This window comes from Pseudoalteromonas sp. APC 3691, assembly GCF_030408135.1.
Lineage (GTDB): Bacteria > Pseudomonadota > Gammaproteobacteria > Enterobacterales > Alteromonadaceae > Pseudoalteromonas.
This window is the reverse complement of the sequence record NZ_JASDCB010000015.1, coordinates 1-57,671: the sequence shown is the minus strand read 5'-3', so window position 1 is coordinate 57,671 and position 57,671 is coordinate 1. Positions and strand designations below refer to the sequence as shown.

Below are 57,671 nucleotides of genomic sequence, written 5' to 3'. Positions count from 1 at the left end.
GTGCGAGCAGCAATATCCGTTATTAACTCAGCCTTCGCGTGTAAATACATCAAGTGATTTTCTAGCAGCCGTTGAGCAACTTGATTTAAATGCACCTGTAGATGAAAACGCACTGGCTCATATTGCTCAGCTTTATCAAAGCATGTTAGTAGGGCTTAAAAAAGACACCAAACTTGCCATGCTACAACCAGGGCGCATGCTTATGCCTGGCGACTTACAAGGGGCGCCATTGTTATTGTTTTTTCCGGTATCGGGCGAAGTAAATAGCGACGATGTCGTTGCGGGTTCTAATTTAGCGCATTTAATTAAGCGCTTTAACGCCTATATAAAAGAAGTTGTAAAACCATTTTATAATGAGCATTTTAGGCACTTTGATCGCCAAATCGTACTTGTAGATGTACTTAGTGCATTAAACGAAGGGCACGAAACCCTTCAAGAGCAAAGCAGTGTAATAAACCAATTACTCGCACACTTTAATTATGGTGAATCAGGCTTTTTTAAACGTTTATTTAAACCAAACATAGATAAAATATTATTTGCAGCTAATAAGTCAGATCACATAAGTGCAAAACACCATAAAGATTTAGCACTGCTACTTGATTCGCTCGTGCATGAGCAAAGTAATCATTTAAAGTTTGATGGTGTGCAAATAGAAACTATGGCCATGTCGTCAATTACAGCAACGCAGCCGCGCCAAATTACTGACAAAGGCCAAACGCTTGACTGTATTTACGGTAAACCATTACACGAGCCTGATTGGCTTACCTATTTACCGCCGCAACCTCCCTCGCGGATGCTTAATAAAAGTGAGTGGCCAGCACAGGGATTTGAGTTTTTATCGTTTTCTCCAATACCGAGCCCCGATAAACAACTAAAACATATTCGATTAGATCATGTCATGCAGTACCTGCTAGGAGACAAATTAACATGAGTGAGTCAAACCAAACATTTCAAGCAGGGCGTCGCATAGATACGCAAAGCATTGAACAAAACGAACCCGTTTTAGCACCTGCAAAAATTATTCAGCACGGGCAAAGTGATTACGAAGAACTTGAAGATGAAGCACTAGAGCCCGAAATAGATCTGGAACCTGTGTACAAAAAGTCAAAGTGGCAAACGCTTAAAGGTGTTTTTGCTCTTAGTTTTATAGTACTGGTGCTTTTAGAGTTTGCGTACTCGTTAGTGTTTGCTTTCGAGCAGTCAATTATTTTAGGCAGTGTTTATTTAACTGCGGTTATAAGTGGCGTACTGCTAATAGGGCGCTTATTGTGGCGAGAGTACCGAATGCTGCGCAGTTTAAAGCGTAACCAATTGCACCGAGTTGAAGCCGACAGGCTTTTAAATAGCGAGCAAGTAGGTGGTGCATTACCATGGCTCGAAAAGCTCAATAAACACCAAGAGCTTGATAACTTTGAAACCTTTAAAAACCAAGTATCGATGCATCACAGCGACAAAGAAATAATGACACTGTACGCCAACAGTTTATTAGTAACTCAAGACACCAAAGCTAAAAAGCTTATAAATCGTTTTGCGACTGAATCTGCACTGCTAGTTGCCCTAAGCCCACTTGCGCTGGTGGATATGATGGCCGTGCTTTGGCGCGGTACTAAGTTAATAGAACAAATTGGTAAAATTTATGGCATTGGTTTTGGCTACGCGAGCCGTATAAAGTTATACCGCATGCTAATAAGGCAAGTAATGTTTGTAGGCAGTGCTGAGCTTGTATCTGACCTTGCTGCAACTGCACTAAGTGCTGAGCTTTTAGGTAAGCTTTCGGGGCGGGCTGCGCAGGGCGTAAGCGCCGGTATTTTTACAGCGCGTATTGGTTACAAAGCAATGGAGCTTAGCCGCCCATTACCTAGGCTTGAAAACAAGCGCAGCTTGTTAAAAGGCACTGTGCAAAGCATCGCAGGTAAAATTATGAGCCGTAAAAAGGCGGAACCAACATACTAGATTAGCAATGGCAATATTTGTGTACAAATGTGCGCTGCACGGTTTTTACACAAATAGCCATCTGAGCATCCGGCATGCTTGCTGTTTGTAAGCGCATACGTTTTGATTGTTGAATCGCAAAAACATAATAATCAAAAAATGAGCCTACAATGAGCAAGCATCATATAAACACCCAGTGTATTCACGGACCACAAAAAGCAAACGACCCGCACGGCGCACTCACTTCTCCTTTGTATCAAACCTCTACCTTTCATTTTGAAAATGCCGCACAAGGTGCTGCGCGTTTTGCAGGCGACGAACCAGGCTATATTTATACGCGTTTAGGAAACCCCACAACTACAGAGCTTGAGCAAAAAGTTGCTCAACTAGAGAGCTGTGAAGCAGCTGCTGCAACCGCAACAGGTATGGGGGCTGTATCAGCCTCAGTACTGAGCTTTTTATCGCAGGGAGATCACCTTGTTGCCTCAAGTGCTTTGTATGGTTGTACCTTTGCGTTTTTCTCGCATATGTTGCCGCGCTGGGGAATCGAAGTCACTTTTGTTGATATGACCAACGAGGACGAACTACGCGCTTCCATCAAACCTAATTCAAAAATGATATTTGTAGAAACGCCAATTAATCCCACTATGGCGGTTATTGATTTGGCACTCATTGGCGCAGTTGCTAAAGAGCACAACTTAATTAGTGTGGTCGACAACACCTTTTTAACGCCGCTACTGCAATCGCCTAAAAAATACGGCATTGATATAATAATGCACAGTGCGACCAAGTACTTAAACGGCCACGGAGACGTAGTTGCCGGTATTGTATGTGGATCGCTTGAGCACATAACACACATTAAAATGACCGTATTAAAAGACATTGGTGCAACTATAAGCCCGCACGATGCATGGCTAATTAATCGAGGCCTAAAAACACTCGCTATTAGAATAGAGCGCCACTGTCAAAGTGCACAAACAATAGCCGAATATCTAGAAGCGCACCCACAAGTAAGCACCGTATATTACCCGGGGCTAAAATCGCACCCAGGTTATAAGTTTATTGGTAACCAAATGAAAGCTGCTGGTGGTGTTATTGCGTTTGAAATAAAAGGCACGCTACAAGATGGCGCACAATTTATTGATAGTATGAAACTTTGTACACTTGCAGTAAGCCTAGGCGACGCTGAAACACTGATTCAACATCCTGCATCTATGACTCACTCGCCTTATACGCCAGAGGAGCGAGCCGCCGCTGGAATAAGTGATGGGCTGATCAGACTCTCGGTTGGGCTTGAAGATGTTAACGACATTATTAGTGATTTAAACCAAGCTTTTACTAAAATTGGTTAGGTGTAATTAATTGTATACACATAAAAATAAGCCGCAGGCCTTTATTTAAAGGTCTGTATTTTTATTGTGTCACAGGTGTAATTTTAGCTTTACGATTGAGGTGATCGCGCCAAATACTGATGTTAGCCTGTCTATTAAACTTTTCTTCACTTTTGCATAGTATGGGGTCATTCGATATTCAATAGGTTTGAGTATCACACTGACACCGATTTAGGGCTCACACCCAAGAAGGTACTTATGGCTAAAGCAAGTAAATACACATCCAAAACACCAGACGAAAATGGTGTTATACACTGGAGTGATGAAGAAAATAAAATTTGGTCTGAGCTTGTAGCGCGCCAACTTGAGTGCATTGAAGGCAAAGCCTGTAACGAGTATATGCAAGGGTTAAAAAAGATTAACCTGCCGCACGATCGCATCCCGCAGTTAAGCGAACTAAACGAAGTATTGTTAGCCACTACCGGGTGGCAAGTTGCACCAGTACCTGCGCTTATCGACTTTGATGAGTTTTTTAGATTACTGGCAAACAAGCAATTTCCGGTAGCTACATTTATTCGTAGCCGCGAAGAATTTGACTACCTACAAGAGCCAGATATTTTTCATGAAATATTTGGCCATTGCGCCATGCTAACTAATCCTGACTTTGCCGAGTTTACACACAAGTACGGGCAATTAGGTTACGCAGCGCAGAAAAAGGACCGTGTATACCTTGCGCGTATATACTGGTTTACGGTTGAATTTGGTTTAATGCAAACCGAAGACGGTCTGCGTATTTACGGCGGCGGCATTTTATCAAGCCCAGGTGAAACTCAGTACGTATACTCAAATACGCCAGAAATCAGCCCAATGAATGTGCTTGATGTACTGCGTACGCCGTACCGTATTGATATTATGCAACCACAGTACTACACCATAAATTCGATTCATGATCTGTTTGATATATCGCAAATGGATATTATGACTTTGGTTGAGCGAGCTAAAGAGCTTGGTTTGCACGACCCAAAATTTCCACCAAAAGAAAAATTAGCCAGTTAAATATTAATGCTAAAAAAGCTAAAAGTAAGGATTTAGAATGTCTTCATTAAGTGCACAAAAATGCGAAGCCTGTCATGTAGATGCGCCAAAAGTATCTGACGAAGAGTTAGCACAATTAATTACTAAAATCCCAGACTGGGTACCAGAAGTACGCGACGGCATTATGCAGCTTGAGCGTGTTTATAAATTTAAAAACTTCAAACAGGCTATCGCGTTTACTAACAAAGTAGGCGACATGGCAGAAGAGGAAGGCCATCACCCAGGTTTATTAACCGAGTGGGGCAAAGTAACGGTTACATGGTGGAGCCATTCAATTAAAGGCTTACACAAAAACGACTTTATTTGCGCAGCTAAAACAGACGACGTATTTAACGCGCTGTAAACCACATTAATTGAGCAAACCAACAAAAGCGCTTATTTTTATAAGTGCTTTTTTGGTTTTTGGGAGAGTTAGTTGTCGATGAGCTATTGGTTCGTATTTTTCTTAGATGCTAAGGAGTTGTTGGCTTAATTTTAGAAACGACCTCACTTTTGCCATCATTATTTTTAAGTGGCAAAATTTTTCCTATTTACCTGTGATAATTACTTCAATGTCGAGGTTTTTTAAGAAAATTATTGGCTTGTTTTTTGCATTTTTTCTATGAAAGCATATTTAATCGAGGATTTGGCATGTTAATTAATAGCAGCAATCAAGCTAGCCGTATTTATCAAACAGAAAGTAATACGCCTACGCTAATTACCAATACAAGCACTTCTATTAAAAATAAAGATTTAGCTGATAAAGTAACAATTAGTCCAGCTGCGCTAAATGCTGAAAATACATGGAAGGAAATAGCGAATAAATTTGATCCGAGCAATATGTCATATAATGAGTTAACAAGTATGGTTACTGAACTACACGAGGGTGGACTAATTACTTCAAATGAAAGCTTAGCTTTACGAGCCCCTCCGAGTATGAACTTTGATTCAAATGAAAAATTTAACATGATAGCGCAGGCAAAAAAATCTGTAGAGTTTGATCAATCACTTGGAAATGTTGATAAAAATGCTCAATTAAGAGTAAGAGTACTTGATATTTTGGAGACTATTCAAGGGTTATCGAATGATACAAGTCATAAATAAAATTATAAAAAAGCTCTAAACCCAAAGGGCTTAGAGCTTTTTATATACAATTAAAGTTTAGCTAAAATACTTAACTTTTATGTGTTGTTGGGTATCGTTTCACTCAACCCAACCTACGTTTAACACCAATCAGCTTAGGGCTTGCAGCTAAAAGCTTATCGCTTCTTTTAATCATCAATTGAGCGTAATAGGGCGTTTATGCCTACTTTTTCACGTGTTTGCTTATCTACTTTTTTCACGATGATTGCAGCGTATAGGCTGTGAGTGCCGTCTTTTGACGGTAGTGCGCCTGGCACAACTACCGCGCCTGCAGGTACGCGGCCGTAATGAATTTCGCCAGTTTCGCGATCATAAATACGGGTACTTTGGCTGATGTAAACGCCCATTGAAATTACCGCGCCTTCTTCAACAATTACGCCTTCAACAATTTCAGAACGAGCGCCAATAAAGCAGTTGTCTTCAATGATAGTTGGGTTAGCTTGTAGCGGCTCTAAAACACCGCCTATGCCAACGCCACCTGATAAATGTACGTTCTTACCAATTTGTGCACACGAGCCTACAGTCGCCCATGTATCAACCATGGTGCCGTCGTCAACGTATGCGCCAATGTTTACGTACGATGGCATAAGTACAACGTTTTTACCTACAAAGCTGCCTTTACGTGCTACAGCGTTTGGTACTACGCGCATACCGCCTTGCTGAAACTGCTCTGGCGTGTAGTCGCTAAATTTAAGCGGTACTTTGTCGTAAAACTGGTTTACGCCGTCGTTCATTGGTTGGTTGTCGCGAATACGAAACGACAGTAACACTGCTTTTTTAAGCCACTGGTGTACAACCCATTCACCTGATATTTTTTCAGCAACGCGTGCTGCGCCGCTATCAAGTAAATCAAGTGCGTCGATAATAGCTTGTTTTACGTCACTTGATACTGTACTTGGGCTAATGCTATCGCGGTTGTCCCATGCGTTTTCGATCATCGTTTTTAAATCTGACATGTGTGTCCTCTATTGCGTTTCGGCGTTGAATTTTTTACGTAATGCCTGATGAATTTTTGCTTGCTCTTCATCAGTCAGCGCTTGGTATTCGTTATTTGATACAACAAAGAAATCCTCGGCACGTTCACCTACCGTTGTAATACGGGCAGCGTGAATGTGTAGTAAATGCGCTTGGAAAACTTCGGCTATTTTGGTTAGTAAACCTTGTATATCGACGGCTTGAATTTCTATTAAGCTGCGGTCTTTGCGTGCATGTGGGCGCAACACAATTTTAGGTTTAATATTAAAATCTTTAAAACGTTGAGAGCGGCTCTTTTTAAAGCGAATCTTTTTACGTGGATCGCTCAGTGCTTGCTCAAGCCCGCGTTTAATTGATTGTGCTCGACCACTTGCAATAGGGTCACCACTTACTTCAAGTATTACAAAGCTAAACAAGACGTAACCATCTTTAGTGGTCAGTACTTGCGCATGTTGTATTTGTGCTTTTTTGGAGCCAATTACACTTACTAATCTTGCAAACAGTGGGCCAGAGTAGGGGCTGTATACAAATACTTGTGTGCCACCATGCATAGCTTTGTTAGATACAATAACACTTGGCTGGCTTAAGTCTGTGCTACTTAATAAGTGCTCACTTTGCCATGATATTTGCTGTTCGCTAAAGGCGGTAAAGTAGTTAGCTTTAAAGCGGCTCCAAATTAAATCAATTTTTTCCTCGGCATAACCCAGATTTATTAAGCGTTGTTTAGCTTGGTGCTTTTTATCGCGAATTTGGTCGCGTTGATCCATTGGGTTTTCGAGCCCTAGGCGCAAAGCGCGCTGCGTGTGTAAGTATAGCTCACGCAGTAGGGTGTTTTTCCAATCGTTCCACAAGTTGTCGTTGGTTGCACGTATGTCGGCAACGGTTAAACAATATAAGTAGTCGAGTTGGCGCTCTGTTTTAACGCGCGTAGCGAAGTCTTTTATTACAGCAGGGTCGTTAATATCTTTACGCTGTGAGGTAACCGACATAAGTAAATGATTACTAACAAGCCATGCTATTAGTTTTCCATCTGATGACGCAAAACCATGTAATTTAGCAAATGCTATTGCATCAACAGCGCCAAGTTCTGAGTGGTCACCACCTCGGCCTTTAGCAATGTCGTGAAATATACCGGCTAAATAAAGTAGCTCTGGTTTATCCATTCGAGTGACTATTTCACTACAAATAGGAAACTCGCTAATGCCTGTTTTATCAAAATATTCGTAAATATTTTTGATTAATTTGTGGGTGTGCTCATCTACGGTGTAAGCGTGAAACAAATCAAACTGCATTTGCCCAAATATATTACGCCACTGCGGTAAGTAGGCGGCAAGCATGCCGTGCTTGTGCATAAGCGTAAACGCGCGGCCCATGCCGTTAGGGTGTTTAACAAGGCGTAAAAAGGCTTCACGACAGGCTGCATAATCTTGTAAGTCACCCAATAAACGACGGCGCACTTGGCGAATAGTACGAATAGTACTTGGGTAAATATGCGTTATTGCTGGGTTATCGGCTATATGCTCAAACAATACAAAGAGTTGGTCACGTCTAAAAAATACGGATGGATCTTTTACGCGTATTTGATGACCTACTTGCTCAAAGTTTCTGTCGAGTTCTATTGCTACCACAGAACTACTTTCGGGCATTATGCTTTGTTCAAAGTATGAAAGTAGCATTTGGTTAAGTTCGCGCACGCGGCTCATTATTCTAAACAAGCGTTTCATCATACGCTCAACAGACGCTTTTCCGTCGCTACCAAAACCTAAAATTTCGGCGGCTTGCGGTTGATGATCAAACAATAAGCGGTTTTCAGCTCGACCCGCAGCTAAATGCAGTGCAAAGCGAATGTTCCATAGGTTTTCTAGGCACTCAGAAAGCTCTTGAAATTCTTCGTGAGTTAAGTATCCATGGCTTATTAACTCTTGCAGGGTCTCGGTTCTAAAGTGCTTTTTTGCCACCCAAATAATGGTTTGTAAGTCGCGCAGACCACCGGGGTTTTCTTTAATGTTTGGCTCAAGATTATACGCGGTGCCGTGGCACTTTCTGTGGCGTAAGTTTTGTTCTTGAACTTTGGCAGTGAAAAATTCACCTGAGCGCCATACGGGTGTTTCAAGAATATGCATTTTGAGTTTTTCAAACTCAATGTGGTTACCAAAAATAAGGCGGCTTTCAAGCAAGCTGGTGGCAAAAGTAACGTCTTCACGTTTTTGCTCAATGGCTTGTTCTATCGTACGCACGCTGTGGCCAATCTCTAAGTTGAGATCCCATAGCATGGTGACAAACTGGCCTATTTTTTCGCATATTTCTTCGCTTGGCGGTTTAGTTACAAGCAATAAAAAGTCGATGTCGGAGTAGGGATGTAGCTCACCACGTCCGTATCCGCCTACCGCTATTAATGCTAAATCAGGTTCGCGTGCTAAGTCGTAAACATGAAAAAGCTTAATGAGTAGGCGGTCAATAAACTCAGCCCGGGCATTAATTAAATTCCCAACCGGTTGTTTAGAAAATTCGTTATGTAACCATTTATAAAAATAGCTAGAACAATCGCGATAATCACTAAGTTGCTCAGCATCGCTAAGCAACTTTTTTACTTTGTTGGGTAATGCCACGTGGGCTGGCTCCTAATTTCTTATTTATTATTAGTGTTCTATGATCCTGTCGATTGTATCATCTGATCGTAGCGTTAAAATTTCAACACCATTTTCAGTCACTAATAAAGTATGTTCCCACTGCGCAGACAAACTACGGTCGCGTGTTACTACTGTCCAATCATCTTTAAGAAGCTTACATTGGCGTTTACCCGCATTAACCATAGGTTCAATAGTTAAACACATACCTGCTTTTAAGGCTTCGCCAGTACCGGCTTTACCGTAATGCATTATTTGTGGTTCTTCATGAAATCCTGCGCCAATACCGTGGCCGCAATACTCACGTACAATTGAGTAGTTAAAGCTTTCTGCATATTTTTGAATTGCTGAGCCAATATCACCCAAGCGCACACCTGGTTTTACCATTTTAATAGCAAGGTATAAGCTTTCTTGCGTTACTTCTGCAAGACGTTTGCCTTGAATGTTTGGTGTACCAACGTGGAACATTTTAGATGTGTCGCCGTGGTAACCATCTTTAATGACAGTTACGTCGATATTTACACTGTCGCCTTCTTTTAATGCTTTGTCATTTGGAATTCCGTGGCAAATAACATGATTAACTGACGTACAAACTGATTTTGGAAAACCATGATAATTTAACGGAGCAGGGATTGCTTGTTGCACATTAACAATATAATCATGGCAAAGTGTATTTAGCTCATCGGTGGTAACACCTGGCACTACATGAGGGCCGATCATTTCAAGTACATCGGCCGCTAAGCGCCCAGCTACGCGCATTTTCTCTATTTCTTCAGGGGTCTTGATAATAGCGCTCATTGAGGCTCCAAAGTTGAGTTTTTAACATTTATCGCCGAACAAATTTTGCACGCGACGTTGAGTATTTAATTTTAATATGGTATAAAGCGCGCCGTCTTTTTACAAATAAATTCTTAAATGATTTTTTGTATTTAAGGCAAACACAATTTTATTTTAACACACACACGTATCGTCACATACACTTGGGTGCATTTGAAGTTTAATTACTTCGGTGTTGGTGCTATGGGATATGTGGAGGCCTAACCCTAAACAACTATAGAGGATCTATAAAATGGCAAACGTTTCAATGCGCGATATGCTTCAAGCTGGTGTTCACTTTGGTCACCAAGCACGTTACTGGAACCCTAAGATGAAGCCTTTCATCTTCGGCACACGTAACCGTGTACATATCATCAACCTTGAGCAAACTGTACCAATGTTCAACGACGCACTTAAGTTTTTATCAAGTGCTGCAGCAAACAAAGGTAAAGTTCTTTTCGTTGGTACTAAGCGCGCAGCAAGCGACGCAGTTAAATCAGCTGCTTTAGAAAGCGACCAGTTCTTCGTAAATCACCGTTGGTTAGGTGGTATGTTGACTAACTGGAAAACTGTACGTCAATCAATCAAGCGTCTTAAAGACCTTGAAGCACAAAGCCAAGACGGAACTTTCGAGAAGTTAACTAAGAAAGAAACGTTAATGCTTAACCGCGAAATGGAAAAGCTTGAAAAGAGCCTTGGTGGTATCAAAAACATGGGCGGTCTTCCAGACGCGCTTTTCGTTATCGATGCTGACCACGAGCACATTGCTATCCGTGAAGCAAACAACCTAGGTATTCCTGTTGTTGCAATCGTTGATACTAACTCTAACCCAGACGGTGTTGATTACATCGTTCCAGGTAATGATGATGCTATCCGTGCTGTAAGCCTTTACACTAGCGCTGTTGCAGCTGCTATTACTGAAGGTCGCGAGAATAACATCGTTGCTCAAGCTGAGAAAGACGATTTCGTTGAAGCTGAGTAATTAGCTGTCATCAAGTCTTCATCTTTTTAAGGTGAAGACTTGCTATTCTTGTCGAGCGGGTAACCCGCTTATCTAACCTGATTTCAGATTTGAGGATTTACTAATGGCTGTAACTACTGCCCTAGTTAAAGAATTACGCGAGCGCACAGGCGCTGGCATGATGGATTGTAAAAAAGCGTTAACTGAGACTGATGGCGACATCGAGTTAGCGATTGAAAATATGCGTAAAAGTGGCGCTGCTAAAGCTGCTAAAAAAGCAGGTAACATTGCTGCTGAAGGTACTATCATCATCAAGCAAAACGCTGGTGTTGCAGTGCTAGTAGAAGTTAACTGTCAAACAGATTTCGTTGCAAAAGACGTAAGCTTCTTAGCATTTGCTAATAAAGTTGCTGACGCTGCAATTGCTGACACTATCTCTATCGAAGACTTACAAGCTAAGTTTGAAGAAGACCGTGTTGAGCTAGTTACTAAAATTGGCGAAAACATCAATGTACGTCGTTTACAGTACGTAACTGGTGAAAACCTAGTCGAGTACCGTCATGGCGATCGTATCGGTGTTGTTGTTGCAGGTGTTGCTGATGAAGAAACACTTAAGCACGTTGCAATGCACGTTGCTGCATCTAGCCCTGAATACCTAACACCTTCAGATGTACCTGCTGACGTTGTTGAAAAAGAAAAGCAAGTACAAATCGAAATCGCGATGAATGAAGGCAAGCCTGCTGAAATCGCTGAGAAGATGGTTGTTGGCCGTATGAAAAAATTCACTGGTGAGGTTTCTCTTACTGGTCAAGCTTTCATCATGGAGCCTAAAAAATCTGTTGGCGATATTCTTAAAGAGAAAAACGCAACAGTTACTAGCTTCGTACGTGTAGAAGTTGGTGAAGGTATCGAGAAGAAAGAAGAAGATTTTGCTGCTGAAGTTGCTGCTCAAATCGCTGCTGCTAAAGCTAAGTAAGATTACTATTTGTGATGCAAAAGGAAATTAGATGCAATTAAAGTACTATTTGGTTTTGCTTCGCAGCTAGAAATTCTTTAAAATAACCGCGCTTTTATGTTTAACATAAGCGCGGTTATTTTTTATCCATAATTCAATAAAAGTTGGCCCCAATACTATGACTATCAATCGCAAACCTATTTTTAGACGTGTTCTTCTCAAATTAAGTGGTGAAGCTTTAATGGGAGACGAAGGCTTCGGCATCGACCCTAAAGTTTTAGACCGTATGGCACAAGAAATTAAAGAGCTAGTTGAGCTCGACGTAGAAGTGGGTTTAGTTATTGGTGGAGGTAACTTTTTACGCGGTGGGTCACTTGCAGAAGCAGGTATGAATCGCGTAGTGGGCGATCACATGGGCATGCTTGCAACGGTTATGAACGGCCTTGCAATGCGTGATGCGCTACACCGTGCATTTGTAAATTGTCGTTTGATGTCGGCTATTCCGCTTAATGGTGTATGTGACGCTTATAACTGGGCTGAAGCAATTAGTTTATTGAAAACTGGCCGCGTTGTTATTTTTGCAGCGGGTACAGGTAATCCATTTTTTACTACCGATTCTGCAGCATGTTTACGCGGTATCGAAATTGAAGCAGATACAGTAATTAAAGCGACTAAAGTTGATGGCGTATACAGTGATGACCCTGTTAAGAACCCAGAAGCAACGCTTTACAGCCATTTAAGCTACAATGAAATCATTGAAAAAGAATTAAAAGTTATGGATTTAGCGGCATTTACTTTAGCCCGCGATCACAATATGCCATTGAGCGTATTTAACATGAATAAATCAGGCGCGCTAAAACGCGTAATTATGGGTGAAGAAGAAGGAACACTTATTTCTTCACAAGCCTCAGATGAAATAATCAAATAATTAGGATTACACCGTGATTAACGATATTCAAAAAGACGCGCAAGCGCGCATGCAAAAAAGTGTAACAGCACTAGGTAGCCAATTATCTAAAATTCGTACTGGCCGTGCACATCCTGCAATTTTAGATGGCATTATGGTGTCGTACTACGGAGCACCAACGCCTTTAAACCAAGTTGCTAATGTAACAATTGAAGATTCTCGTACACTGGCTATTGGTGTATTTGATAAGTCTTTAGCGCAAGCTGTTGAAAAAGCAATTATGGCGTCTGATTTAGGTTTAAACCCTATGTCGGCAGGTACTGTTATTCGTGTACCACTTCCTCCACTTACAGAAGAGCGTCGTAAAGACCTAATCAAAATTGTACGTGCTGAAGTTGAAGGCGGTCGTGTTGCTATTCGTAACATTCGTCGTGATGCTAATGGCGATGTAAAGGGTTTATTAAAAGATAAAGACATATCTGAAGATGAAGCGCGTCAATCAGATGATGCGATTCAAAAGCTTACTGATAAGTTTATTAAAGAAATGGATACTTTATTAGCAGCTAAAGAAACAGAATTGATGGAAATCTAAGCAACTAAAATTATTAGTTTTGAAACGTCGTCTAGGGTATACTAGGCGGCGTTTTTTTATGGAATACTCGATATTTATGGTTCTAGATGCTGACACAATTTCACAGCAATGTTTACCCAAACATGTTGCTATCATCATGGATGGGAACGGACGTTGGGCGCAAGCTAGAAATAGACCTCGTGTGTATGGGCATAAAAAAGGCGTAGACGCAGTTCGTCAATCTGTTCAGTTTTGTACTAAATTAGGGATACAATCGTTAACCTTATTTGCTTTTAGTAGTGAAAACTGGCGCCGCCCTGAAGACGAAGTAAACACTTTAATGGAGCTTTTCTTATTTGTTTTAACAAAGGAAGTTAAAAAGCTTCATAAAAACAATGTAAAACTGACCATTATTGGAGACTTATCACGATTTTCTGAAGGATTACGTAGCAAGGTAGACGCTGCGCATAAGCTGACTGAAAATAACACCGGGCTGTGTTTAAATGTTGCAGCCAATTATGGTGGTCGTTGGGATGTTGCCAATGCGGCTAAACAACTTGCTTTGCAAGTTGCGCAGGGCACACTCAACGCAGAAGATATTACAGAAGAGCGCTTAGCACAGCATATGAGCATGGCAGATCAGGCAGAACCTGATTTGCTTATTCGCACTGGTGGCGATGTTCGTATTAGTAATTTTTTACTATGGCAAGTTGCTTATGCAGAACTTTACTTTACCGAGACACTTTGGCCTGATTTTAATGAAGCAGCATTTGCTGAGGCCATTGCGTGTTACGTTGCCAGAGAGCGACGTTTTGGTTGTACGGGCGAACAAATAAAACAATTACTCGCTCAAACCTAAATAGAATAAGGGTCACATTTTGTTAAAACAACGAATTTTAACCTCACTTGTGCTTGCACCATCAGCATTGGCTTTGGTTTTTTATACACCGCTTACGTTATTTAGTTACTTTGCTGGTGCAATCGTATTATTAGGCGCATGGGAATGGTCTGCATTTATGGGCTTATGTAACAAGCTCAAACGTGGCGCCTTTGTTGTGTTGATTGCAGCCTTACTTGGCCTGCTTAATTTACATTGGCCTATTGAATCATTATGGGAAAATGGCAAGCTAGTAGGTGATGCAAATTATTTATTTACGCTTTCGTTTGCTTGGTGGATTGTTGCTAGTTATCTAATTTGGCGCTACCCAGAAATGGCTAAAGCGTGGAATGAAGGCTTAGTTATGCGCGGCATTGCAGGTTTATTAACGCTTGTACCGTTATGGCTTGCACTAAATACATTACGTAGCGCGCAGTACCTTGAATCAACTCATTTTGGTTCAGTTCTAATTTTAGTCGTACTTGGTATTGTATGGAGCGCCGATGTGGGTGCTTACTTTACAGGTAAGAGTTTTGGTAAACATAAATTAATGCCTAAAGTAAGCCCTAATAAAACAATTGAAGGGTTAGCAGGCGGTGTAGTTGCTTCTATTATTTTTGTATTAGCATTTTGCCACTTTACCGATGTTGATTTAGTTGTATGGCCTGTGTACGCGATAATGACAGCATTTATTGCTTTGTTTTCTGCGGTAGGTGATTTACTGGAAAGTATGTTTAAACGCGAAGCTGGTTTAAAAGATAGCGGTCGATGCTTACCAGGGCACGGCGGTATTTTAGATAGAATTGACAGCCTAACGGCTGCTGCTCCAATGTTTGTTATGTGCTATGCGTGGACTCTTAGTTTATGAGCCAAAAGCAATTGCTGGTTATTTTAGGCGCAACAGGCTCAATTGGTTTAAGTACACTTGATGTTGTATCGCGCAATAAAGAGTTATTTGATGTTTTTGTTTTGGCTGCAGGACAAAATGCAAAAAAAATGGCGGAGTTGTGTATTGAGCATGAGCCGCTTTATGCAATTATGGCTAACCAGCAGGCCGCAGAGCAGTTATCTGCTTATTTAGCTAACACCCAGTGCCAAACTCTTGTTATGCACGGTGAGCAAGCAATGAGTGACTTATGCGCTCATCCTGATGTTGACATTGTAATGTCGGCAATTGTAGGTGCAGCGGGTTTACTGCCGACATTAAGTGCTGTTGAAGCAGGTAAAAAAGTACTGCTTGCTAATAAAGAATCTTTAGTTATGTCAGGTCAGTTGTTTATTGACAAAGTTAAACAACATAAAGCCACTTTGCTGCCAATAGACAGCGAACATAATGCAATTTTTCAATGCCTACCTTCTTCGTTACAAAATGCCAAAGGCGATCAAAAACTACAGCAACATGGCGTAAGTAAAATTTTGCTTACCGGCTCTGGTGGGCCATTTTTAACGCGCGATATAAACACATTGAAAGATGTAACTGTAAGTGAAGCGGTAGCGCACCCTAATTGGTCGATGGGTCAAAAAATATCAGTAGATTCCGCAACTATGATGAATAAAGGCTTAGAGTTTATTGAAGCTAAGTGGTTATTTAATTGTGATGCGAGTGATATTGATGTGGTTATTCATCCGCAAAGTATTATTCATTCAATGGTGCAGTACCACGATGGTTCTATTTTAGCGCAAATGGGTAACCCCGATATGCGTACACCAATTGCCCATGCACTTGCATATCCTGAGCGAATTAATGCGGGTGTTAAACCGTTAAACTTCTCTGATATTTGTGATTTTTCGTTTACTAAACCTGATTTTTCTCGTTACCCAAATTTACAATTAGCGATTGATGCGTGTAGTGCAGGGCAGGGTGCGACAACAACGGTTAATGCAGCAAATGAAATAGCTGTGGGCGCATTCTTAAACGGTAAAATTGGTTTTACCGATATATACAAAATAAATGCACAGACGCTAGAAGCTGCAACTTACACCAATGTGCAAAGCCTAGATGAAATTTTAGAGTGTGATAAATTAGCGCGTATTAGCGCTTCAGAATTTATAACAAAAGTGGCGCATTAATATGTTTGATTTTTTTTGGAATCTTGGCTCGTTTATTTTAGCGCTTGGTATTTTAGTGGCCATACATGAATATGGCCATTTTTGGGTTGCACGAAAAATGGGCGTTAAAGTGCTGCGTTTTTCAATTGGTTTTGGTAAGCCACTGTTAAAATGGCATGACAAATATAATACCGAATACGTGATTGCCGCTATTCCATTAGGCGGATATGTAAAAATGCTTGATGAGCGAGTTGATGACGTACCAGCAAATCAACGCCACTTGTCGTTTAACGCTAAATCTGTACAAGCCCGTATTGCTATTGTTGCTGCGGGACCAATGGCTAACTTTTTGTTTGCCATTTTTGCTCTTGCGGTGATGTATATGGTAGGTGTGCAGTCGGTAAAGCCAGTTGTTGGCAGCATAACCGAAGGCAGTCGCGCAGAGCAGGCAGGCATTATGCCTTCTCAACATATTATAAAAATTGGTGATGATGACATAACGACATGGCAAGATGCCACGTTTGCGCTTATGTCTAACTTAGGCGAAGAAAGCGTTGAAGTTATTGTTCGTGATAAAAACCTTCAACCACGTGTTAAAACGCTTAATTTAGAAGGGTGGAAGCTTGATCAGCGAGACGTACCACCACTGAGTTCGTTAGGTATTGTGCCATTTAGACCTCAAGCAACTTTAACAATTGCTGCCGTAACTAAAGACTCAGCCGCAGAACACGCTAATTTACAAGTTAACGACACAATTTTGGCTGTAAACGGTGAAACAATAAGCAATTGGCAGCAATTAGTTAATCTTATTACGCAATCAGCTAACAAATCTTTACAATTTAGTGTAAAAAGACAAGATACTATACAAGCCATTACAGTTACCCCTAAAGGGCGCATAGATAATAACGGTATTGAGCAAGGCTTTTTAGGTGTTGCTCCTGTTGTTCAGCAATGGCCTGATGGTTATGTAGAGACTAGACATTACGGCCCGCTCGATAGTATCGTGCGAGGCACAAAAGAAACGTGGCGCTTAATTACTCTCAGTTTTGATATGATTGGTAATTTAATTACAGGCCAGGTTTCGGTTAAAAATTTAAGTGGTCCTGTGGGCATTGCAGTCGGCGCTGGAACTAGCGTAAGCTATGGTTTAGTGGCCTTTTTAAGCTTTCTAGCTTTAATAAGCGTTAACTTGGGTGTATTTAATTTATTACCCTTACCAGTGCTTGATGGCGGACACTTAATGTATTACATAATTGAACTTTTTCGTAAAAAGCCGGTCTCTGAAAAGACACAAGAGTTTGGTTTTAAAGTGGGTGCCTTGTTGCTCATTTTTCTAACATGTTTCGCTTTGTTCAATGATGTATCGCGTTTGTAGTTACAGCGTGGCAAATTACTAATTAGAACACGATTGTAAAGCACCACTAGTAAGGTGTTATGCGGTAATACAGTTGTAAAGGATAAAGATAATAAAATGGCTATAAAAAAACATTTGGCAATAACAAGTTTATTGGGTGCAAGTTTTGCAGCCCTAGGCCAAAACTCCTTTATTGTTGAAGACCTGAAAGTTGAAGGTTTGCAGCGCGTAGCACTTGGTGCAGCGCTAACACATATTCCTATTAACGTAGGCGATAATGTTGATGACTATACGATTTCAAAAACAATAAAGTCACTTTATCGTTCTGGGCACTTTGATAACATAAAAGCACTTCGTGATGGCAACAACGTTATTTTTAAAGTAACGGAACGTCCTACCATCAGCTTTATTGAGTTTGAAGGCAATAAAGACATTAAAGACGAGCAGCTTAATGAGTCTCTTGATCAGCAAGATATTCGCCAAGGTGAACCACTTGATAAAACCGTTATCGATAGTATCGAAAAAGGCTTAGTTGAGTTTTTCCACAGTATTGGTAAATACAACGCTAAAGTAGACATCAGTATTACTAAGCTGCCCCGTAACCGCGTTAAACTTAAATTAGAGTTTGATGAAGGTGATGCTGCTTCTATCCGCCAAATTAACTTAGTGGGTAATGAACTTTTTTCTAATGAAGAGCTTCTTAAACTTGCTGAATCGCAGCAAGATTTACCTTGGTGGCAGTTTATGGGTAGCGACCGCTACCAAAAGCAAACCATTGAAGGCGATTTAGAAAAAATTCGTAGTTATTATTTAGACCGTGGTTATCTACGTTTTAATATCGACTCAACGCAAGTTTCAGTGAGTCCTGAACGTGAATCAGTTTACGTTACAGCTAACTTAACTGAGGGCGTAAAATATAAAGTTAAAGGTTTTGACTTTATTGGTGACTTGCTTGGCCGTGAAGACTTAATTAAAAGTGTTATCCCCCTTAGAGCGGGTGAGCTTTATAACGGCTCTGTAGTTACTTCATCTGAAGAGTTTATTAAAAGCTACTTAGCACGGTTTGGTTATGCTAATGCTGAAGTTCGTACAATTCCAGAAATTGACGACGAAAACCAAGAAGTGCAATTAACACTATCGGTTAATCCAGGTAAGCGTGTATACGTTCGTCGTATTATCGTTGGCGGTAACCAAAATACGGCTGATGAAGTACTTCGTCGTGAAATGACACAACTTGAAGGCGCATGGTTATCTAATCAAAACCTTGAGCGTTCAAAACTGCAAATTCAACGTTTACCTTACATGGAAACTGTTGATTTTAACGTAGTGCCTGTACCGGGTGTGGATGACCAAGTAGATGTAGACTTTACTGTAAAAGAGCAATCTGCGGGTAGCTTTAATGCTGGTCTTGCTTATGGTTCTTACTTAGGTCTGCAGTTTAATATTGGTGTAACAGAATCTAACTTTTTAGGCACAGGTAACCAAATTGGTTTAAACCTTAACACGTCTACAGGTTCTGAAAGCTTAAGCTTATCGTACACAGACCCATACTTTACGCCAGATGGTGTATCGCAAGGCAGTAGCATCTTTTACAGAAACTACGATGCAAGTAAATTCAGTCTTGTTGAGTACAAATCAAAAAGTTATGGTTTAGGCACAAATATTGGTTTTCCAATTGATGCTGTAAATCGTGTTAACTTTGGCGCCCGTTGGATTAAAGAAGAGCTTTCGGATATTGCAGAGTACGAGCAAACGCGTGTACTTCGTGAAACATTCTTAGATCCAGACAACCCAGATGCAGGCTTTGACTTTACTAAGTATGAGCTGAGTGTTGGTTGGTCGCGTATTACAGTTAACCGTGGTTTATTCCCAACAGCGGGTTCGCGTCAAACTCTAAACTTAACAGCAACAACGCCTAACTCAGATCTTCAGTACTTTAAACTGAATTACGATTCGCGTTTTTACTGGCCTATATCAAATGACCACCGTTGGGTATTCTCAACCCGTGCAGCACTTGGTTATGGTAATGGTTATGGTTCTACAAACGGGTATGAGCAAACACTTCCATTCCAAGAATACTTCCGTATAACGGAAATGGAACTTCGTGGCTTTGACCGTAATACAATATTACCACGTGCTGTATCGCGTATACCGCAGTCTATTCCAGGTACGCCAGGTGCAGACGGTACTACAACCGGTAGCATTGGTGGCGCATCAGAATTTGATATTCTAGTGCCGCAAGGCCGTATTGGTGGTAATGCTAAAGCAGTGGCAGGTATGGAGCTAATTGTTCCTACGCCATTCTTAGATGAAGAAAATACCAGCTCTGTACGTACGAGCTTCTTTGTTGATGCAGCAAATGTATGGGATACAGAGTTTAATGTAGACCGTTTCCAAAACTTAGCACCTGATGAGCGTGCTAAATTAGATGACTATTCAGACCCTATGCGCTTTAGGGTGTCAACCGGTCTTTCATTACAGTGGATCTCTCCAATGGGTCCAATGCTGATCAGTTTTGCGTATCCATTGCAAAAAGAAGAAGATGACGATACGAAAACCATCAGCTTTAACATTAGTAACACTTTTTAAAGGAGTTTTTTATGACTAAATTATTTAAATCAACGGCAGTAGCTGTTCTAGCAACGTTATTGATGGGTACTTCTGCGAGTGCACTTGCACATAAAGTAGGTATTGTTGATATGCAAGAAATCTACAAGCAAATACCTCAAATGGCTAAAATTGAACAGTCTTTACAAACTGAGTTTGCTGAGCGCCGTCAAGAGCTTGAAAAGCTACAAGGCGATATTCGTTTTGAAGCTGAAAAATTTAAACGTGAAAGTACCACTATGAGCCAAGCTCAAAAAGATACATTACGTGAAAAAATTCAGGGCATGCAAAAAAATCTTGCTGAACAAGGCCGTCCTTTAGAGCAAGAAATCAAAGCGCGCCAAAACCAAGAGCTTGCTAAAGTTCAAGGTGTGATCATCAAAACAATTGAAGAAATTGCTAAAGACGGCGACTTTGACGAAGTTAAAGTAAAAGACACAACAATTTACTTTAACCCTAAAGAAGTAACTGATCTTTCGTCTAAAGTTGTAGCCGCAGTTAGTAAGAAATAATCACTCTATGCAAAATTATACGCTTTCGCAAATAGCGGAACTTCTAGGCGCCGAACTTCAGGGTGATGGCGCTTTAGAAATAAAAAAAATAGCGACACTTGCAAATGCCCATTCTGGGCATATTGCATTTTTAGCGAACTCAAAATATCGCTCGCAACTTGAGACCACTCAAGCTAGCGCTGTAATAGTAAGCCAAGCCGATGCAGAGTACTTTAGTGGTAGCAAAGTTATTGTTGCTAATCCGTATGTAAGTTACGCAAAATTAGCGCAATTTATGGATACGACGCCACGATCAGCATTTACAGGTATTCATCCAAGCGCTACGGTGCATCCAACAGCGATTGTTAGTGACAGCGCCGCTATTGGTGCTAACGCAGTCATTGAAGCTAATGCAGTGATTGGTGACAACGCGCAAATTGGTCCGAACAGTTTTATCGGCGAATGTGTTAAAATAGGTTCTGGCACTAAGCTTTGGCCTAGTGTGACTATTTATCACGATGTTGAAATTGGTTCAGATTGTTTGTTTCAAGCAAATAGTGTTGTAGGTAGTGATGGGTTTGGCTATGCAAATGAGCGCGGGCAGTGGGTTAAGATACCTCAGCTTGGTTCAGTGATTATAGGCAACAAAGTTGAAATCGGTGCTAGTACGACAATTGATCGTGGTGCACTGGACAATACCATCATTCATAGCAATGTTATTATCGATAATCAGTGTCAAATAGCGCACAACGTTGAAGTTAATTCAGGCACCGCAATTGCGGGCTGCACTGTTCTTGCAGGAAGCGTTACCATTGGCAAGAACTGTCAAATTGGTGGCATGGTTGCAATTAATGGTCACATGTCTGTATGTGATGGTGTTATAATTACCGGCATGAGTATGGTGACAAAATCAATCACCGAACCAGGTATTTACTCATCTGGTATGCCCCATACAACAAACAAAGAATGGCGTAAAACTATTGCTCACTTGCGTAACCTTTCAGACATGAAATCTCGTCTTAAAGCGCTTGAAGCATTGGCTAAGTCATAACGTTGAACACTAATAAGGATGCTATTTTGGCAAACGAATTAAATAGCCTTGATATTCAAGAAATTTTAAATTTATTACCGCACCGTTACCCGATGCTATTAATTGATCGTGTTATTGATTTTACACCTGGCAAGTCTTTACATGCTATTAAAAATGTTTCTATAAATGAACCAATTTTTACTGGGCACTTTCCAAATCAGCCAATTTTTCCTGGTGTGCTAATATTAGAATCAATGGCGCAAGCAACGGGTTTATTAGGTTTTAAAACAGTAGAAAATCGTAGCGAAAACGAATTATATTTGTTTGCAGCTGTTGATAATGCACGTTTTAAACAACCTGTAATTCCTGGCGATACAATGCATCTTCATGTTGAGTTTTTAAAAGAACGTCGCAACATTTGGAAGTTTGCTGCAGAAGCTAGAGTCGACGGCAAAATAGTATGTAGTGCCGAAATTATGTGTGCGAGAAGAGAGTTTTAATAGTGATCCATTCTACAGCAATAATCGAACCTGGCGCTAAACTAGGCAACAATGTCTCAGTTGGTCCGTATAGTTATATTGGCAATGATGTTGTTATCGGTGATAACTGTATTATTGAGTCTCACGTTGTTGTTAAAGGGCCGTCAACTATTGGCTCTGGCAATCATATTTTTCAATTTGCGTCTGTAGGCGAAGCTTGCCAAGACAAAAAATACAATAACGAGCCAACTACATTGATCATGGGTGATAACAACGTTATCCGTGAATGTGCCACAATTCACCGCGGAACGATTCAAGACCAAGGCGTTACTAAAATTGGTAGTAATAATTTGTTTATGGCTTATACCCACGTTGCACATGACGCGGTAATTGGCGATAACGTAATTTTTGCTAACAACGCAAGTGTAGCCGGCCATGTACATGTTGGTGACTGGGTTATCCTTGGTGGTAATTCGGGTGTTCATCAGTTTTGTAAAATTGGTGCACATGCCTTTATTGGTATGTATTCAGGTGTTAACAAAGATGTACCACCATTTGTTACTACCATTGGTATGCCTGCAGGTCCTGCAGCTATCAATAAAGAAGGCATGAAGCGTCGTGGTTTCGAAAGTGATGAAATTATGGCTGTACGACGTGCATACAAAGCGTTTTACCGTAAAAGCTTAGGTGCAGACGAAGCGATTGAATCGCTTAGTGAGGATGCCGCAAAGTATCCTGCTGTGAAATTGATGGTCGACTTTGTTAAAAACTCAGAGCGCGGCATCGTAAGGTAATTACAGGCTTTGCTTTAAGCATTAAAAAACCACCCTAGATGATAAATCGAAGGTGGTTTTTTATTGCCCATGGTTTAGACCCAATTCAGTTAATACTCAGCGAACTCAAGTTAGTATGCATCTAATTTGTATAATAAAAGTCATCCTATGCGTTTACCTAAGTTAGTTGTCACTCTTTTTATTACTTCAGCTTTAGCCGCTTGTAGTAGCCAGCCTATTGTTAAATCATCTACTGGGGAAATCACACAAGTTGGTAAAGCATCTTTTTATGCTGATAAATACCACGGGAGAACAACTGCCAACGGAGAGCGCTTTAGCCAACAAGCTGCAACGGCTGCCCATTTAGAATTCGATTTTGGTACTAAAGTAATTGTTACCAACCTAGCTAATAATAAATCAGTCACAGTAAGAATAAATGACAGAGGCCCGTATGTGCGAGGTCGTATTATTGATTTATCAAAAAGTATGTTTAAAAAGATAGCCGACCCTAAAGTCGGCGTTATAGACGTGTCTGTAGAGGTATTAAAACCGGGTAGTTAGTGCTACATAATCTGGATAAGCGCTACTGAGCTCTTTGTGAGAGCCTTGTGCCACTACTTTACCGTCTTCTAGCCATACAACATTATCCATTTGAGTAAGAAGAGCCGGATCGTGCGTAATTGTGAGTACACTCGTGTTATTCATAACATGCATGATTGCTTGCATTACCCCTTGCTTAGATTGATTATCGAGACCTTCTGTTGGTTCATCAAGGACTAAAATAGCAGGGTTTTTAAGTAATGCTTGCGCGATGGCTATACGCCTAGATTGGCCTTGCGATACGTTACGTCCGCCAGTGCCTAATCGTGTTTTTAAGCCTTCTTTTAGTTCATTAAACCATGGGCTTAATTGCGCTAACGTTAGCGCTTCAATCAATTGCTCTTTAGTGGCACTCGGTGCGGCATAACGCAAATTTTCACTCAGTGTGCCATCAAAAATATGATGCTGCTGAGCGAGTATATTTATAACGTTTGCGCGTATATCGCTATTTAATGAATGTAAATTAACAACACTATTTTGATTATTTAGAGTGATGCTCCCTTGTTGCAAAGGCCATAAACCAGTAAGTAAATTTACAAGCGTGGTTTTACCGCTGCCGCTTCTACCGACAATCGCTACTTTTTGCTGGGGTATCAACTCAAAGCTAACATCAGTTAGTGCTATTTGTTCACCATATTGATAGCTGATATTGTTAAGTGCCAATGTATTATTTTGCGCACTAAATTTTTCATCAACGTCTACATGTGTATCTTTAACTTGTGAGTTAGCTGCTTTATCTTCAAGCGAAAATAATCGCTCTGCTGCTTTTAGTACACTAGGAAGCTCTATAAACGCGTTAGGTAGTAGCAATACGCTTTCAAAACTTGCCAATACAAATAGGCTTAACATAGCAAGTTCTACATTTACCATACTGTTGGCGTAAACCAGCGGGACAATGGTTGCTATGCTAGCAAGCATGGCTAATTGAACAACCAACAAGCTCATCCCATCTGAGTTTGCCAGTGCTTTGTGGCGAATAAATAATTGCTGATTATACTGCTCGCTTAATTCATCGCACTTATTAAGCTGCTGCGAACGGGCTTGATAAATACTAAGCTCTCTAAGTCCTGTGAGTGTATCTGAAAGCTCAGAGCGAAGTTGTGCACTAAGTTGTGTTTCTTTATGGCTGTTTTTAGTGAGCTTTGCGCTGAGTAGGGCAGGTATAACCACACCAATAAGTATAATACCAGTAAAGCAAATAAGGGCGACGTTGCCATTATAGGCCGACATAAACAACATGATGATTGGCACACTCAAAAGAGCGACCAGCATAGGCAGTAAAACGTTTAAATAAAACTTGTCGAGTGCGTCTACATCGTTTTGTAATCGGTTAACTAAATCGGCGCTGCGGCTCATTGCTAAATCAACGTTGTTAAGCTTACTTAACGTTGCAAATACATTGGTACGTATTTCACTTAGTAATAAAAACGTGGCGTTATGAGTAACTAGGCGTTCGCCATAGCGCGATGCAGTTCGTACGATTGCTAAAAACCGAATCGTACCTGCTGGAGTAAAGTAGTTCATTTGCACGCCCGCAATACCTGCAGCCGCCATTGATGCTAAAAACCAGCCAGATATAGCCAATAAACCCACATTAGCTAATACAGTAATCGTCGCTAAAAATGTGCCTAGTAGCATTGCTTTGTAATGAGGAGCGCAAAGCTTTAATAAGCGAATAAAGTTATGCATGCGCCACCCCTTGTTTAGCTGTTTTTAATAAGTTAGCAAATACACCATTTTGCGCTGCAAGTTTATCAAAGTGACCTTGCTCAGCTATTTTTCCATCGTGCATAACAACTATATTACTAGCGTGTTTAACGGTATTTAATCGATGAGCAATGACTAATACTAAGTTGTTTTTAGCGTATTCATTAATAGCATCTTGAATAAGCTGCTCTGTTTGGCTATCAAGGTGCGCTGTAGGCTCATCAAGCACTAAGACTGGTGCTTGCTTTATAAATGCGCGAGCCAGTGCGATACGTTGCTTTTGTCCGCCAGAAAGCCCTTCCCCTTGTTCACCTATCAGCGTGTTAAAACCATCGGGTAGGGTATTTATAAATTCAAGCACACCAGCTTGCTTTGCTGCATGTTCAAGCTCTTGCTGTGTGGCAGTTGGTTTGGCCAATTTAATGTTGGCAGCAATGGTGTCGTAAAACAGCGTCGCTTTTTGTGGTATCCATGCAATGTTATTTTGCAGGTAAGTAATATCGGTTGTACTTAAACTCTGATCATTAATAGATAGGTGGTTTATCACCTCAGGATGAAACCCTAATAGGCAATCAAACAACGTACTTTTACCTGATCCACTACTGCCCACAACTGCAATTAAGCCTTTATTTGGCAGTGTTAAATTTATATTTTTAATGCCTTCGTTACTATCTGGGTATATAAAACTAAGGTCGGTAATACTCATGGAGTTAATTGCATTTAAAGTTAAATTGTTTTCAGGCGTGCTTGTAGCCACTAACGCATTTTCGTCACTTGGCAGTGGTGCATTTAAAATCGCAACCATATCGGCCGCTGCACTAATGCCTTGTAAGCGTGCATGGTAATGGCTACCCAGTTGGCGCAATGGTAAATAAAATTCAGGCGCTAAAAGTAGCACTACAAAGCCAGTGGCAAAATCAAGAGTACCAAAAAACAGTCTAAAACCAATAATTACGGCAACGAGTGCCACACTAATGGTAGCTAAAAACTCAAGTGCAAATGATGATAAAAACGCGATTTTTAAAACATCGAGTGTAGCGTGTCTAAAATCATCTGAAATTTTAGCTATTTGTTTCAGCTCGGTACGTGTTGCATTAAATAGCTTGAGTTGAGTTAAACCTTGTACGCGGTCAAAAAAGTAATTGCCTAGCACGGCAAGTTGCTTCCAGCGTTTTTGGTTTAAAGCTTCGGCTTTTGAGCCTACTAAAATCATAAAAAAAGGAATGAGCGGGGCGGTTAATAAAAATATCAGCCCAGCTTTATAATCTGTCGGAAAAATAACAACCAATATTGCCAGCGGAATAAGCGCGCTGTAAGCAGCACCGGGTAGATATTTAGCATAATAGTCGTGGAGTGCTTCTACGCCATTATGCAGGGTATTTAATGTAGCGCCTTGGCCGTGTTGTTCTATATAGCTTGGCCCAAGTAAGCTGAGCTTATTTAGAAGTGTTTGGCGCATAGCCGATTTTATTTTAAGTGCAGCATATGCACTCAAGCGTTCGCTTAATGCTAAAAACACCGCGCGCAATAAAATAATGCCTGCTAAGGGCCATAGTAAGTGAGTAACTTGGGCTAAATTATTACCTTCAAACATTACATTGTGAATAGTTTGCGCAAGTAAATAAGCACCCGCAATCATTAGTAATGCGTTAAAAGTACCCAGTGCAATGCTTAACTTTAACCACACTGCAGCGGGTTTACTTTGACGCTTTAAAAAAGCGCGCAGTGATTGCTGCTGCGCGCGATCTGGTCGGGGGTTAGTCGTCATCTTTTGTGTTGTTAGTATCGTTTAATAAATCGTGCATGGCTTGTTCATCATCAGCAATGCTGTTTTTATTTTGATGAAATTCGTACCACATTACATTTATTACACCTAAGGTACAGGCCAAAAGTACACCTAAAATCCAAGCGAAATACCACATAGTTTAGTCTCCTTAGTAGCTACCGTGAGTGTTGTTTTCAATTTCTTCAACCGTTACTCTGCGCCACATTTTTACGTAACACCAAGTGGTATAAGCTAAAATAAGTGGAACAAAAATACACACTGCAACAAACATTACATTGAGCGTTTTATGGCTCGATACTGCATCCCAAATTGTTAAGCTAATATTAGGATTATTACTTGATGGCATAATAAATGGGAACAGTGAAACACCGGCCGTCATAATCACGCCAATTAACATTAAGCTTGTTGAAATAAGTCCAAGTGCTGGTTTATTTAATTTAGAAAACATAAGTGCACTTAATGCCATTGCAAAGGCTAAAATAGGGAAAGTCATTGTCCACGGACGTGTGCTGTAATTACTTAACCAAGCACCTTGCGCTGTAGTGACTACTTTAGCTAAAGGGTCTGCATGACTTTGCGTATCAGCCATTGATACAATTTGATAACCCGTTAAATTAGCCACCCAAAAGCCAGCTGCAGCAAATAACACAATAAATACAATTAGTGAATAACGCCCATATTGACCCGAACGCTCAGCTACTGCATCGGCTGTACGAAGCTGTAACCACATACCAGCATGAGCAACCAACATAGTAATACTGACTAAGCCAGCAAGTAATCCGAATGGGTTTAGTAAGCCAAAGAATGAGCCTTGGTAGCTAACACGCATTAGGTTATCAATATTAAACGGTACGCCTAAAAATAAATTACCAAATGCAACGCCAAAAACGAGAGCTGGAATTGCGCTGCCTGCAAGCAAGCCCCAATCCCAGTTATTGCGCCAGCGTTTTGAGTCTACTTTACTGCGGTAATCAAACCCAAGTGGTCTAAAAAACAAAGCAAATAGTACTAGCATCATGGCAAAGTAAAAGCCCGAAAACGCGGCAGCATAAACCATAGGCCACGCTGCAAATAACGCGCCGCCTGCAGTTATAAACCATACTTGGTTACCATCCCAGTGCGGGCCAATGGTATTAATTACCGTACGTCGCTCTGAGTCAGTTTTACCAACTAGGCGAAGCAACATAGCAACGCCCATATCCATTCCATCGGTAATAGCAAAGCCAATAAGCAGCACACCAATGATCAACCACCAAAGCATTTTTAATGTTTCATAATCAAAAATCATGATTGCTCTCCTTTAGTTTGCTCAGCTTTGTTTGGTAATTCAAAATGGTATTTACCAGTATGTAGAGAGCTTGGTCCTTGCTTAACAAAGCGAATCATCAACCAACCTTCAACTATGGCTAAACCAGTGTAGAAAACAATAAACCCAGTTAAGCTAATTAAAATATCGTTTACTGTCAGTGACGACGTCGCTAAAAAGGTCGGCAGTATTTCAGATATTGCCCAAGGTTGACGGCCATACTCAGCAACTATCCAGCCAAATTCAATAGCTATCCAAGGTAATGGAATGCTCAATACTGCAGCCCATAACAACCAGCGCTTTTGCTCAATAACGCGATGTGCGTTGTAGTAAAATGCCAATATAAATACACCAAGCATGGCTACACCACAGGCAACCATAATCCTAAATGACCAGAACATAGGGCCTACTTTAGGGAATGAGTCTTTAACGGCTTTTTGAATGTGCTCTTCGGTAGCATCTACAACATCAGGTGTGTAGCGCTTAAGTAACAAGCCATAGCCTAAATCGTCTTTGATAGAATTAAACTTGGCAATATTTTCTGGTGTATCTTCGCCGTTTCTGAGCTTTGTAAGGTATTCATAAGCAATCATACCGTTGCGAATACGTACTTCGTGTTGTTTTTCGAGGTCGTTAATACCCGTTACTTGCTCATCAAGTGAACGCGTAGCAATTAATCCCAGTGCATAAGGTATTTTAACCGCAGCATGTGTTACTTGCTCTTCTGAATCAGGAAAACCAAATGCGGTAAACGCAGCCGGAGCTTCTTCGGTGTGCCACTCAGCTTCAATTGTTGCAAGTTTTACTTTTTGAACTTCACCTACCTCGTAGCCTGATTCGTCACCGAGTAAAATTACACATAAAATTGACGCTAAACCAAAGCCCGATGCGACCGAGAAAGAACGTTTAGCAAACGCTAAATCACGGCCTTTTAATATGTACCAACTGCTTATGCCCAGTACAAACATAGATGCAGCTACATAGCCTGCCGATACAGTATGAATAAACTTAACTTGTGCTACAGGGTTAAATACAAGCTCTGCAAAGCTTGTCATTTCCATGCGCATGGTTTGATAGTTAAATTCAGCACCTACTGGGTTTTGCATCCAGCCGTTGGCAATTAAAATCCACAGCGCCGACATATTGGTACCAATAGCCATTAAAAAGGTTGCACCTAAATGTTGGCGTTTAGAGAGTCTATCCCAGCCTAAAAAGAACATACCTACAAAAGTCGATTCTAAAAAGAATGCCATTAAACCTTCAATAGCAAGGGGAGCCCCAAAAACATCACCCACGTAATGCGAGTAATAAGACCAGTTAGTACCAAACTCAAACTCCATGGTAAGGCCTGTCGCCACACCAATTGCAAAGTTAATACCAAACAATTTTCCCCAAAACTTAGTCATGTCACGATAAATTTCGCGGCCGGTCATAACATAAACCGATTCCATAATAACTAAAATCCAGGTCATACCTATAGTTAACGGTACGAATAAGAAATGAAAGAGAGCGGTAACAGCAAACTGTAATCGCGATAGATCCACAAAGGTTTCATCTATCATTATTGGCTCCTTGAGAGTGACGGATTAACAGGACAATATTTAATTGGCAAAGTTAATATTTAATGAACTTTCAGTAATTACTGAAAGTTTGTAATATTATTTACGTTTGTGCAATTTTTGTCAATATATATATTAGTAAAGCTTAATGTATATTTTATATGCTACATCAGTATTAAAAACAAACAATACAATAAATTAAATTTAATGATAAAAAACCAGTTATTTAAAGCGTTTAACCAAACAGTAAAACACGGTAAACTAATACTCATGAACGCCTGGTTTACTTGTGAAATAAAATCAAATGAATGAAGATAAAAAACAACTACGAATTGGTATTGTGGCAGGTGAACTGTCGGGCGATATTTTAGGCGAAGGCTTAATTAAAGCCCTTAAAAAGCACTTCCCGGATGCTGTTTTTGAAGGTATAGCTGGGCCTAAAATGCAAGCGCAAGGCTGTAAAACACTTTACGACATGGATGAGCTTTCGGTAATGGGACTTGTTGAGGTACTTGGTCGTTTGCCGCGTTTGCTTAAAATACGTAAACAACTCGTGCAGCATTTTGTAGATAATCCACCTGATGTATTTATAGGTATAGACGCACCCGACTTTAACTTACGTGTAGAAAAACCACTTAAAGATGCGGGCATTAAAACCGTACAGTATGTAAGTCCGTCTGTTTGGGCGTGGCGCGAAAAGCGTATTCATACAATTAGTGCAGCGACTAACTTAGTGTTGGCGTTATTACCATTCGAAAAAGAATTTTATGATAAACACCAAGTGCCATGTACATTTGTAGGGCATACTTTGGCTGACGATATAGCGCTTGAGCACGACGATAGTAAAGCACGTGCAGAACTCGGCTTAAGCCTTGATGACAAAGTACTGGCGTTGCTACCTGGTAGTCGAGGATCTGAAGTTGGTTTGCTAAGTGAAACTTACATTAAAACAGCCGCGCAGTTGCAAGCTAAAAACCCAAATCTTAAAGTTGTGGTGCCACTAGTTAACGAAAAACGCAAAGCGCAGTTTACTGATATATTAAATGCTACCGCGCCAAACCTTAATGTTAACCTGCTTGATGGACAATCAAAATTAGCTATGCAAGCTGCTGATGCTATTTTATTAGCGTCGGGGACTGCAACACTCGAAGGCATGCTTTATAAAAAGCCAATGGTAGTGGGCTATAAAATAAAGCCTTTAAGCTATTGGATTTTTAAAACCTTATTTACGTTTAATATTAAGTACTTTTCGCTACCTAATTTATTAGCCGACGAAGAGCTAGTGCCTGAGTTTTTACAAAGTGAGTGTAATGTGACTAACTTAACAAACGCGCTTACCCCTATGCTTAATACTGATAACAAAGCGCTAAAAGCACGCTTTTTAGCTATTCACGAAAAAATTAGATTAAATGCCAGCGAACAAGCAGCAAATGCTGTGGCGGAGTTAATAAATGCAAATTGATAGACCTAACGTAGCCTTAATTGCCGGTGTAGATGAAGTAGGGCGCGGCCCACTTGTTGGCGACGTAGTCACTGCCGCCGTTATTTTAGATCCTTCAAAACCTATTGCAGGCTTAGCAGATTCTAAAAAATTAACAGATAAAAAACGCCAAGCACTCGCAATTGAAATAAAAGAAAAAGCATTGTGTTACGCATATGGTCGTTGCAACCCAACTGAAATTGATGAGTTAAATATTCTGCACGCGACTATGCTTGCCATGACCCGCGCAGTAGAGGCGTTAAGCACACAGCCTGAATTTGTATTTATAGATGGTAATCGATTGCCAAAACTCACTATGCCAGCACAAGCTGTTGTTAAAGGTGATAGCTTAGTGGCCGAAATTTCAGCGGCGTCTATTTTAGCTAAAGTAGCACGCGATGACGAAATGCTTGAACTTGATAAACGTCACCCAGAATATGGCTTTGCAGGGCACAAAGGATATCCGACTAAAGCGCATTTTGCGGCGCTTGAGCAGTACGGCGCGATTGACGAGCATCGTAAAAGTTTTAAGCCTGTGCAGCGTGTATTGGCGCAAGCCAATGGCGAGGGTTAAGCATGGCGGCTCCTGATTTTGTCCATTTAAGGGTTCATTCTGACTTCTCGATGGTTGACGGCCTCGCTAAAACAAAGCCGATAGTCGCTAAAGCGCAAGAGCTACAAATGCCTGCGATTGCAATTACCGATCAAATGAACTTTTGTGGCTTAGTGCGCTTTTATGGCGCCACGCATAACGCCGGTATTAAGCCTATTGTGGGGGCAGATTTTTGGGTTCGTAGTCCTGAATTTCCTGACGAGCCAAGCCGCTTAACCATATTAGCCAAAGACAACGACGGCTATAAAAATATTACCTTGTTAATATCTAAAGCGTATCAGCGTGGGCATGTGTTTCATCGGCCAGTGATTGACCGAGAATGGCTGGTGGAACATAAAACGGGCTTAATTATTCTCTCTGGCGCTAAAGACGGTGACTTAGGTAAAGCGTTATTAAAAAATAACCCAAGTGTCATTGAATCGGTAGTTAGTTTTTACAAGCAGCATTTTAGCGATAACTACTACCTTGAGCTAGTTCGCACTAACCGACCGCTTGAAGAAGACTACTTACACATGGCGGTAGAGCTTGCTACCAAAGAGCAGTTACCTGTTGTAGCTACCAACGAAGTAGTATTTTTGAAGCCAGAAAACTTTGAAGCGCACGAAATTCGCGTTGCTATTTTTGACGGCTACACGCTTGATGATAAACGCCGCCCTAAGCGATTCTCTGAAGAACAATACCTAAAAACATCAGAGCAAATGGCTGAGCTGTTTAGCGATATTCCAGAAGCGCTACAAAATACCGTAGAAATAGCTAAACGTTGTAATGTAACGGTTCAGCTAGGGACTTACTTTTTACCTGATTACCCAACTGGCTCACTTAAGATTGATGAGTTTTTAGTTAAAGTGTCAGAAGACGGTCTTGAAGAGCGATTACAGTTTTTATTCCCCGATGAAGAAGAGCGAAAAGTAAAACGTGTTGAATACGACGAGCGACTTGATATAGAGCTTGGCGTAATTAACCAAATGGGATTCCCCGGTTACTTCTTAATCGTAATGGAGTTTATTCAGTGGAGTAAAGATAACAATATCCCTGTTGGACCTGGTCGTGGTTCAGGTGCGGGTTCGTTAGTTGCGTACGCACTTAAAATTACCGATTTGGATCCACTTGAATTCGACTTGCTTTTTGAGCGATTTTTGAATCCAGAACGTGTATCAATGCCCGATTTCGACGTCGATTTCTGTATGGATAGACGTGACGAGGTAATTGATCACGTGTCGGCTTTGTATGGTCGAAACGCCGTATCGCAAATTATTACCTTTGGTACTATGGCTGCAAAAGCGGTAATACGCGATGTAGGGCGAGTGCTTGGGCATCCTTATGGGTTTGTTGATCGTATTTCAAAAATGATTCCAGGCGATCCTGGGATGACGCTTGCTAAAGCGTTTGATATAGAACCACGCTTGCAAGAAGCCTACGATGGCGACAACGAAGTAAAAGATTTAATCGACATGTGTCGCATCCTTGAAGGGTGTACACGTAACGCCGGTAAACATGCGGGTGGCGTAGTAATATCGCCAACCACTATTACCGACTTTGCCGCGCTTTATTGCGATGACGAAGGTAAGTTTCCGGTCACACAGTTTGATAAAAATGACGTAGAAACGGCAGGCTTAGTTAAGTTCGATTTCTTGGGTTTACGTACACTGACTATATTGCAGTGGGCGGTCGATATGACCAATGTGCGCATGGAGCGCCAAGGTAAAGACCCTGTCGATATAAACACTATTCCACTGGATGATAAAAAAAGTATTGAGCTACTACTTCGCGCCGAAACGACCGCTGTATTTCAGCTAGAATCGCGCGGTATGAAAGACTTAGTACGCCGACTTAAACCCGACTGCTTTGAAGATATGATTGCACTTGTGGCCTTGTTCCGACCAGGTCCGCTGCAATCAGGCATGGTAGATAACTTTATCGACCGAAAATTAGGCCGAGAAGAAATTTCATACCCAGATGCGCAGTATCAGCACGAAAGCTTAAAACCAATACTTGATCCAACGTACGGCATTATCTTGTATCAAGAGCAAGTAATGCAAATTGCGCAAGTACTGGCAGGTTACACGCTAGGTGGCGCCGACATGCTGCGTCGTGCAATGGGTAAGAAAAAACCCGAAGAAATGGCAAAGCAGCGTTCAACATTTGAAGATGGCGCAAGAAATAATGGCATTGACGGCGAGCTTGCGATAAAAATCTTCGACTTGGTAGAAAAGTTCGCAGGTTACGGTTTTAACAAATCTCACTCAGCAGCTTACGCACTCGTATCGTATCAAACATTGTGGATGAAAACGCATCATCCTGCAGAGTTTATGGCTGCGGTAATGTCGGCCGATATGGATAACACCGACAAAATAGTTATTTTGGTGGATGAATGTGAAAACATGAAGCTCACCTTATTACCACCAGACGTAAATGCAGGTGAGTTTAAGTTTACAGTAAACCTTGAAGGTGAAATTGTTTACGGCATTGGCGCGATAAAAGGCGTGGGTGAAGCACCGGTTGATGCAATCCTAGAAGCGCGTGCAAAAGGCGGCCCATTTAAAGATTTATTTGATTTTTGTGCCCGTGTTGATTTAAAACGCTTAAATAAACGTGTTACCGAAAAATTAATTTACGCAGGTGCTTTGGATCAATTAGGACCAGAGAAAACCCAATCTGGGCGTGCTACATTACTGGCCAGTTTAAAAGATGCAATTCGTGCAGCTGATCAACACAACAAAGCTGAGCTATTAGGGCAAAGTGATTTGTTTGGTTTATTAGCCACCGAGCCTGACGAAGTTGAACAAGCCTTTATTAAGGCCACAGGACTCACCGATAACGAATGGTTAGATGGTGAAAAAGAAACGTTAGGCCTTTATTTAACTGGGCATCCGATAAATCAGTACCGACGTGAGCTTAGGCATTATACCAGCGGAAAAATAGTTGATTTACAGCCAACTAACCGTGATGTATTTGCAACGGCCGCAGGTTTAGTGATTGCTTCAAGGGTATTAATTAATAAAAAAGGAAATCGTTGGGCCTTAGTAACTTTAGATGACAAGAGTGCACGGATTGATGTACGCTTGTATTCAGACGAGTTTGAAAAGTACCAAGATATGCTCCAAGTTAACAATATCTTGGTAATATCTGGACAGGTCAGCTTTGATAACTTCTCCGGTGGTATTACAATGACCGCCAGAGAAATAAACACCATTGCTCAAGCGCGTGAAAAACGCATTAAAGCGATTAAAATGACGCTGAACATGGTGCAAGTCGAGGCAGGTTTCTTCGATAAATTACAAAAAGTACTCGAACCCTATAAAATGGGAACGTGTCCGATCAAGGTTTATTACCAACGTCCAGATGCGTTGGCTCAATTAACTCTTGGGATCGAATGGTGTGTTACGCCAAGTGACGACTTAATACATAAGTTATCATTAATGGCAGCGCAAGATGTAGAACTAGAATTTAACTAATTAGGTAGTTTAGAGCATGAGCCTCAATTATCTTGATTTTGAGCTTCCAATTGCAGAATTAGAAGCAAAAATTGAAGAATTACAAAATATAAGCCGCGCTGGCGAATTAGACCTTGAGTTAGAAGAGGAAGTCAGCAAACTAAAAGAAAAAAGTGCCAAACAAAAACAGGAGATTTTTTCTAATTTAGGCGCTTGGCAAGTATCACAGTTAGCACGTCATCCGTTGCGTCCTTACACTCGAGATTATATCGAGCGCATTTTCACGGAATTTGACGAGTTTGCTGGCGATCGTACTTTTGCTAACGATCCGGCTATTTTAGGTGGCGTTGCGCGTTTAGATGGCGAACCAGTAATGGTTATTGGCCAACAAAAAGGCCGTGACACTGCTGAAAAAATTAAACGCAACTTTGGTATGCCAAAGCCAGAAGGTTACCGTAAAGCATTACGCTTAATGGAAATGGCTGAGCGTTTTAAAATGCCAATCATGACTTTTATCGACACACCGGGTGCATACCCAGGTGTTGGCGCTGAAGAGCGTGGTCAATCTGAAGCAATCGCACGTAACTTAAAAGTAATGGCGACACTTAAAGTGCCGACAATATGTACGGTTATAGGCGAAGGCGGTTCAGGTGGTGCATTAGCAATTGGTGTTGGCGACAGAGTTAACATGTTGCAGTACAGTACTTATTCTGTAATTTCGCCTGAAGGTTGTGCGTCAATTCTTTGGAAAAGCGCCGACAAAGCACCACTTGCAGCAGAAGCTATGGGTGTAACTGCAGAGCGCGTGAAAGAACTAGATTTAATCAGTAATTTAATTGATGAACCTCTAGGTGGAGCGCACCGCAATTACGATGGTATGGCACGTAACTTAAAAGAACGCCTAAAACGTGACTTAGCTGATCTTCAAGCGCTTACGCTTGAAGAAATGCTTGACCAACGTTACAAACGTTTAATGTCGTTTGGTTATTGCTAAACGCATTAAATGTTAAAAAAAAGCCGCTTATGCGGCTTTTTTGCTTTAAAATGTTCAGAGTTTTTATATTAAAGTGCGCCCATATGCATAAATCAGCAATTTATCAGCAATTAAAAAAATCACTAAATAGCTATATTGAGCAAGGCAACACTGCTTTTGCAGTGGCGCTCTCTGGTGGCGTTGATTCTGTGGTGTTGTTGCATTTAATGCGCACTTTAAAAGCAGATAACCCTGCAATTAATGTCTCGGCTATTTATGTTCACCATGGCTTGAGCCAGTATGCTGATGACTGGCAACGCTTTTGCAAAAACGTATGTATTGAGCTTAGTGTGCCTTTTGAAGCTGCGAAAGTTGTCATTGATCAGCAGTCGCGCACAAGTCTTGAAGCTCAAGCACGCGACGCCCGTTATAAAGCGCTTGATGAACTAAGCCCACAAGGCAGCATTATTTTACTGGGCCAACATTTAAACGACCAAGTAGAAACGTTCTTACTGCGCTTAAAGCGTGGCTCGGGTTTAAAAGGGCTTGGTGCTATGTATAAAGAGCGTTTGCTGCAAAGTGGCCGTGTATGTTTTCGGCCATTGTTGAACGTTAAGCGAAGCGATATAGAAGCGTTTGCAGCGCAGTTTAGTATTCGCCACATAACCGATGACTCTAATACAGATGAAAGTTTTGATCGTAACTTTTTACGCTCAAAAATAGTGCCTGTGTTAGCTGAGCGCTTTAATGGGTTTGAGCAATGCACTGCACGAAGTATTGAGCTACTACAGCAACAACAAAATCTACTTGATGAATATACCCAGCTTGATTTAAATAAGTGTGTTAACGAGCATCAAGCACTGTGCATTAGCCAAATAAGTGAATACAGCGCAGCGCGCATTGCAAATATAGTACGTGCGTGGCTTGCACTATTTACTCAAGTGATGCCATCGCAAAAGCAACTTGAGCAAATTATTAATCAAGCAATGTGCGCAAAAAACGACTCACAGATGCGTATCGACTTGCTAGATGGACAAATACACCGGCATCAAGGTTATTTGTATTTTGTAACACCAAGTGAAGTATTAACAGATACAGAGCTGAATCATTCAGAACTAAAACTTGCTGATGGGCGTTTATTAATTAAAAGGGCTGGTAGCGGTGTAAGACCTCCACACGCTAATGAGCAAGTAATAGTGCGCTTTAATTGCAATAGTGCGCGTATAAAACCACTTAAAAAGCCTGGTAGTAATACAGTTAAGCATTGGTTTAAAGATGCAAAAATAGCACCGTGGCTTCGCGCCAGCGTACCGCTTATTTTCTATAATGATGAATTAGTGCAAGTGGTTGGTTATTTTATAAGTGCTAAGCATGTTGATGAAAATGGTATTTTTTGGGAGTGTAAATAAATGAGTAAACAGCCGCATGTTGGTTTGTCGTTAGTGACTAAAGCGCCAATGGGTATGCTGATAACGGCCGTAATAGCTATTATCGCTAATGTTTTACTTGAGTTAAATATAGTTACGTTAGGTTATGCAGTTGCGGGTGGAGTTGTATCTTCAGTACTTTTATTAGCTTATTGGTTAGGTAAAGGTGGATTGTTTTTTATTTTAGGCGTGAGCCTGCCACTGCTTTTAGTATTATTTACACCGCTTGCGACTATTACTGCATTACTTAATTTAATTAGCGGGTTCTTTTTTGGTTTTTGTGCTGCGTTGTTTATTTATAAATTGGTAAGTGCAAAGCCTAGCGGGGGAAGCTAGGCTTTTTTATTTAATGCAGTTAAGTAAAGGCTAATATGCTTTTGCGCAGTTTCTACCTGATGCCTTTGCTTTGTATAAACCTTTATCTACTCGAGCAAATATCTCAGTTTCGCAATCTTGGCTGTTAGCTAAAGTAAAACCAATACTGGTTGTTACTTTATACTTAGACATTAATGGCGATTTTCTTACTAAGCACATTATACGCTCAGCAATCACTTTATTAGTTGTAAACTCAGGGTCTTCAATAAGTAAAGCAAACTCATCACCACCAAATCTAAATACCGAATCAGTGCCGCGTATACTACTACACAGTACTTTTGAAAATTCTTTAAGTGTATCGTCACCAATTTTATGGCCGAAGTTGTCGTTAACTTGTTTAAAGTTATCCAAATCAAGCAACATTAAACTAAATGGACGTTGATAACGGCGACAGTTTTCAAGCTTTTGAAGTAAAAAGTCATTAAATTGACTACGATTATTTAAACCGGTTAACGCATCCTTTGTGGCAAGCTTTAGTACGCGGTTATACATCATCGCATTACGAAGTGGATAAACCAACGCAGTATGTAATGTATGTAATTTTTTCTCAATTGCGTGACCAAGCGGGAATTTACTAAAATAGATTAGCTGCCCTAAGTGGTCTTTATTAATCGCTAAATCAAAAATATAGGGTGTACTACTTGTATCACTTTGTGATGTTTGAGCAGTACCTAAAGTTGATTGAAACTGCAATCCAGAAAAATTGAGCAATTGTTTTGCAAATTTAGCGTAAATAGCCAGAATATCCTCGATCACTAAGCTTGTTTGTAGCTCTGCGACGAGTTCATGCGTTTCAGTTATTTCATTTGTTGGCGAATGTTCAGCTGAAAACGGCAAAAAATCACCGCGACCAGACACACGCTGCGTCAAAATATGGACGTTTTCCATTAAATTCTCCCCCGAGGGTGTTACTTTGCAATAACTAAGCTATTTTTGTGCCATATTTTAAAATTGCATGAAAAACATATGGTTGTTATATTTACTTACAAGCTACTAGTTTAATTTAAACGCGAGGCTGCATTTGCAAAGTATTAATGCTCAAATTTTTGGCTTATTAGTCGCGGCAGTTCTTTTTGTGTGGTTTTTTAAGCGCATTGGCTTGCCGCCTATTTTAGCGTACCTAGCAACGGGGGTTTTAGCCGGTAGTCATGGTATTGGCTGGCTTGCACATTCTCACGAAATAGAGTTTGTAGCTGAACTGGGTATTGTGTTTTTGTTATTTAGTTTAGGGCTAGAATTTTCTATTTCTCGGCTAATGGCAATGCGCAACCTAGTATTTGGTTTGGGCTCATTACAAGTAGGTATAACCAGTTTACTCTTCATTATTATCTTATATTGTTTAGACTTTTCCCTACTCACCAGCTTTACTATTGGCACAATTATGGCGCTTTCTTCAACTGCGGTGGTTGTTAAGCTATTAAAAGAGACGGGTGAGCTTAATCAGCGACGAGGGCAGTTAGCCGTTGGTGTGCTGCTTTTTCAAGATATTGCTGTTGTTCCTCTATTAATAATACTTCCCTTATTTGCATCAAGCGACTCACAAAGTATTGGCTGGGCTTTAGCCTTTGCCCTAAGTAAAGGTGCATTTGTATGTGTGCTCCTTTGGGCAATTGGTAAATGGGTATTGCCCATTGTATTTAAAGAAATAGCGCAAGTACGAACCGATGAATTGTTTGTACTTACCACTATATTAGTAGCGCTATTTGCGGGCTTTTTAACGTATATGTTTGGCTTGTCTATGGCATTGGGCGCATTTTTAGCGGGAATGATGTTAGGTGAGAGCCATTATAGGCATCAGTTAGAGGCCGATATACGTCCATTTCGCGATATATTAATGGGGCTGTTTTTTGTAACTGTGGGTATGCAGCTAGATATTTTATTTGTACTGGCGCACATAGTAATAATTATCGGCGCATTGCTTGGGTTACTCATATTAAAAATTACGGTAGTAGCACTTAGTGCGCGGCTAATGCATGAACGAAACCAAGATTCACTCGCCTGTGGCATTATGTTGTGGCAAATGGGAGAATTTGGTTTTGTACTTATCGCACTTGCTGGTCAGCACCAGTTATTAAATTCAGAGCAAGCTTCATTTTTAATTGCACTGGGTGTGCTTTCAATGGCATTTACACCATTTTTGATTGATAAAACGCCATTTATTTTAAATCGTTTGGGCATACTCGATCGGCCAAGTTTAGCGCTGGAGAGTGAGCCACAAAGTAGTACACTTTATAGCGATCATGTTGTTATTTGTGGTTTTTCGCGTGTTGGACAAACTATAGCGCGTTTTTTAAAGCCCGAAGCAATAGACTACGTTGCCATCGAAAGTAATCCAATACTTGTACAAGAAGGCAAAGCGGCTGGCGAGCCTGTAATATTTGGTTATGTTAAGCAAAAAGATATTTTAAAGTGCGCAGGAGTAGAGCGAGCTCGGTTGGTGATTATTACTTTTACTGAGTTTGATCACGCGCAAGTTGTTATTGATGCCATAAAGCAAATAGCACCTAACGTTAAAATACTTATTAGGACTCGTGACGACAGCCAGCTCGATTATTTAAAAGCGCTAGGTGTAACCGAAGTGGTGCCCGAGTCGTTAGAGGCGAGCTTAATGCTCGTGTCGCATGTGTTGTCTATGTCGGGCGTACCCATGACACGTATTGTTCGCCGAGTAAGTAAAGAGCGACGTAATCGTTATCCATTAATGCAAAGTTTTTACGCAGGGTATTTTAAAGATAGCGAAGATGCCTCAACCGACCGATTAGAATATTTACACGTTGTAGCATTGCCCAAGCAAGCTTATGCCGTGAGTAAAACAATTGAAGATCTAAATTTAGAAAAGCGGCGAGTACTCGTAAAAGCACTTCGCAGAGAAGGATCCGAAATAGACACGCCATCAGCGCAAACAACCTTGTTACCTAACGACGTTTTAGTACTACAAGGTAAACCAAGGCGTGTTGAGCGGGTAGAGCACTACCTGCTCGACGGGATAGAATAATGTGCTTGTTTTGACTTAATCTAACTCTAAAAACTCACGCATTTTAGGCAACAGCGCCATGCCATCTTCATAGCCAATTTGCATTAAATGTTGGGTATAGCGTTTTTCAAACAATAGGTAACTGGTCAAACTCGATTGCGAATGTTTTTTAACACCGATTGTACGCAGTAATACTTTAATCGCCCACGGCATATCGTCGTAATATTGCGCGGCAATGGCGTTAAAGTTTTGCGAAGGGTTAATAACAAAGGTATCAATTTGCTTAAGTTCTTGATGTTTATCACGAGCGGGTAGTAATCCTAAAGTGCGGTTAACGCGTTCCAGTCGCTCTAAATCCGACTGCATAGTGTCGGTAAATACGCTATCAAGTAAATGCCCTGCAACAGCTGATAAGCCAGGGTAATGCGGCGAATAACCCGGTGGGTGAAGCTCTTTAGGCTGGTCGACCCCAATAATAAATATTTTTTCAGCACCTAAATGAATCGAGGGACTCAAGGGAGAAAGCTGATGTATAGAGCCATCACCAAAGTAATGGTTATAAATATTTACACTTGGAAACACCATAGGAATAGCACTCGACGCCATTAAATGCTCAACGTTAATACGAGTGGCTTGGCCTTCGCGTTTAGCGCGTTGCCATGGTGTTTGCGTATTTGATTGAAAAAACGCAACAGAGTCGCCCGTCGTATAACTAGAAGCTGTAATAGACAGCGCATCTAAATAATTACGGTGTAAGTTACGCTCTATCCGGTGCAAGTCTAAAATCTCATTGAGCAAACCACGTAGTGGGCGGTTATTTAGCAAACTCGCTGGTGGGTGATTAATATGCTCTGACTGAAAGCTAGTTAAAATATTACGCGCAATATGACCAAATACGCTTAAGAAGTCACTTTTATAAACCATCGAGGTCGAAAAGTTTTTCCAAACTGATTCAAGTTTTCGTACAGCTAAATGTGCACAAGAGGCGTAACATGCTAAAGCCGCAGAGTTAATAGCCCCAGCAGAGGTGCCATTTATTACTCTAAACGGTAATGGAGCTGTACGCGGCATGCTATGAGCGAGCGCTTTAAGTACACCCACTTGATAAGCAGCTCGTGCGCCACCACCTGTAAGTAATAAGGCAGTTTTAGGTTTTTGTGGATCAACTTGCTTGATTTTCATATTGGTGGTTAAACTGTTCTACGTCTTTACTTTATTTATTAACTGTAAGTCTTTAAGCTAGAAGAATCAAAGGATAACTGCCCTAATGCTTATTACATTATTTAATCACCCAATTTAGTAGGTAACTTACTTTGCTATAATTGCCGTATTATAAAATGTCATAGTATTTGTGTAAGAATGAATTTAATCCACTTAGCGTACTCTAAGTGATATCGCATTTTAATTTTTATGGAGTTCGTATGTCAGATAAACCAGAAGCATCAGATGTTCAAAAACGTCCACCTAATAACAATATTCTTTTCGCCGTAATTATTTTAATAGTCGTAGCATGTGCGGCCGCCTTCGTATTGCTCACACCAAGTGACGAGCAAGAAACACGCACTGAGGTAGAGCCCGCAGTTAAAGAGCAACCTATGATGGAGCTTAAACCCGAGAATGACCCAGTGGTAGACGCGCCATCTGTAATGCCAGAAAAACCAGCCGAGCTTGAAGTACCAGCACAAAGCCCGAGTGAGCCGGAGCCTGAAGTAGAGCCACTACCAACACTTAACGAAAGTGATGCAGTTGTGGTTGCTAAAATGGATGAGTACCTAAGCGACTCAGTAATGAGCCTAATGGTGACCGACGATGTAATTCGCCGTGGTGTTGTATTTGTAGATAACCTAGCTAAAGGTAAGGTAGCTAAAAAGCACACGCCTGTTGTACAGCCAGAAGAGAAATTTAGCGTTAATGAAGGGGATATCCTCACAATTAACCCTAACAGCTACGAGCGTTATACCCCGTATGTGAAAATATTTACCAGTATGAGTGCAGCGCAAGCCGTTCGCATGTACGAAGAGTACAAGCCACTTATAAATAATGCATACAGTGAAATTGGTTATGGAGATGATGAGTTTAATCAAACGCTAACCGATGCAATCGATTTATTACTTGATACGCCAGAGCCTGAAGGTGACTTGCCGTTACTTCGCGATTCAGTGACGTATCAGTATGCGTTTTCGGAGTGGGAGCAATTACCTGCTGCGCAAAAACAGCTTTTACGTATGGGTCCAGAAAACATGAAAAAAGTAAAAGCAGCACTTCGTAATATAAAAGCGCAGTTAGAGAACAATTAATACGCACTAAAACAGCTAAATACGTCGCGATTGTATATGAAGTATGCAATCGCACTTTCTTTTTAGATTATCCCTTGAATAACAGAGAAAAAGTAGAGATAATCCTTCCCGCGCCAACCAAGGCCCTCAATGGTAGTCTTATTGGTCCTCTCGCAACACTAGCAGGCGAACCTGGTCAGGCCCGGAAGGGAGCAGCCACAGTTTGTGACGTGTGTGCCGAGATGTGGCTGGTAAGACTGCCACCCAAATTCCTCATTTGGGTGTTGTTTGAAGTATAAGTTGACATGTTTTTACTAAAAGATGACATAAATTGGAAGTATAAGCTGGCATAGTCTAGTATTTAACCAAATGGTTAAATGGTTAACTCACATGTACGTAAAAAAAATCAAAAAATCTCCAATTAATCACAATCATAAATTTGCTAGTCAAAAAAATAAATCTACCTGTTTAGTTCAATCCTCTTTAGAGTTTGATGCTTGTTTCCATTTTGAATTCTCACCATCAATAGCCGTATTTGAAGCACAACCACTAGGTTACGAATATGAGTTCGATAACCGTATTTGCCCTTACACGCCTGACTTTTTACTTACCCACACAGACGGTACACAAAAATTTATTGAAGTAAAACCGCAAAGCAAAATTGCTGATGAAGACTTTCGTGCACGTTTTATTGAAAAGCAATCTATCGCTAAGCAAGGTGGACGCGATTTGATGCTGGTTACTGATAAGCAAATCCGTCTATACCCAACACTCAATAACTTAAAGCTTTTACATCGCTATTCTGGTTTTCAGTCTTTAACAAAGTTGCAAGCATCGGTGCTAGAACTTGTTAAGCAATACGGCTCTATTAAAGTGGGCCAGTTAGTTAGCTTTTTAAAAGCAACTGCCGGTGAGCTACTTGCTACAGTGCTACGATTATTATCATTAGGGCAGTTATTTGCCGACTTAACTACAAATGAAATATCAATAGAAACAGCAATTTGGTCTAATAATGTTTAATGACGGTTTGTTTGAAGATGAATTTAACCAGCCATTACCAAAAGTAGAAACCAAACCACCTCAAAATTACGCCAAAGACTTACAAGCCCTTCCTAAAAAAATAAAAATAACTACGTTTGCTAAGCTTAAATATATTCAATGGCTTGAGGCTAATATTCAAGGTGGTTGGACACAAAAAAACCTTGAGCCTTTATTAAAAGTAATGCCCGAAGTTGAGGGAGAAAAAAAGCCTAGCTGGAGAACCGCCGCTCGATGGTATAGCGCTTATACAAATGCGGATAAAAATATCATGGCGCTAATACCAAGCCACCAAAAAAAAGGTAATAGAACGCGCGATACAGCAACCGATAAGTTTTTTGAAAAAGCACTTGAGCGTTACTTAGTAAAAGAAAAGCCATCAGTGGCTTCGGCTTACAAGTTCTATAAAGACTTAGTTATTATTGAAAACGACAGTGTTGTGGGCAGAGATTTAAAACCTTTAACATATAAAGCATTTAAAAACAGAGTAGATAACTTACCACAATACGAGGTGATGGTTGCGCGTTATGGCAAGCGCCTTGCTGATATTGCGTTTAATAAAGTAGAAGGGCATAAAAGGCCTACCCGAATACTCGAAAAAGTTGAAATTGACCATTCACCGCTTGATCTTATTTTATTAGATGATGAGCTACATATCCCGCTTGGTCGGCCAACACTCACCATGTTAGTCGATGTGTATAGCCATTGTATTGTTGGCTTCTACTTTAGCTTCAGCGAGCCTAGCTATGATGCAGTAAGACGAGCAATGCTAAATGCGATGAAACCTAAAAGTGATGTGGTAAAACTATACCCAGATACGATAAATGAGTGGAAATGTGCTGGCAAAATTGAAACTCTCGTTGTTGATAATGGCGCTGAATTTTGGAGTAACAGCCTTGAACTTGCTTGTGAAGAGATAGGCATTAATACTCAATATAACCCTGTCGCAAAGCCTTGGTTAAAACCATTTGTAGAACGTATGTTCGGCACAATTAATACTGAATTATTAGACCCTGTTCCTGGTAAAACTTTTTCTAACATTTTACAAAGGCATGAATACAATCCCAAAAAAGATGCAATTATGCGCTTTACAACCTTTATGCAGTTATTTCATAAATGGGTAGTAGACGTTTACCATCAAGATGCCGACAGCCGCTTTAAGTACATACCAAGCCAATTATGGGATCAAGGCTTTAGTACGTTACCACCAACAATGCTGAGTAATGATGACCTTCAACAACTAGATGTTGTGCTCAGTATTTCAAATCATCGGGTACTTCGAAAAGGTGGAATACGGCTAGAAAACTTAAGCTACGACAGTACTGAATTAGCAAATTATAGAAAGCAATTTAGCCATAAAGTATCTCAAGAAGTTTTAATTAAATTAAACCCCGATGATATTTCTTATATATATGTTTACCTTGATAAGCTAGAGCATTACATAAAAGTGCCATGCATAGATCCAAACGGTTACACCCAAAATTTAAGTTTGAATCAGCACAAAATAAATATACGTATTCATCGCGATTTTATTTCGGGCTCTATCGATAATGTAGGCTTAGCAAAAGCGCGTATGTTTATTCATAATAAAATTCAAAACGAGTTTGAAGAGTTAAAAAATGTGCCAAAAAACTCAAAGGTAAAAGGGGGTAAAGCGTTAGCTAAGCATCAAAATGTAAATAGTGATTCACAAAAATTAATAACTCAGTGCAAACCTATAGAGCCTAAAGAGGTCACCCCTAAAGAGCAACCAACTGATAGCTGGGATGACTTTATTTCAGACTTAGATGGATTTTAATTATGCTGACCGACAAACAAAAAGAAAAGCTGAATGAATTTCGCGATGTATTTATTGAATACCCAATAATAAGCACGGTATTTAACGACTTCGACAGATTAAGACTTGGTAAAGGGTTAGCGGGCGAAAAGCCCTGCATGCTGTTAAATGGGGATACAGGCACAGGTAAAACAGCACTAATAAAACAGTATAAAGAACGCCATTTGCCTCAATTTATTAATGGTGTTATGAATCATCCTGTATTAGTAAGCCGCATACCTAGTAACCCGACATTAGAGTCTACTTTAGCTGAACTTCTTAAAGACTTAGGACAAATAGGCAGCACAGAGCGGAAATTGCGAATAAACAGTACTCGGTTAACGACATCATTAATAAAATGCCTAAAGACATGTGGTACAGAGCTTATAATTATTGATGAGTTTCAAGAGTTGATTGAACACAACCAAGGTAAAAAGCGCCGCGAGATTGCCAACCGATTAAAATATATTAACGATGAAGCGGGTGTATCAATTGTATTGGTAGGTATGCCGTGGGCAGAAAAAATAGCAGACGAACCCCAGTGGTCATCGCGTTTATTAGTAAGGCGGCAGCTGCCTTATTTTAAATTATCAGAAAACCCAAAGCATTTTGTACAACTAATAATTGGCCTAGCTAACCGAATGCCATTTACCGAAAAGCCAAATTTAAGTGAGCAAGCAACAGTATTTGCTTTGTTCTCACTATCAAAAGGCTGTTTTAGAACATTAAAATACTTTTTAGATGATGCGGTACTTTATGCATTAATAGATAACGCTAATACCCTCACCACTAAACACTTGGTCAAAGCATTTGATGTACTTTTCCCTGATGTACTTTTCCCTGATGTACCAAACCTATTTACTTTGCCCGTTGCAGAAATTACAGCAAGCGAAGTTGAACGCTATTCACTATACAAACCTGAAAGCGCCCAAGACGAAGACCCATTTATAGCGACCAAGTTTACTGACCGAATGCCTATTAGTCAGTTGTTGAGAAAGTGAGTTGTCAGATGTAAAAGTATGAATGTTTGACTTTAGCTTGCTTAAATAAGATAACATATAAATTAATAGCTTTTAATTCATATGTTAGCTTACATTTAGCATATAAAAAAACTGCAAGGGATCTATGGAAAGTCCACAGTCCTCTTCAGCGGATATTGTTGAGCGAGCTGCTTATAGGTTCCAATACTTAAGTTTCCTATTGGAATGCCAATTTGCTCAAGTATGGTTCTGTGAGCAGTTGCTTCGATTAGGCTGTATGAGTAACACTGCCAGTGAGCATCAGGAAACTGATCCACCATACGCGAAAAATAAGGAAGATCTATTTTATTGAGTGAATGGCCAATTACGGTAATCACTGATATATCCTTAACACTACTTTCTAATAAAGTATTAAGTTTATCTCTTATGATATCAGCTACGGGTTTTCGAAGAACTTCTAATACTCTCCGTCCATTATTAATAGCTACTGTATAATAAGAGTCTTCTTCAGCAATAGCTTGGGTTACCGCTTCTGTGTGACCAAAAATTAAAGGTTTCGCTTGTCCTACATTGCCGTGGATATGATAAACGTGCTCCACAGGGGTTTTGTATAACTGTTGTAGTGTAGAGGTATAGTTGAAGTTAATGAATTTAGCTGTATCTGGGAAAGTCATTTGCTGGACTGAACTTTCTAAATTTATGCTATTGATCCATGTAGTAAAACTTCTGGTTATACTCTGGATAGTATCATTACTGAAATCCTCTACAGCATCTTCAAGTCCATACATTTGCTGTGTTGGAAAGTCATCGCCAGAGAAATCCATAAAGTCGTTTTCATCTATCAAAATAGATTCATCAAATTTACCTAACACATTTTCAAAGTCACTCCAAAGTTCTTCTTCTTGCAAGCCATTTGGGAAGTAGTGCTCAATTTGATTGAGATATTCACGGTATTGCTGGTAAAAATCTTTGTAACTTGTAGGCAAGTTATGCCACAAGTCAAAGCCGTTACCTATAATAAATAGATGATTTGAGTTCAAGAAAGTTTCCTTATTTTTATCTATGATAACGTTATGGGAATGAAAAAAGTAAAGGTTTTTTAAGTTCAGAATTAAATGCTTTTAAAGAAATGATGCGTCAATAAATGAGTAAGTCAAACTTTTAAAAATAAAAGGGTGTTGGAATGAGCTTGTTGAGTACCCAGCTGTTTTCGAATATTTCTTTCCACAATTCACGTATAACTCTCAAAATACACGAGTGATTTTCTTTTTACCTGCTTTGCTTTTAGTTGTGCTTGTTGCAGCTTATGAGGACTAGGCTCAGGAAATGATAACCACTTATAAGGGTAGCTTCCTTTTCTAAACAACCTGCAAAGTACCGCAGAGTTAGGCACTGGCTTAAAATTACGTAATGCACAGTCACTAAATGGGAAGAGTATGTAAAGCTTATTACCTTCTTTTCCTTTTTTGCTCAACATTTGACACGTCGCCAATATATACTCATTAGTGTCTATCATTACATTGAAGCGGTTGAAGCTCCAAGAGTCAGCATTGAGCAATTTCGCTTGTAATTTGTACTCTCTGGTCCCGATAAAGGTGGTAAATGGCAACTCTTTTGCGGGTAAACCAATAGTGTTATTTCTAGTTAAGTTATTAATTGCTTGCTTGGTTATTCTCTTCTTGCGTTCAACTTCTCGCTCTAATGCTTGTTGGGCAGCGAGTCTTTCAGCTTCGACCTCTTTTTCTATGTCATTTTTGAGTGCATCATCACACCAGCTATAAATCCAATTTGAGTAAGGCTCTATATTATGAAGTGCATCAATAACAGCTTCTATGGGCTGCTCAATGAATTGAGATAGGTCGATTTCTAATGTTGGTACTTTATTATTTTTTAAAAAACTTACTTTCTCATCGCTACATTCAGCAGTGACTTTAACTTCAATACATATTCTTCCCAGCGATGTTTCCAGTTCAACATCCATTTTGTATTTATCTAACGGCGACTCTACCGAGCCTCGTAGTATTTTGACGAATTTTGGAGGTCGTACTTTGGTTTTACCCATGTGTTTACATTTAACGGAAGGAAGTAATATTTGTTCTTGAGCGGCTAGATATTCTTGCGCGAACCTGTGTAGAGCTGTCATTAAGCAGGATCTTTTCTCAGGCTTTGAGGTGTGCGCAAATGAGTGTGCTTTTATTTTCCCTCCATTGCGTGCAATTAAAGGGTCATTACATGCGATACAAAAACAGTTACATGCTTTACCATTTTTAACGTTATTTATTGAAACAATCTTACCAAAAGCATCACTAGCAAAGACAAGCATAAAATTCCTTTTAACTCATAAATTTATAGTTTAAGACATTACTAATTAAGTGTATATTTAAAAACTAAAACATCCTTAGTACACTTATAGGTTAGATACTAAGAGAATCTTAGCAATATATGTTTTATAGCTAAGGTTCTCATGGAAACTCCAACACCTTCACGCCTAAAGTCTGCAAGAAAAGCAGCAGGCCTTACTCAGCAACAGCTAGGTATGGCGTTAGGCATGGAGCCAAACACGGCTAGTGCTCGCATGAACCAATACGAAAAAGGCAAACACGCACCTGATTTTTTAACAATGAAACGCATTGCTAAAGAGCTAGATGTGCCAGTTGCTTACTTTTATTGTGAAGAAGATATTCTATCGGAACTAATTTGTGCACTTGGTAAGCTGGAAAAGAGCAGGCAAAAAGCTCTGCTCAGTCAGCTTATTGAAAATAAAAAATAGAATAGCCTTTTAGTGAACATTTGGTTTTATCTGGTTACCAAAGAAGTTCGAATAAAGACTTACATCAGCTCCCCTAATCGAAGTAGGAAAAGGAATTAAGTATGGCAAGCGAGTTCAAGTTAATGGATGTATATGAGCAAAACCTCAACTTTTTAATAGGAGCTGGAGCGTCTTATGGTTTCCTTCCAACGTTAGCTCTAGAAGTTGTAGATGAAGCAGGAAATAAATGTACCTTTGAAACTCTTGCAAAAAAGTATGAGTCTGAAAAACAAGCAATAACACTATTATTCATGCTTTACTATCAAGAGTGTATTAGAGGCGGACTACCAAATGTATTTTCAAGTATCCCTCCACATCCTAAAAGGCCAATTAATCAAGAAAATGTGGTTAATGAATATAAACGTTTTTTATCCACTCTAGTTTCTATGTTAGATAGGCAAAAACCATCCGAGAAAAGAGCTAATATATTCACAACAAATTATGATAATTGCTTGGAAACAGCAAGTGAAGAATTGCTATCAGAGCGCAATGCTTTATTTGTAGTTAATGATGGAAGCGTTGGTTTTCAGACACGTACTTTTCATACGAGAAACTTCAATCATAGAGTTGTTAATAAAGGAGCTTTTGAACGCCATGATACCCTTCTACCACAAATAAACCTACTTCACGCACATGGTTCTGTTCATTGGGAAAAAGCACAAAAAGATAGTGAAATCAAACTTAATTATGGTCAGAGTAACTACATAATTCATTTTGAACAAAAAGAACTTGATATCATAAATGCCTTCAAAGATATTTTGTATGATAAAAATAAAACAATACTCGATATAGATAGATTTTTATCCTCGGAAGACTTATCTAAGTTGAAACTTAAAGAGTTTTGGGAAAAATATGAAAGTATCCCAATAGTTAACCCAACAAAATGGAAGTTTCACGAGACGGTATTTGAAGAAGCATACTATCAAATTTTGAGACACCTGAGTTACGAGTTAGAACGGCCTAACTCTGTTCTGATTACTTTTGGTTTTTCATTTGCTGACGAACATATTTTAAGTCTAATACTACGTTCACTTTCTAATCCTTCTCTAACGATGTACATATCGTGTTTTGACAACGCAGAGCTAAACCTTATGCAAGATAAGTTTAGAGATTACCCAAATGTTGGCTATATTTGCTCTGATGAAAGCATCCTTAACTTCACTAATTTTAATGATACTAAGTTCACCTTAAATAATTATAAACATAAACCAAAACAGCAAAATACGGTAGAACCTATTCCACCCCCAGTGCTCCCTTTAAATGGCGGGAAATTATGAGTATAGCTATTGGTGAAGTTATTTCGGTAAAGGGTACTAACATCGTTATAGAGCTGTATGAAGAATCTAATAAAGAAACACTTTTCTATGATGGTGTGAAATTCCATGGTGTCTCGATTCAAGAGTTTGTGCTGATTCGCCGAGGGTTCAAAGATGTGGTGGCTCGAGTTCAAGGTGAATACTTAGATGAGAGATTTAAAAGTGAAGAAAGCAATTACTACATTCGTAAAGTAGAGCTAGTTCCCATAGGATATTTTCAATCAGATAAATTCTTTGAAGGAATTAAACATCTGCCTATGATACGGGATATTGCTTATTTGATGAGTGACGATCAAGTAAAAAAAATATTCGGTAAATCTGATTACAATTTTATCGTAGGTGAAACGCTCACGGAAGAGATTCCAGTGTCATTACCATGGGAAAAGCTGTTTAATACACATTTAGGTGTTTTTGGGAACACAGGAAGCGGAAAATCAAATACACTAACAAATCTTTACACAACCCTTTTTAGTAACAAGCTCGACAAAATTATAGGTAAAAGTCATTTTGTAGTAATTGACTTTAATGGTGAATATACCAATAACCAGTTAATAGCTAACCGAGAACATAAACAAGTGTACCAGCTTGATACTCGTAGTGACAATGGTGACAAGTTCCCATTAACTAGTGAAGCTTTTTGGGATGAAGAGTTATTTGGTATTTTGTTTAAGGCCACTGAGAATACTCAAAAGCCATTCTTAAAACGAATAGTATCTGGCCGTGCTAGGTTTCAAACTAACAGCATGAGCTTAGAAAGCTACGTAAAGAAAATACTCAAAAAAGCCCTTATAAGCACGGCGCATAAGAAAGAGTTTGTTGATTTAATCTATGAAATAGCAAAGCTCGTAAAATCTGTCGATTTAGAGCAATTGGCAAATCAAATGGGATGGCATGGGAAGGATGGTAAGTTATATTTTCCTAATAAAGCTGCACATAAATTCCTCAGTGGTGGTGAATCAGACCCAGCTTATGTAACCCATTGTAAAGATAAAATTGATAGTGTTAGCATTAGCCAAATGACACCCTTTAATGAGTTAAAACTTAGAATAAATACTCAGCTGCTTTCAGACCTTGTGAGTGGGTATGTTCAATTCGATCATATACAGCCTTTATTGAAAAGGGTAGAGGCTTCTTTAACTTCCTTAGATCGAGTTTTTAACGTGGTTACTGAGCAGCCTCAGCCTAAGTTGTTAACAATACTATCATTAAGAAAAACCAATCAAGAAATCAAAAAAGTTTTACCGTTATTACTTGCTAAGTTCTACTACAGTTCTCACAAGCAGCAGGTAATTAACCAAAATCCGACGCAACAAACGTTCCATATGATAATTGACGAAGCTCACAATGTCTTGTCCATGCAGTCCACTAGGGAAAGTGAAAGCTGGAAAGATTATAGATTAGAGTTGTTCGAAGAAATTATTAAAGAAGGACGCAAGTTTGGTTTCTTTCTGACATTATCTAGCCAAAGGCCTGCTGATATTTCGCCAACAGTAATGTCTCAATTACATAATTTCTTCATTCATAGGCTGGTTAATGATAGAGATCTTAAGTTGCTTGAAAACACAATTAGTTCTTTAGATGATCTTTCAAGGCAGATGATTCCTAATTTAGCGAAAGGTTGTGCTGTAATTACCGGAACTTCATTTGATATTCCTATGGTTGTTCAATTTAACGAAGTTGCCGAAGGCTCTCGGCCTGACAGTGATGATATCAATATTGGAGAGCTATGGAGTTAAACCTGTTAAGTAAACTTCAACTATTTATTCAAGTAAAGTTTGACTGACAGTAAAAGCTAATCTAAACCTAAACTAAGATTTTCTTAGTTTAGGTTGGCGATGCATTTTTTAGTTCAAACAAAACCTTACTCAGATGAGGCGCTTGAAAGCTATTTGTTGAGGCTTGCAAGGGATAACTCATATGATGGTTATAGTGAGCTTGCTGATATTTTGTGGCAATGGCTCGCAGAGCAAGATCATGAGCTCGAAGGTGCGTTGCCGTTAGAGCTGAGTAAAGTTGATGTTTATCATGCTAGGCAAGCGAGCAGCTTTAGAATAAGAGCGCTTAAGTTAGTAGCCCAATTAGCAGATGTTAACGCTGGTGATATTCTTGCGCTTGCATGGCGGCGCAGCAACTTTAAATTTGGCAACTTAGCAGCAGTAAGCCGAAATGAACTGACAATTCCCCTTGAGTTACTTCGCACTTACAACATACCTGTTTGCATTGAATGCTTGTTTGAATCTTCTTACGTTCCTTTTTATTGGCATTTAAAGCCCTATAAAGCGTGCCATAAGCATAAGTCACAATTAACTACACAATGTAGGGAATGCCATAACTTAATTGATTACAGAGCTTCTGAGGAGTTTTTAGAGTGCAGTTGTGGTTGTAAACTCACCAATAGTGAACAGTTAAACGATGCAGACTTTAAAATTGCATTTGCGCTTGCAAGTAGTAACAGTCATAAAATAGTGGGGTTGATATCGTGGTTTGCGAAGGTTAAGCAACTTGATGTAAGCGATGCAGACTTTAACCGTACTTTTGTTGATTACTTTAGTACTTGGCCTGAAAGCCTTACCGTTGAATTAAACTTACTCACAAACAATGCGCGGCTTAAGCAACTTAACCCTTTTAATAAAACTAAGTTTAACTCTGTGTATGGCAGTGTGATCCGTGATGGTCAAATAGCTGCAACAAGTAACCGTAAAAACAAAGTTCTTGATGAGATTATTAATTACTTTGTCGAATTAGTTGATAGTAATCCTAAAGCTAAACATCCAAATATTGCTGACTTACTGCTTTGTACTTTTGACACCGCAGTATTATTAAACACCACCACAGAGCAGGTTTATAGGCTTCACCAAGAAGGCTTTTTAAACTGTGCTTATCCACAAAAAAAGCACGAACAGCTCAGAGCTGATAGCCATGTTTTTTATTTACGCCAAGTGATTGAGCTACAACAAGCATTCGCAGCTGAAAAGCCTCAAACAAAAAAACAATTTATAGCGCCGTGGTAACTTATGAACTTACAAGATGCACTTGCAATTGAATCACTAAAAGAAAAAACCACAGCACTTAGAAAGTTGTTTGCTCCATACACGCCTCATGTTGCGGTAGATGGCTTTGAAGAACAAGTTCTTGTTGTGCTCATTAATCTAGTTTATAAGCGAAGTGAGATTGATGATTTAACAAGTGTAAGAACCGCTAAGAGTGTATTACTCGATGAAGTGTTATTGAGTAAGTGCATTAACGAAGTGAAATGGTTTCATACTCATAATTTAAAATACCCTGATATACGCGTAAGCCATCAACGTTTAATTAGTGAAGTTGTAAGTGAAGATATTGCGGGTATTTGTAGCCGGTCATTATCTTTAAGTTTTGGCTGGTCGCACAACAGTGCTGAAATTAATCATGCAAAGCTATTTTTAACCTCATTTAGTTGGCAGGGCGAAGTGACTTGTTTAGCAAAGTTATTAATAACTGAAGAGCCTGTTTGGATTAATTTAATAAGAGCCTACGGGTTTACTAAAAAGACGGTTTTAGACATCGCGGGTAAAATAAAACAGCAGTTGCCAGTGGCAGAGCTCCCATTAGAAGTAAGCTCTTTTTCACCACAATTACAAATGCCATTTCAGCAAAGCTACCTTGCGGTTACGCCTGTAGTAAGCCATGCAATACTAGCTAAAATTCAGCAATTAACAACAGAACGTAAGTTAAACTTTGGTTTAATTGAGCACTCAAGGCCAGCCAATGTAGGCGATTTAGCAAGCTCAGTAGGTGGCAATATAAGAGCCTTGCGTTACTTTCCTAAAACAAATTCAAAGGCTATTAACCGCTCTAAAGTAGCCAATGATGATATTGAAAAAGCATTTAAAATTCGTGCGCTATTAAGCTATCAATTTCAACAGGCGCTTTTGGTGTTAGTGGGTATTAAGCAGTTTAATACGTTAAGGCAAAAGCGATTAGCGCGAGTAGCGGCTATTAGGCAGGTAGGTGTTAGTTTGCAGTTATGGCTTGATAACATTCTGGAAGCTAAAAATAACGCGCAAGAGAAAGCTTATCCTGAGTGGGCTAAGCATTACTTAGATCAGAGTATTACTAACTGTATTAGCCAATTTAGTAACATACTAAATGAGAGCCTAGGTACTTTAAGTAAGCTCAAACGCTTTGCATATCACCCTGATTTAATGGGGTTGTTTAAAACGCAGTTAAACTATGTGTTTACTCATTGTACAACTGAAGAAGAAATATTAAATGATGAGCAAATAGTGTATGTACATTGCCAAGATATGCGAGTGTTTGATGCCGAGGCAATGGCTAACCCATATATTCAAGGTATGCCGTCACTTACAGCTTTAAATGGGCTTGCTCATAACTTTGAGCGAAAGCTAAAAAACTTTATAGACCCTTCAATTAAGTGTATTGGCAGTGCCATTTACATTGAAAACTATCAATTACATACAGGTAAACCATTACCTGAACCAAGTAAGTTAAAACAAGTTGCTGGCCGTAGCCATGTAATAAGATCAGGAATTATCGATAAACCTAAATGTGACATAACACTCGATTTAGTATTTAGGCTTTTCGTATCAAATGAAGAGATACTTAATAAGTTAAATAGTCAGCTTATAAAGCCCGCACTACCATCTACTTATGCAGGCGGGACAATGCATCCACCTTCGTTATATCAAAATATTGACTGGTGCCATTTGCATACTAAACCGAGTGAACTTTTTAAAAACTTTAAAGCAAAATCGTCAAATGGTAGTTGGTTATACTCGTCAAAAAAAGTAGTTAAAAGTTTTGAACAATTAATTGATGCCCTTAACGGTAACTTTAATTTAAGACCCGCTGCAATTGGCTTTGCTGCGCTTGAAGAACCCGTAAAGCGAGATGCAGCATTACATGAATACCATTGTTATGCTGAACCCGTAATTGGGTTGTTAGAGTGTGTTAGTAATACATCAGTAAAGTACGCAGGCGCTAAGCAGTTCTTTCATGACGCATTTTGGGTTATGGATGTTCAAAAAGAGTCTATGCTTATGAAAAAGTCTAAGTTTGAGTATGAATAATGCAATTACCTCGGCACTTAAGTTACACGCGTTCGCTCTCACCCAGTAAAGCGGTGTTTTTTATAAAACACCAGAGTCTGACTTTGAACCGCTACAAATAGAGCAAAATAAATTAGTTGGGCAGAAGTCAGGGTTTGGCGATGCGTATCAAAAGCAAAATGTGGCTAAAAATTTAGCGCCACAAGATCTCGCTTTTGGGAACCCACAAACAATTGATGTGTGCTACGTGCCTCCAACGGTAAATGAACTATTTTGCCGTTTTTCACTCAGGGTTGAGGCTAATAGCAATGAACCACATGTTTGTGATGACCCTAAAGTTATTTATTGGTTAAAACGGTTTTTTGAAACTTACAAAAAACACAATGGTCTTAATGAAGTTGCAACTCGCTATGCTAAAAATATACTGATGGGGAACTGGCTTTGGCGTAACCGCCAATCACCAAATATTGATATTGAAATCCTTACTGAATATGCAGCCCCGATCATTGTTGAAGGTGCGCAAAAACTAAAATGGCAAGGCAATTGGCAAAATAATCAAACAGCATTAATAACATTGTCAGAATCTATTCAAGAAGGGCTCAGTAACCCTCAAAGTTATTGTTATTTAGATATAACCGCAAAAATTAAAAATGCATTTAGCCAAGAGGTTCACCCTAGTCAAAAGTTTGTAGATACTGTTGAACAGGGCATGTCATCTAAACAGCTTGCATACACTCAAGTGGGCGATAAAAAAGCAGCAAGTTTAAACTCACAAAAAGTAGGGGCTGCTATCCAAACTATCGATAATTGGTATGAGGGAGGCTACAAACCTTTGCGCACTCATGAGTATGGTGCAGATAAGCAAATATTAGTTGCACACAGAACACCTAAGACCCATTCAGACTTTTATTCATTACTCCCGCGCATTGCCATACATATTAAGCACATGGAAAGACATGGTTTAGGACAAAATGAAGAATCAAACGCAGTTCACTTTATTGCTGCAGTGCTGATTAAAGGTGGCTTGTTCCAAAGGAGTAAAGCTTGAAGCGCTATTATTTTACTATTACTTATTTACTGCGTATTCCGGTGATGGTGAACACCGATTCCGGTTTTATCGTGAACACTTAAATTCCACGCATTGGGTTCATGACATTTTTAACCTAAGTGTTCACGATGGTCAATTTTAGATTGAATTTTTCTCA

Annotated in this window: 49 protein-coding genes and 1 other RNA gene (1 of these 50 running past the window's edge); 38 read left to right on the top strand and 12 right to left on the bottom strand. The window is 39.9% G+C overall.

Features of this window, described 5'->3' with window-relative positions:
* The 6 genes from QL998_RS07120 to QL998_RS07095 all read left to right on the top strand — a co-directional run.
* Nucleotides 1-931, top strand: partial view of a YcjX family protein gene (locus QL998_RS07120; protein WP_290192395.1) — the 3' portion only. 488 nt of this gene lie to the left of the window's left edge; the window shows 931 of its 1,419 coding nt (coding positions 489-1,419); its start codon lies off the left edge, out of view; its stop codon occupies nt 929-931.
* A complete protein-coding gene (locus QL998_RS07115) occupies nt 928-1,953 on the top strand; it encodes a TIGR01620 family protein (RefSeq protein ID WP_290192394.1) in 1,026 nt (341 codons plus the stop codon). The genes QL998_RS07120 and QL998_RS07115 overlap by 4 nt, the downstream gene beginning before the upstream one ends.
* A gap of 149 nt (nt 1,954-2,102) precedes the next feature.
* Nucleotides 2,103-3,284, top strand: coding sequence for a methionine gamma-lyase (gene megL / locus QL998_RS07110; RefSeq protein WP_290192393.1), 1,182 nt, complete (start codon nt 2,103-2,105; stop codon nt 3,282-3,284).
* A gap of 237 nt (nt 3,285-3,521) precedes the next feature.
* Nucleotides 3,522-4,319: a phenylalanine 4-monooxygenase gene (gene phhA, locus QL998_RS07105; protein ID WP_290192392.1), complete on the top strand. Its 798-nt coding sequence runs from the start codon at nt 3,522-3,524 to the stop codon at nt 4,317-4,319.
* A gap of 37 nt (nt 4,320-4,356) precedes the next feature.
* Nucleotides 4,357-4,701 (top strand): 4a-hydroxytetrahydrobiopterin dehydratase, encoded by a 345-nt coding sequence (locus tag QL998_RS07100; protein WP_170071875.1) that lies wholly within the window; start codon nt 4,357-4,359, stop codon nt 4,699-4,701.
* Nucleotides 4,702-4,988: 287 nt separating this feature from the next.
* On the top strand, nt 4,989-5,441 hold the full coding sequence (locus tag QL998_RS07095; RefSeq protein ID WP_170071876.1) for a hypothetical protein: 453 nt from the start codon (nt 4,989-4,991) through the stop codon (nt 5,439-5,441).
* A 167-nt stretch (nt 5,442-5,608) separates the two neighbouring features.
* Here QL998_RS07095 and dapD read toward each other — a convergent pair whose 3' ends face one another.
* Genes dapD through map form a run of 3 tightly spaced genes read right to left on the bottom strand, consistent with a single transcriptional unit; the run spans nt 5,609 to nt 9,880 of the window.
* Nucleotides 5,609-6,436, bottom strand: coding sequence for a 2,3,4,5-tetrahydropyridine-2,6-dicarboxylate N-succinyltransferase (dapD, locus tag QL998_RS07090; protein ID WP_149606275.1), 828 nt, complete (start codon nt 6,434-6,436; stop codon nt 5,609-5,611).
* A gap of 9 nt (nt 6,437-6,445) precedes the next feature.
* Nucleotides 6,446-9,064: a [protein-PII] uridylyltransferase gene (gene glnD / locus QL998_RS07085; protein ID WP_290192391.1), complete on the bottom strand. Its 2,619-nt coding sequence runs from the start codon at nt 9,062-9,064 to the stop codon at nt 6,446-6,448.
* Nucleotides 9,065-9,094: 30 nt separating this feature from the next.
* A complete protein-coding gene (map, locus tag QL998_RS07080; RefSeq protein ID WP_290192390.1) occupies nt 9,095-9,880 on the bottom strand; it encodes a type I methionyl aminopeptidase in 786 nt (261 codons plus the stop codon).
* 271 nt (nt 9,881-10,151) lie between these two features.
* Between map and rpsB the strand changes: the two genes are divergently transcribed.
* The 14 genes from rpsB (at nt 10,152) to QL998_RS07010 (ending at nt 23,513) form a co-directional block, all read left to right on the top strand.
* Nucleotides 10,152-10,880, top strand: a complete 729-nt coding sequence (rpsB, locus tag QL998_RS07075; RefSeq protein WP_024599057.1) for a 30S ribosomal protein S2 — start codon at nt 10,152-10,154, stop codon at nt 10,878-10,880.
* Between the two features lie 103 nt (nt 10,881-10,983).
* Nucleotides 10,984-11,835: a translation elongation factor Ts gene (gene tsf, locus QL998_RS07070; protein WP_008168613.1), complete on the top strand. Its 852-nt coding sequence runs from the start codon at nt 10,984-10,986 to the stop codon at nt 11,833-11,835.
* A 157-nt stretch (nt 11,836-11,992) separates the two neighbouring features.
* Nucleotides 11,993-12,742, top strand: coding sequence for a UMP kinase (pyrH, locus tag QL998_RS07065; RefSeq protein WP_024596498.1), 750 nt, complete (start codon nt 11,993-11,995; stop codon nt 12,740-12,742).
* A 13-nt stretch (nt 12,743-12,755) separates the two neighbouring features.
* Entirely contained in the window at nt 12,756-13,313 is a 558-nt protein-coding gene (frr, locus tag QL998_RS07060; RefSeq protein WP_024599058.1) for a ribosome recycling factor, read from the top strand.
* Nucleotides 13,314-13,371: 58 nt separating this feature from the next.
* Nucleotides 13,372-14,151, top strand: coding sequence for an isoprenyl transferase (locus QL998_RS07055; protein WP_024599059.1), 780 nt, complete (start codon nt 13,372-13,374; stop codon nt 14,149-14,151).
* Between the two features lie 19 nt (nt 14,152-14,170).
* Nucleotides 14,171-15,037 carry a phosphatidate cytidylyltransferase gene (locus QL998_RS07050; protein ID WP_076924457.1) on the top strand — a complete coding sequence of 289 codons (867 nt, stop codon included), beginning with the start codon at nt 14,171-14,173 and terminating at the stop codon, nt 15,035-15,037.
* Nucleotides 15,034-16,239, top strand: coding sequence for a 1-deoxy-D-xylulose-5-phosphate reductoisomerase (gene ispC, locus QL998_RS07045; RefSeq protein WP_024590724.1), 1,206 nt, complete (start codon nt 15,034-15,036; stop codon nt 16,237-16,239). Before QL998_RS07050 ends, ispC begins: the two co-directional genes overlap by 4 nt.
* Nucleotide 16,240: 1 nt before the next feature.
* Nucleotides 16,241-17,593, top strand: a complete 1,353-nt coding sequence (gene rseP / locus QL998_RS07040; protein WP_024599062.1) for a sigma E protease regulator RseP — start codon at nt 16,241-16,243, stop codon at nt 17,591-17,593.
* 96 nt (nt 17,594-17,689) lie between these two features.
* On the top strand, nt 17,690-20,161 hold the full coding sequence (gene bamA / locus QL998_RS07035) for an outer membrane protein assembly factor BamA (protein ID WP_290192389.1): 2,472 nt from the start codon (nt 17,690-17,692) through the stop codon (nt 20,159-20,161).
* 11 nt (nt 20,162-20,172) lie between these two features.
* Complete coding sequence (locus QL998_RS07030) at nt 20,173-20,691, top strand: OmpH family outer membrane protein (protein WP_024606271.1); 519 nt, start codon at nt 20,173-20,175, stop codon at nt 20,689-20,691.
* Between the two features lie 7 nt (nt 20,692-20,698).
* A complete protein-coding gene (gene lpxD / locus QL998_RS07025) occupies nt 20,699-21,721 on the top strand; it encodes a UDP-3-O-(3-hydroxymyristoyl)glucosamine N-acyltransferase (RefSeq protein WP_024606272.1) in 1,023 nt (340 codons plus the stop codon).
* A gap of 26 nt (nt 21,722-21,747) precedes the next feature.
* Entirely contained in the window at nt 21,748-22,200 is a 453-nt protein-coding gene (fabZ, locus tag QL998_RS07020) for a 3-hydroxyacyl-ACP dehydratase FabZ (RefSeq protein WP_024606273.1), read from the top strand.
* Between the two features lie 2 nt (nt 22,201-22,202).
* Nucleotides 22,203-22,973, top strand: a complete 771-nt coding sequence (lpxA, locus tag QL998_RS07015; protein WP_290192388.1) for an acyl-ACP--UDP-N-acetylglucosamine O-acyltransferase — start codon at nt 22,203-22,205, stop codon at nt 22,971-22,973.
* Nucleotides 22,974-23,120: 147 nt separating this feature from the next.
* Nucleotides 23,121-23,513, top strand: a complete 393-nt coding sequence (locus tag QL998_RS07010; protein ID WP_024606274.1) for a septal ring lytic transglycosylase RlpA family protein — start codon at nt 23,121-23,123, stop codon at nt 23,511-23,513.
* Here the strand turns inward: QL998_RS07010 and cydC are convergent.
* From cydC to QL998_RS06985, 5 genes are read right to left on the bottom strand one after another with little or no spacing between them, the layout of a single operon-like run.
* Entirely contained in the window at nt 23,496-25,241 is a 1,746-nt protein-coding gene (gene cydC, locus QL998_RS07005; protein WP_290192387.1) for a thiol reductant ABC exporter subunit CydC, read from the bottom strand. The genes QL998_RS07010 and cydC overlap by 18 nt on opposite strands.
* Nucleotides 25,234-27,027, bottom strand: a complete 1,794-nt coding sequence (cydD, locus tag QL998_RS07000; protein WP_290192386.1) for a thiol reductant ABC exporter subunit CydD — start codon at nt 27,025-27,027, stop codon at nt 25,234-25,236. Before cydD ends, cydC begins: the two co-directional genes overlap by 8 nt.
* Nucleotides 27,017-27,181 carry a cytochrome bd-I oxidase subunit CydX gene (cydX, locus tag QL998_RS06995; RefSeq protein ID WP_182195831.1) on the bottom strand — a complete coding sequence of 55 codons (165 nt, stop codon included), beginning with the start codon at nt 27,179-27,181 and terminating at the stop codon, nt 27,017-27,019. The genes cydD and cydX overlap by 11 nt, the downstream gene beginning before the upstream one ends.
* A gap of 12 nt (nt 27,182-27,193) precedes the next feature.
* Nucleotides 27,194-28,333, bottom strand: coding sequence for a cytochrome d ubiquinol oxidase subunit II (gene cydB, locus QL998_RS06990; RefSeq protein ID WP_290192385.1), 1,140 nt, complete (start codon nt 28,331-28,333; stop codon nt 27,194-27,196).
* Nucleotides 28,330-29,913 (bottom strand): cytochrome ubiquinol oxidase subunit I, encoded by a 1,584-nt coding sequence (locus tag QL998_RS06985; RefSeq protein WP_076924450.1) that lies wholly within the window; start codon nt 29,911-29,913, stop codon nt 28,330-28,332. The genes cydB and QL998_RS06985 overlap by 4 nt, the downstream gene beginning before the upstream one ends.
* Before the next feature lie 301 nt (nt 29,914-30,214).
* Here QL998_RS06985 and lpxB point away from each other — a divergent pair, with 301 nt between their 5' ends.
* The 6 genes from lpxB to QL998_RS06955 all read left to right on the top strand — a co-directional run bounded on the left by lpxB (nt 30,215) and on the right by QL998_RS06955 (nt 38,173).
* Nucleotides 30,215-31,372, top strand: a complete 1,158-nt coding sequence (gene lpxB, locus QL998_RS06980; RefSeq protein WP_290192384.1) for a lipid-A-disaccharide synthase — start codon at nt 30,215-30,217, stop codon at nt 31,370-31,372.
* Entirely contained in the window at nt 31,362-31,964 is a 603-nt protein-coding gene (gene rnhB / locus QL998_RS06975; RefSeq protein WP_290192383.1) for a ribonuclease HII, read from the top strand. Before lpxB ends, rnhB begins: the two co-directional genes overlap by 11 nt.
* Nucleotides 31,965-31,966: 2 nt before the next feature.
* The gene (gene dnaE / locus QL998_RS06970) at nt 31,967-35,458 is read left to right on the top strand and encodes a DNA polymerase III subunit alpha (protein ID WP_290192382.1); all 3,492 of its coding nucleotides are present in this window, start codon (nt 31,967-31,969) and stop codon (nt 35,456-35,458) included.
* 16 nt (nt 35,459-35,474) lie between these two features.
* On the top strand, nt 35,475-36,431 hold the full coding sequence (accA, locus tag QL998_RS06965; RefSeq protein ID WP_024599973.1) for an acetyl-CoA carboxylase carboxyl transferase subunit alpha: 957 nt from the start codon (nt 35,475-35,477) through the stop codon (nt 36,429-36,431).
* A gap of 83 nt (nt 36,432-36,514) precedes the next feature.
* The gene (gene tilS / locus QL998_RS06960) at nt 36,515-37,819 is read left to right on the top strand and encodes a tRNA lysidine(34) synthetase TilS (protein ID WP_024606282.1); all 1,305 of its coding nucleotides are present in this window, start codon (nt 36,515-36,517) and stop codon (nt 37,817-37,819) included.
* Entirely contained in the window at nt 37,820-38,173 is a 354-nt protein-coding gene (locus tag QL998_RS06955) for a hypothetical protein (protein ID WP_182712625.1), read from the top strand.
* Between the two features lie 30 nt (nt 38,174-38,203).
* Here the strand turns inward: QL998_RS06955 and QL998_RS06950 are convergent, their stop codons facing one another.
* The gene (locus tag QL998_RS06950) at nt 38,204-39,100 is read right to left on the bottom strand and encodes a GGDEF domain-containing protein (protein WP_290192381.1); all 897 of its coding nucleotides are present in this window, start codon (nt 39,098-39,100) and stop codon (nt 38,204-38,206) included.
* A 133-nt stretch (nt 39,101-39,233) separates the two neighbouring features.
* On the opposite strand from QL998_RS06950, the gene QL998_RS06945 reads away from it, so the two are divergent.
* Complete coding sequence (locus tag QL998_RS06945; RefSeq protein WP_290192380.1) at nt 39,234-41,207, top strand: monovalent cation:proton antiporter-2 (CPA2) family protein; 1,974 nt, start codon at nt 39,234-39,236, stop codon at nt 41,205-41,207.
* Between the two features lie 15 nt (nt 41,208-41,222).
* Here the strand turns inward: QL998_RS06945 and QL998_RS06940 are convergent, their stop codons facing one another.
* Nucleotides 41,223-42,368: a patatin-like phospholipase family protein gene (locus QL998_RS06940; protein ID WP_290192379.1), complete on the bottom strand. Its 1,146-nt coding sequence runs from the start codon at nt 42,366-42,368 to the stop codon at nt 41,223-41,225.
* A gap of 239 nt (nt 42,369-42,607) precedes the next feature.
* Between QL998_RS06940 and QL998_RS06935 the strand changes: the two genes are divergently transcribed.
* The 5 genes from QL998_RS06935 (at nt 42,608) to QL998_RS06915 (ending at nt 47,317) form a co-directional block, all read left to right on the top strand.
* A complete protein-coding gene (locus QL998_RS06935) occupies nt 42,608-43,483 on the top strand; it encodes a DUF3014 domain-containing protein (protein ID WP_039484317.1) in 876 nt (291 codons plus the stop codon).
* Nucleotides 43,484-43,622: 139 nt separating this feature from the next.
* An RNA gene (ffs, locus tag QL998_RS06930) (signal recognition particle sRNA small type) lies at nt 43,623-43,719 on the top strand.
* Between the two features lie 133 nt (nt 43,720-43,852).
* Nucleotides 43,853-44,482 (top strand): Tn7 transposase TnsA N-terminal domain-containing protein, encoded by a 630-nt coding sequence (locus QL998_RS06925; RefSeq protein WP_290192378.1) that lies wholly within the window; start codon nt 43,853-43,855, stop codon nt 44,480-44,482.
* Nucleotides 44,475-46,298, top strand: a complete 1,824-nt coding sequence (locus QL998_RS06920; RefSeq protein ID WP_290192377.1) for a Mu transposase C-terminal domain-containing protein — start codon at nt 44,475-44,477, stop codon at nt 46,296-46,298. The genes QL998_RS06925 and QL998_RS06920 overlap by 8 nt, the downstream gene beginning before the upstream one ends.
* A gap of 2 nt (nt 46,299-46,300) precedes the next feature.
* The gene (locus tag QL998_RS06915) at nt 46,301-47,317 is read left to right on the top strand and encodes a TniB family NTP-binding protein (protein WP_290192376.1); all 1,017 of its coding nucleotides are present in this window, start codon (nt 46,301-46,303) and stop codon (nt 47,315-47,317) included.
* 122 nt (nt 47,318-47,439) lie between these two features.
* On the opposite strand, the gene QL998_RS06910 is transcribed toward QL998_RS06915, so the two are convergent.
* Both QL998_RS06910 and QL998_RS06905 read right to left on the bottom strand, forming a co-directional pair.
* The gene (locus tag QL998_RS06910; protein ID WP_290192375.1) at nt 47,440-48,336 is read right to left on the bottom strand and encodes a bacteriophage abortive infection AbiH family protein; all 897 of its coding nucleotides are present in this window, start codon (nt 48,334-48,336) and stop codon (nt 47,440-47,442) included.
* A 191-nt stretch (nt 48,337-48,527) separates the two neighbouring features.
* Nucleotides 48,528-49,439, bottom strand: coding sequence for a hypothetical protein (locus QL998_RS06905; protein WP_290192374.1), 912 nt, complete (start codon nt 49,437-49,439; stop codon nt 48,528-48,530).
* Nucleotides 49,440-49,760: 321 nt separating this feature from the next.
* Between QL998_RS06905 and QL998_RS06900 the strand changes: the two genes are divergently transcribed.
* The 6 genes from QL998_RS06900 to csy3 all read left to right on the top strand — a co-directional run bounded on the left by QL998_RS06900 (nt 49,761) and on the right by csy3 (nt 57,514).
* Nucleotides 49,761-50,066: a helix-turn-helix transcriptional regulator gene (locus QL998_RS06900; protein ID WP_290192373.1), complete on the top strand. Its 306-nt coding sequence runs from the start codon at nt 49,761-49,763 to the stop codon at nt 50,064-50,066.
* Between the two features lie 101 nt (nt 50,067-50,167).
* Nucleotides 50,168-51,382 carry an SIR2 family protein gene (locus QL998_RS06895; protein ID WP_290192372.1) on the top strand — a complete coding sequence of 405 codons (1,215 nt, stop codon included), beginning with the start codon at nt 50,168-50,170 and terminating at the stop codon, nt 51,380-51,382.
* Nucleotides 51,379-53,157: an ATP-binding protein gene (locus tag QL998_RS06890; protein WP_290192371.1), complete on the top strand. Its 1,779-nt coding sequence runs from the start codon at nt 51,379-51,381 to the stop codon at nt 53,155-53,157. The genes QL998_RS06895 and QL998_RS06890 overlap by 4 nt, the downstream gene beginning before the upstream one ends.
* A gap of 99 nt (nt 53,158-53,256) precedes the next feature.
* Complete coding sequence (locus QL998_RS06885; RefSeq protein WP_290192370.1) at nt 53,257-54,432, top strand: TniQ family protein; 1,176 nt, start codon at nt 53,257-53,259, stop codon at nt 54,430-54,432.
* A 3-nt stretch (nt 54,433-54,435) separates the two neighbouring features.
* On the top strand, nt 54,436-56,487 hold the full coding sequence (locus QL998_RS06880; RefSeq protein WP_290192369.1) for a type I-F CRISPR-associated protein Csy2: 2,052 nt from the start codon (nt 54,436-54,438) through the stop codon (nt 56,485-56,487).
* A 97-nt stretch (nt 56,488-56,584) separates the two neighbouring features.
* Nucleotides 56,585-57,514, top strand: coding sequence for a type I-F CRISPR-associated protein Csy3 (csy3, locus tag QL998_RS06875; RefSeq protein WP_290192400.1), 930 nt, complete (start codon nt 56,585-56,587; stop codon nt 57,512-57,514).
* Nucleotides 57,515-57,671: the final 157 nt, after the last annotated feature.

What these genes read in the sequence shown, in the direction of transcription:
- QL998_RS06950 (WP_290192381.1), bottom strand. Translation starts at nt 39,100, where the DNA reads ATGGAAAACGTCCATATTTTGACGCAGCGTGTGTCTGGTCGCGGTGAT.
- QL998_RS06895 (WP_290192372.1), top strand. Translation starts at nt 50,168, where the DNA reads ATGGCAAGCGAGTTCAAGTTAATGGATGTATATGAGCAAAACCTCAAC.
- lpxB (WP_290192384.1), top strand. Translation starts at nt 30,215, where the DNA reads ATGAATGAAGATAAAAAACAACTACGAATTGGTATTGTGGCAGGTGAA.
- QL998_RS07100 (WP_170071875.1), top strand. Translation starts at nt 4,357, where the DNA reads ATGTCTTCATTAAGTGCACAAAAATGCGAAGCCTGTCATGTAGATGCG.
- QL998_RS06940 (WP_290192379.1), bottom strand. Translation starts at nt 42,368, where the DNA reads ATGAAAATCAAGCAAGTTGATCCACAAAAACCTAAAACTGCCTTATTA.
- dapD (WP_149606275.1), bottom strand. Translation starts at nt 6,436, where the DNA reads ATGTCAGATTTAAAAACGATGATCGAAAACGCATGGGACAACCGCGAT.
- QL998_RS06920 (WP_290192377.1), top strand. Translation starts at nt 44,475, where the DNA reads ATGTTTAATGACGGTTTGTTTGAAGATGAATTTAACCAGCCATTACCA.
- bamA (WP_290192389.1), top strand. Translation starts at nt 17,690, where the DNA reads ATGGCTATAAAAAAACATTTGGCAATAACAAGTTTATTGGGTGCAAGT.
- cydX (WP_182195831.1), bottom strand. Translation starts at nt 27,181, where the DNA reads ATGTGGTATTTCGCTTGGATTTTAGGTGTACTTTTGGCCTGTACCTTA.
- pyrH (WP_024596498.1), top strand. Translation starts at nt 11,993, where the DNA reads ATGACTATCAATCGCAAACCTATTTTTAGACGTGTTCTTCTCAAATTA.
- QL998_RS06915 (WP_290192376.1), top strand. Translation starts at nt 46,301, where the DNA reads ATGCTGACCGACAAACAAAAAGAAAAGCTGAATGAATTTCGCGATGTA.
- QL998_RS07095 (WP_170071876.1), top strand. Translation starts at nt 4,989, where the DNA reads ATGTTAATTAATAGCAGCAATCAAGCTAGCCGTATTTATCAAACAGAA.
- megL (WP_290192393.1), top strand. Translation starts at nt 2,103, where the DNA reads ATGAGCAAGCATCATATAAACACCCAGTGTATTCACGGACCACAAAAA.
- QL998_RS06890 (WP_290192371.1), top strand. Translation starts at nt 51,379, where the DNA reads ATGAGTATAGCTATTGGTGAAGTTATTTCGGTAAAGGGTACTAACATC.
- tsf (WP_008168613.1), top strand. Translation starts at nt 10,984, where the DNA reads ATGGCTGTAACTACTGCCCTAGTTAAAGAATTACGCGAGCGCACAGGC.
- QL998_RS07055 (WP_024599059.1), top strand. Translation starts at nt 13,372, where the DNA reads ATGGAATACTCGATATTTATGGTTCTAGATGCTGACACAATTTCACAG.
- cydB (WP_290192385.1), bottom strand. Translation starts at nt 28,333, where the DNA reads ATGATTTTTGATTATGAAACATTAAAAATGCTTTGGTGGTTGATCATT.
- QL998_RS06955 (WP_182712625.1), top strand. Translation starts at nt 37,820, where the DNA reads ATGAGTAAACAGCCGCATGTTGGTTTGTCGTTAGTGACTAAAGCGCCA.
- map (WP_290192390.1), bottom strand. Translation starts at nt 9,880, where the DNA reads ATGAGCGCTATTATCAAGACCCCTGAAGAAATAGAGAAAATGCGCGTA.
- dnaE (WP_290192382.1), top strand. Translation starts at nt 31,967, where the DNA reads ATGGCGGCTCCTGATTTTGTCCATTTAAGGGTTCATTCTGACTTCTCG.
- rnhB (WP_290192383.1), top strand. Translation starts at nt 31,362, where the DNA reads ATGCAAATTGATAGACCTAACGTAGCCTTAATTGCCGGTGTAGATGAA.
- phhA (WP_290192392.1), top strand. Translation starts at nt 3,522, where the DNA reads ATGGCTAAAGCAAGTAAATACACATCCAAAACACCAGACGAAAATGGT.
- lpxD (WP_024606272.1), top strand. Translation starts at nt 20,699, where the DNA reads ATGCAAAATTATACGCTTTCGCAAATAGCGGAACTTCTAGGCGCCGAA.
- QL998_RS06880 (WP_290192369.1), top strand. Translation starts at nt 54,436, where the DNA reads ATGAACTTACAAGATGCACTTGCAATTGAATCACTAAAAGAAAAAACC.
- QL998_RS06935 (WP_039484317.1), top strand. Translation starts at nt 42,608, where the DNA reads ATGTCAGATAAACCAGAAGCATCAGATGTTCAAAAACGTCCACCTAAT.
- ispC (WP_024590724.1), top strand. Translation starts at nt 15,034, where the DNA reads ATGAGCCAAAAGCAATTGCTGGTTATTTTAGGCGCAACAGGCTCAATT.
- QL998_RS07030 (WP_024606271.1), top strand. Translation starts at nt 20,173, where the DNA reads ATGACTAAATTATTTAAATCAACGGCAGTAGCTGTTCTAGCAACGTTA.
- cydD (WP_290192386.1), bottom strand. Translation starts at nt 27,027, where the DNA reads ATGACGACTAACCCCCGACCAGATCGCGCGCAGCAGCAATCACTGCGC.
- QL998_RS07115 (WP_290192394.1), top strand. Translation starts at nt 928, where the DNA reads ATGAGTGAGTCAAACCAAACATTTCAAGCAGGGCGTCGCATAGATACG.
- QL998_RS06925 (WP_290192378.1), top strand. Translation starts at nt 43,853, where the DNA reads ATGTACGTAAAAAAAATCAAAAAATCTCCAATTAATCACAATCATAAA.
- tilS (WP_024606282.1), top strand. Translation starts at nt 36,515, where the DNA reads ATGCATAAATCAGCAATTTATCAGCAATTAAAAAAATCACTAAATAGC.
- accA (WP_024599973.1), top strand. Translation starts at nt 35,475, where the DNA reads ATGAGCCTCAATTATCTTGATTTTGAGCTTCCAATTGCAGAATTAGAA.
- rpsB (WP_024599057.1), top strand. Translation starts at nt 10,152, where the DNA reads ATGGCAAACGTTTCAATGCGCGATATGCTTCAAGCTGGTGTTCACTTT.
- rseP (WP_024599062.1), top strand. Translation starts at nt 16,241, where the DNA reads ATGTTTGATTTTTTTTGGAATCTTGGCTCGTTTATTTTAGCGCTTGGT.
- QL998_RS06885 (WP_290192370.1), top strand. Translation starts at nt 53,257, where the DNA reads ATGCATTTTTTAGTTCAAACAAAACCTTACTCAGATGAGGCGCTTGAA.
- cydC (WP_290192387.1), bottom strand. Translation starts at nt 25,241, where the DNA reads ATGCATAACTTTATTCGCTTATTAAAGCTTTGCGCTCCTCATTACAAA.
- QL998_RS06985 (WP_076924450.1), bottom strand. Translation starts at nt 29,913, where the DNA reads ATGATAGATGAAACCTTTGTGGATCTATCGCGATTACAGTTTGCTGTT.
- QL998_RS06905 (WP_290192374.1), bottom strand. Translation starts at nt 49,439, where the DNA reads ATGACAGCTCTACACAGGTTCGCGCAAGAATATCTAGCCGCTCAAGAA.
- QL998_RS07010 (WP_024606274.1), top strand. Translation starts at nt 23,121, where the DNA reads ATGCGTTTACCTAAGTTAGTTGTCACTCTTTTTATTACTTCAGCTTTA.
- QL998_RS06900 (WP_290192373.1), top strand. Translation starts at nt 49,761, where the DNA reads ATGGAAACTCCAACACCTTCACGCCTAAAGTCTGCAAGAAAAGCAGCA.